Consider the following 57,671-nt stretch of genomic DNA (forward strand, 5'->3'; position numbering starts at 1 on the left):
GGTCTGTAAGCTAAAGAAGGAGTTATTCTAGCCTATAAACGGCTAAATACATCAAAGTAAAGAAGCAGAAAATAACTGCTCTTATTAGAGTTGCCCAAAAAGAACGTAAATTATAATTTAGAGTGGGAGCCTTGACAGTTTCGTTCATATCAGGAGGCTCACCAGACACCCCACAGGACGCGGAGTGTATTCAGCCTGCGACGTAATAACACCTATAAACATAAAGACCCCTTCAACATTGAAGGAGTCCTCTTAACTACCTATTTTTACTATAAGAATAACGTAATTCTCTAATCCCTTTCACCATCTTAATCAATGGCTTATACTCTTTCCCAATTAGCTCAACCTTCTCGACCATTAGCTCAATCACTAATAATAAAGTCAGTACAACTGCAATCGATACCCACATCGTCGTTTGTGAGAACACAACCGCCACAATCCCAAATAAAGCACTTATGCCATAAATGATCAACACGGTCTTTTTATGTCCATAGCCTAAACGCAACAAGCAATGATGCAAATGTGATTTATCAGGTGCTGCAATTGGTTGCTTATGAATGATGCGACGAATAATCGCAAAGATTGTATCAGAAATCGGTACACCTAGAATAATGATTGGAACGATGAATGAAATCACCGCCACATTCTTAAATCCAAGTAGAGATAGAACACCAATCATATATCCTAAGAATAGGGCTCCCGTGTCACCCATGAAAATCTTCGCTGGATGGAAATTATAGATCAGAAATCCGAGTGTACTACCTAATAAGATGAAACCCATGCTTACTACAAAGACGTTCCCCATAATGATCGCCATACCTGAAATGGTGATCAACGCAATAGAAGAAACCCCTGCTGCAAGTCCATCAAGTCCATCAATTAAATTAATTGCATTGGTAATCCCCACAATCCAAATGATTGTTAATGGTATCGTGAAATATCCAAATTCAATTTGTCCTCCGAATGGAAGGTTAATAAAATCGATATCAACGCCATTTAGAATAACAACCAAGGATGCGATCACTTGACCTACAAGCTTCCATCTTGCAGAGATTTCAAACATATCATCTAGAAATCCAGTGATGACAATAATGATACTTCCGAAAAGAATCGGATATTTATATGGACTTTCAGGCATTAAAATAATAAATCCAATGAGGTAGCTTATAAATATTGCTAAGCCTCCAAGACGAGGCATGACTTTTTGGTGTACCTTACGGCTATTCGGTTGATCTGTAGCTCCAATTTTTAGTGCCAGCTTTTTCACGAGCGGTGTTATGAGGATTGAAGCGATAAAACATATCAATAATGTTACATAAAGCATGTAAGAAATCCCCCTCAACCTTACTTTAACCAGTTTTATGTCGTTTTACTTCATATTTGGTTTATATTGTTCGATAATTATTGGTCATTTTAGTCTCAGTATTTCTTTTAGATGTCGGCCTAGTAATGACAATACTATATGTGATAATAACACAATCGGATGGTTTCATAAACAAGATTTTTTTGGCATCATTCCTAATAGACGTAAAACGATGGGTAAAAGTTTCATTTTTGGGTACAAGTCTTCCACTTTCCCAGATTATTATTTATTTTTGTCCATTTTATTACTTTTATGTGCTTTTCATGACTTGTTTTTGATTAATGATTTTCTCATAGGCTTTATACACACTGTCACTAAATTGCTGAAGCGAGAATTCAGCCGAGGCTTTTTCATAGAGATTGATTCCGATGAAAGGAAGTACTCCTTCACCTTTTAATGTGTAAGCCTCTTTCATCGCCTTCTCAAGTGCAATGGGATCCTTTTGAGGGATGACCCAGCCTAGCTTTGGTTCTGTGATTAAATCCTTCACACCACCCACATCAGTTGAAATAACTGGAACTTGTGCTCTAGCAGCCTCTAGAATGACAAGCGGAAAGCTTTCACTATGTGAGGTCAAAATCATTAAATCCGACATCGATAAATATCCATGAATATTTTCTTGATAGCCCGTAAAGGTGACATGCTCAGATATTTTCATCTTCTTTACAGATTGTTTAAGCTCATCTTCCATCGGTCCATCTCCAACCACAAGCAGATGGACATTTGGGATAGATTGTACAATATTTGTTATTGCGCGAAAGGCGATAAAATGACCTTTTACAGGATGAAGTCGGGCAATCATGATGATGACAAAGTCCTTTTTTGTTAGTCCTAGCTGTTCCCTCGTAATCGGAGCAAAGGCTGGTGTATCAAAGTTAATTCCATTATAAATAGTGGTAATAATTGATTGCTTTATCCCAAAATGCTGAAGCATTTCTTTAAATCGAGTTGAAATCGCAAAATAGTGGTCCATAGTTTTGATCGAAAATAAATGCAAACGAGTATAGATTTTTCCGATAAATCCATATCCTAAAAAATCATCGCGTGGGTCACTATGAATAGTTGTAATCCATTTACATTCACATTTAGCAAATTTTTTTAATAAAAATCCATATAAATTCGCACGTGCTCCATGTGTGTGAACAATATCGATTCCTTCGGCTTTAATAAATGCCGACAGCTTCTTAAGAATCGTTAAATGAAAACGTGATTCCTGCTCAAAGCAAATCACATTAATTCCTAACTGTTTCGCTTCATGGTACATAGGTCCTTGCTCGAACACACCTAGTACCATTTCATCTGTATTTAGCTCTTTTAACAAGGAAAGGATATGGAACATCCCTCCCCCGGTTTCATTACCTGCATTTAAATGAAGTACCTTCACTTGTGTTACCCCTTTTGCATTTTTTTCCTACCTTATTCCCTCATCCATGACGAGATTCATAGACCTGACTACTTGCTGCTACGTAAATTTCCTCAAATCTTTCTGCTGCTGCTTGATGTGAGTATTTATTTATCACCTTTTCTCTCGCCTTTGTAGCAAGAGTTTGTGCGAAGCTTGGCTCATCCAATAGTTGAATGACAGCTTCAGAAAGCTGCTGCACATTTCTTTCCTCGACCAACAGTCCATCTTCTTGATGTGAAAAAATCTCCTTCAGTCCACCTACTGCTCCAGCAACAACAGGTGAACCTGATCCCATTGCTTCAAGTGCTGAAATCGAGGTGGCTTCTTCCACTCCATGGGAATGAATACTTGGTACCAATACAACCGTTGCAATACTGTATAGCTGCTTCATTTTTTCATGAGGAACAGATCCTAGCATTTTCACTTGGTTGATAAGACCTAGTTCTTCCGTCTTTTGTTTAATTGTTTCCATTTGCTCACCCGTCCCTGCGTATACAAGCATTGTTTTCGGGTGCTTCTTTAAAATGTCTGGAAGGGCAAGGGTCGGATAGATGACCCCGTTTTTCTCCGTTAATCTTCTTGGCACAAATAACACATAAACGTCCTCTGGAATTTGAAATTCCTTTCTGATTGCCGCATGATCTCCTGCGTTAATTTCAAACGAAGAGACGTCAATAAAATTTTTAATCGTTATCGCTTCGACTCCTGCTTTTTCCATTACGTAGTCTTTGATTCTCTTATCAACCGTCACAACCTGTGCGGCTTTTTGATACGCGTTTTTTTCATATACTTGAATTCGCTCGTCCTCTTCGCTCCCCTTTTCAATTGCTCCACGACTAATCGCTTCAAATGAAAAATAACCATGAACAGTTGCAACAGTTGGAATCCCCGAATCAATCGAAGCAAGAGCGGCATAGACATCCTGTGAATTAATGACATCATAATGCTGCTTAAGATTTCTGATGTACATGCTAAGGAGTCTGCGTCGATTACTATCATTCATAACCTGGCCTCTGCCGCGCTTAAATTTATTGACGATAAATCCAGGTGCTTGAGCAAAGGATTTTCTGACGAGCGGATTCATATCGGTAAAGGAAAGCACGTCCACCTTATGCCCTCGTTCCTCTAATCCTCTTTTCAGTGTTGACATATGAGTTGACAAGCCTCCCTCATGGGGATACTCAAAAATAGTGGTTAACAAAATGTTCATTTTGGGTAACTCCTTTTTATGTATTTAATAAGGAAAAGTTGGTATAACCCTCTCTAAGCAGCATGAATACACGGAGACTCCCGCGGGATCAGTGACCAAAAGTGAGACCCCACAGGAGCTTTAGCGACGAGGAGGCTCACCGGGCACCCCGCAGGACGCGGAGTGTATTCATGCTGCGGGTATCAAGAGCACACTATTTCCTCAACACCATCTTCACGACAGACTCTACTTCTTTCACTCTCAAAACAAACGCACCGACTAAGAAAGTCACGAACGTAATGAAACTTACGACGATTACCTTCAGAATTGCTGATAAATGATCTACTCCACCGTGTACCCAGCAAACTAACATCAAAACCAACGCAAACAACAAAATTAACTTCCCAATATCCTTAAAAAAACTAATTAAAAACGATTGCTCTGGTTTTGTTTTTTTCCATAAATAAATCAACAAAAACACTGTTTGAATGACCATTGAAATACTTGAAGCAAGGGCAATTCCACCTGCTGATAACACCCGTGCTAAACTCAAACTCAGACCCACATTTATAGCCACTGTTATTAAACAGCTATACATCGCGACCTTCGTTGCCTTCAACGCGTAAAAACAATTCATTAAATAATCCCTTAAGGCAAAAAAGATCAGACCCACTGAATAAAAGAAAAATGTTTGTGTGGTCATCATTGTCGCTTCCTGATTAAAAGCCCCACGTTCAAACGCTAGTTCAATTAAGCTTTGTCCACATATCAGCATCACGACCAAAAACGGGACAGCTAAAAAGACAATCATGCGAATCCCTTTTGTCACAATCTCCAAAAATTCACCAAATCCTTTTAAAACAGCTTCAACAATCGAAGGATATAGCACTGTAATCAACGGGGTTAAAATAACACTTAACGGTAACCACATCAGTCTGCTACCATAATTGAGAGCAGATACACTACCCTCTTCTAACCCAGATGAAATCATTCGATCAACCACACCATTTAATTGAACTGCCAAGGCAGCAATGATAATCGGATAAAACATATAGATCGTTGACTTCACACGCTCACGCTCTTGCCAAAAGGAACGTTCGAAGCGAATAGCGTATTGTTTGAGTTGTGGATACTGAATCAAAAATTGACTCGCAGCCCCAATCAATACTCCAACAGAAAGCCCAATGACCCCATATGACTTTGCTAGAACGATTGTCGCGATAATAATGACAATATTATGTGCTGTTGCAGTGAATGCAGGTAGAACAAAGCGTTTATTTGCATTCAATACACCTGTTGCAATCGATGTCAGTGCCAAAAAGCATATGCTCGGGCTCATGATTTGAACGAGTAAAACAGTAAGCTTCCGCTGTTCCTCTGTAAAACCAGGTGCCACTAAATGAACTAATGGCTTTGCAAAAAAAATCGTAAGCACCGTAATCAGCAGTGCAATGATGAAAAAAAAGGTCCCTAGGATACTCATCAGTCGATCAGCTCCAGACTGACTTTTCTCCTTTTCCTCCACATACAATGGGATAATGCCCGCTTGTATCGCTGTACCGACTGCTGTAAACAAAATGGTCGGCACTAAATTGGCAACAAAGAACACATCTGCAAGTGTGGTTGTGCCGAAATAAGCTGCGATAATGGCTTCCCTGATAAAACCTAACAACTTTCCAACCGCTGAAATCACTGTCACAAGTCCTACAGCTTTCACAAAGGTTGGCAACCTCTTCAAATTCATATATGTACCTCAAGTCATTAATTGATTCAGAATCATCTCCATTTATTTATAAACCTCTATTAAACATTTTGAGTCTATTTAACAGAAAATATAACCATTCTTTACAATTCTTTAATGAAGCAACAAAAAGTCGAAGATAGAAATCAAAAGTTATAGGTATCGACAGCCATCCTTTCGGCTATAAATAGGGATGGATATTCCGTAGAAAGGTTCAGGATAAAATGACGCCAATAAAAAAAGCACTCAAACAAAAATCATTTGAATACCTCTTTCTTCTATATATATTGCTACAACCAATCATCGACATCATCACATCAGTATCCCTACTTGTCTTCGAACAATCCTTCACATTCGGGACAATGATTCGTTTTATTGTGATGATCATTGGCTTGGTTTATCTCTATGTCAATCGAAAACAGCTTAATAACCATGCCAAACTGATGTTTTATATGGTAGTACTTGGCCTATTTTTCATCTTATCTCTTCTGATGAACTGGAGTCTGAAATCTCCTTTTCAACTAGGTGCAGAGGTCACCTATATCATTAAGATTGTTTATTTTATCGTGATGTTTTTCACCTACTTTATGGTTATGAAAAAAATGAGCAGGATCGATATAAACTGGGCTAACACCATCCAAGCCTTTGTTTTCTATAGTATGACATTTCTAAGTTTTTCAATGGTGATTGCTGGTCTTACAGGGACTGCTTTTAATAGTTATCAATACTCAAAAATAGGACATAAAGGCTGGTTCTTTGCAGCAAACGAACTGGGAGCAATACTATCCATCGGTTTTCCTATCGTCCTATTGTATTGCATTCGCCATACAACCTCTCTGAAAAAATGGTATCTCTGGCTTTCGGCCATTGCGATGCTTTACTCATTGTTTGCATTAGGAACAAAGGTTGGATTTGGAGCAATTCTTCTTACACTCGTGATTAGTATCATCATGAGCATTTATCAATTTTTCAAAGATCGAAAAACAAAGCCAGCCTTTCATTATGTTGCCATCGTAATCCAAGTAGTGATGTTATTTGGAGCTCTTATCTATACTCCTTTTTCACCAATTATAAAAAACACCTCGATTCATATCGGTCTACTTGATGACCAAGAGAATCAAAAAAAGGGGGAAGCTGCCGAAAAGAATGAAGAGGTCGAAGAAGAAGATAATCAGAAAATGCAACAGCTAATGTTAAGTGGACGAGACTATTATTTATCAATCCAGAAGAAGTATTATCGAGACGCTCCTGTCATACAGAAGTTTTTCGGCATGGGCTATGCAGGGAATTATCAGGAAAAACCAAAATTAATTGAAATGGACCTACATGATCTTTTCTACTCACTTGGGATTTTTGGCTTTCTTCTTTATATCCTCCCTTTCGTTTATGTGCTCTTTCAGATTCTTAAGTGGCTCTTGCTTCATCTTAAAACTAACTTAAATCTGGAACATTCCTTAGTAGGTACTAGTCTGCTCCTCGGGTTGGGAATTGCAATCACCGCTGGACATGTCATTACAGCACCGGCAGTTAGTATTTACTTAGCGATTATGTTGGGATATTTGTTCATAAGCTTGCGTCCTGGGCAAGATGACGAATAGAAAGGAAGAATTTCATTGCGATTTCGAATTCATTCAATTGACTGGTTCATTGTCATCACGTTTATTTCATTATTAATAAAAGCCCTAGTTGTGAACCGAATCTTTACAACAGCCATTTCACAAGGGGCTTTCTTAAGCACAATCGGCATCTTATTTGCGTTCTTGTCATTCTCACTACTTTTCAAACAGCCGCTTAGAATCGCTTATTTAATAGCTGTAAATCTGGTCGTGTCCTTTGTTTTATTTTCAGACCTTGTTTATTTCAGATATTTCGGTAGTCCTATCACGATGTACCTGTTTCTACAAACTTCTAATTTGGAAGGACTTGGACCAAGTATTCTTTCATTAATTCAGGCAAGTGATATTCTCTTTTTTATTGATATTCCCGTGATTTTAGGCGCTTATTTATTTTTAAAATCAGAGCATCCATTGTTGGGTATTAAAAAAAGAGTCTATCTTTTCTCAAGCCTGCTCATTGTTGGTATATTATTAGTTAGCTTAAAACCCGTCAAAATTCACATGCTCGATCAAAGAGACCCCTTTAAAAAATTCACTCCACTCTCATATATGATTGATTGGGGGCCAATGGGTCACCACGTCTTTGATGCAGCTGACTTTGTGAGGGACAGTCGCACGATTAATCTGACTGCTGAAGAGGAAAAAATGATTAATGATTGGTTTGACACTAGACTTGGAGCATCTACCCTATCTCAAGACGAGTTATTTGGTGCTGGTAAAGGAAAGAATTTGATTGTCATTCAGGTGGAATCACTACAGAACTTTGTCATTAACCAACAGGTCGAGGGCAAGGAAATCACCCCTGTACTTAATTCGTTACTAGACAATAGTCTTTATTTCTCTAACTTTTATCCTCAAACGGCTGAAGGAAATAGTTCGGACGCAGAGCTTCTTGTGAACACTTCCCTCTATCCAGTTCGCGAGGGAAGCACATTTTTCCGTTATGGACATCATTCATATCCGAGTCTAGCGAAGCTCCTAGCTGAAGATGGCTATCAGTCAATTGCATTGCATGCAGATGATGGCAGCTTTTGGAACCGAGAGTTGACCTACCCGAACCTTGGTTTTGACACATTCTATGATATTGCAAGTTTTAAAAGAGATGACATGATTGGAATGGGCTTAAGTGACAAGTCCTTTTTCACACAATCGATTCCGTTTCTCAAGGAGCTTCCTGAACCTTTTTACTCGTTTTACGTCACCTTAACGAGCCATACACCCTATGAAATTCCTGATGCTGAAAATGGACTACAGTTATCAGAGGAGCTTGCAACCTCTCATCTAGGCAACTACTTTGAGTCTATTCATTACACTGACTCAGCCATCGGAGAATTTATCGACCAACTAAAGAAAGAACAACTTTTGGATGATACTATCATTGTCCTGTACGGGGACCATGACGGGCTCTTTTATCATCGTGACTTAGCTGAAATCGAAGACTACTATGATAAAAAAATTACCCAAGAAGAATGGATGAAGTCTTATACACAGGTGCCATTTATTATCTACCATCCTGAATTCGAAGGAAAAACTGTTACAACGATTGGTGGACAAATTGATGCCCTACCAACCATTGCACACATAATGGGAATCGAAACAGCTGCTTACGGCCGACAAGCCATGGGGCGCAACCTCTTAAAGGATTCACAAGGCTCTGCGATTCTAATGAAAGGTGATTATGGTGAAAAAACATATGTACACCCAAATGGAATCACATTTGGACTTGTTGAAGAACAGGAAAAAGCGCTAGAAGTATCCGAACTACTTATCCGAAGTAATTATTTTGTTAGGAAAAAATAAGGCTGTTTCCGTATAAATTGTTGCTTATAAAGCCGCAGCCTGAATACACTCCGTGTCCTGCGGGGTGTCTGGTGAGCCTCCTCGTCGCTGGCTCCTTCGGGGTCTCACTTTGGCCACGCATCCAACGGGAGTCTTGAGTGTATTCAGTCTGCTAGAAATCTCACTTATAAATCATCTATATCAAAAAACAAAATACTTTAAGAAAATAGTCAAAAATAACGACCACCCGTGATAACGGGTGGTTTTCTCTGCGGCTGAAAGCCTTTGTTACTGACCAGGCCCTAAAGGGCCACTGAAAGGTTCGCCAAGTGTACTACTGATACTGGCCAGACCTCAAAGGCCTTCTACTTACTTCCGTCTTTTCTTTTTCACCTCTTCACCTGTGAATGGATCAATATATTCCATCATGCTTAATTGTTCTGCGACTATATCATCTTGAATTTGATTACGGATATATTCTTCTATTACCTTTTTGTTTCTTCCTACTGTATCCACATAATATCCTGTGCACCAAAATTTACGGTTTCCATATCTGTATTTTAAATTCGCATGACGATCAAATATCATTAAACTACTCTTTCCTTTTAAATATCCTACAAATGCAGACACACTTATCTTAGGTGGAATACTTACTAGCATATGTACATGATCTTTACATGCTGTTGCTTCAATTATCTCAACACCTTTTCTGTCGCAAAGGGTGCGGAGTATCTCACCAATATCTTTTTTGATTCTCCCATAAATCGCTTGCCTTCTATACTTGGGTGCAAACACGATGTGATACTTACAATTCCATGTAGTGTGTGCTAAACTATTATTGTCTTTTGACATTAGGACTTCCTCCGTGCTGATATTTTGGTTGGCGAACCATAAAATATTTTAGCACCATGGGGAAGTTTTTTTAATACCACGCTGTAAGCTTTTTGGAACCCCAGGCCTAGCCTGGGGTTTTCTTTTCACAAATAAAAACAGGCACCCATTTTTTTACTGGTGCCTGTTTCTAATGTTCAAAACCTTCTCTGGGTCATCACTAAAAATTCCCTCCACTCCCAAATCCATAGCCCGCTTAATCTCATCAACCGTGTTCGCGGTAAACACATGTAATTGTAAGCCGACATCATGCACCTCTTGCACGATTTGATTTGTGACCAAATCATGATTCATTCCAATCGCAAATGCAAATGACTTCAGCTTATCGAGATCCTCTGTTGGAATCGAATTTTTCTTCCAATAAAGCATGACAAGTTTTATCTCTGGGTTAATCTGATGGATTTGTTCGAGACTTTTCATATGAAAGGACTGAATGATGAGGTTTTCCGCTTTAATGTTATTTCGCTTAATCACCTCTAATAGCTTTGTTTCCATATCCTTGTTTTTAGTTGGCTTCTTAACCTCAATATAGTACTTAGCCTTATTTCCGAAGCGCTTAAATACTTCATCAAGAGTAGGAATCGTCGTCCCTTTAAACTTCGGACTTAGCCAAGAGCCTGCGTCGAGCTTTTTCAGTTCACTCAACGTATAGCTGTTGACTTTCCCCTTCCCATTTGTAGTACGATCAACGGTTTCGTCATGAATCGTCACCAGTTCTCCGTCCTTTGTCAGCTGTAGATCAATTTCTAGATAATCAGCTCCGCTCTCGTAAGCCGCTACATAGGAAGGAATCGTATTCTCTGGATAATGTGCTGAGGCACCGCGGTGGGCAATGACTAATGGCATATCAGTATCCTCATTTGCGTGTACTGGAACGTGTATGAACAGTAGACATATCATAGATACAACTAACAATATTCTCAACAGAAATCCTCCTACAATCAGAATCAGTCTGTCACTTATTATCTACAAAGGGACGGTTCTCATGCTTCCTTTTCTGCGAAAAGAAGTGTGAGAACCATCCCTAATTAACTAATTGTGTAATCGTATCTTTATAACCTTCACCAAAAATTGTGGGAGCACGAGCATCCTTCTCCATCTTGAAGGCTGCTTCATCAGTCGGTAGAGCCATTCGATATTCAGCTTCTGCCAAATAAGTGGTGCACGCTTGACATTGCCTGCCCATACATCAAAGCTGCCGCCGACCCCCATGAAGATGCCTTTGTCGAACGAATCAATGTATCGATGGATCCATTCTTCTTGTCTTGGAAAACCCAAGCCAATAAATATTAAATCTGGCTGATGCATTCTTATTTCTTCTATTATATATTGTTCTTTTTCTTGATCAAAATAACCATGATGATAACCACAAATATGTATGTTTGATTGATATTTTGATTTAATTTTCTTGACCGCCTCTGGCATCACCTCTGGTGATGCACCAAGAAAATAGAGCTTGTATCCTTTAGTATTGGAAGCATCTAATAATTGTCCCATAAGATCGAAACCAGCTAAACGCTCGCTTAAAGGGTTATTTAGTATTTGTGATCCAATCACAATTCCGATTCCATCTGGAATAATATAATCTGCATCTTCTAATACTTCCTTGTAATTTCGATGTTCATTCGCATACATGACAATTTCAGGGTTTGCTGTCACAATGAACGTACGAGTATTTTGTTCAATACGATTACAAATCTCCATAGTTAATTCATTCATAGTCGAATTAACAAAAGCTAAGTCCATTATTTTTTTTGTTTCTAACACAGGAGTAACCACCTTTGCTTCTACATCCATCCAGTATCATTATTTACATGATTACTGAGATTCTAAACCATATTTAGACGTTCTATTTAACAGTACAGTTTCTTCGTTATCACTTTGTCCATATTCTGGGTTATTTAGTTTTCATTTTACAAATTCCGATATGTATTTGAAATTATAGATTGTTAGACTTATAATGATATAAGATTCACATTATAGAGAAGCAAAGCTACCCCATTTAATTTTACCATAACTGGGTAAATCTTCGACGATAACTATGTAAATATATTGTAATTATTATTTGAAATATAAAAAAGAATTCATTCAAAAAGGAGAGATTGCTCAAATGAAGAAAGTATTAACATACGGAACATTTGATTTACTACATTGGGGGCATATTAACTTACTAAAGCGTGCAAAAGATTTAGGTGATCACTTAACTGTGGCTATTTCAACGGATGAATTCAATGCAATTAAAAATAAAAAATCTTATCATAGCTTTGAAAATCGCAAATTAATCCTTGAATCCATACGTTATGTAGACGAAGTCATTCCTGAGGATAACTGGGATCAAAAAATAAGTGACGTTGTAGACAACAACATTGATATCTTTGTCATGGGAGACGACTGGAAGGGGAAATTTGATTTCCTTAAAGACTATTGTGAAGTTATTTATTTACCAAGAACTGTTGGGATTTCAACAACAAAAATTAAAGACGACCTACTTTCGGTGAAAAATGGTTAAAGAACTAATAATTGGACTTTACTTACTAATTTTTAAAGTATTGTTCAATTTTTTTAAATTGTTTCCCCTTCAAAACAAAGTCACTTTCGTCGTCTCGTTTGGTGAAAACAGTCTTGTGCTTTACGAAGAAATGAAAATGCAAGATTCGATTAATAAATTTGTTTTTCTTAAGAAAAGCTCTTGTAGCTATGATTTAAAAACATTAACAGACGCCAAGGTACTTGCCTTTGAAACAGCCAATCTATGGGATATGATTTGTTCAATCTACCAACTTGCAAGCTCAAAGTATATTATGATTGATAACTATTATGGATTCTTATCAGCTATCCACTTTAAAAAAGATGCACAATGTATTCAATTATGGCATGCAGCAGGCGCTCTTAAGAAATTTGGTCTTGAGGACCACTCAGTTAAGAATCGTTCTAAGAAAGCACAAAATCGATTTGTTAATGTCTATAAGAAATTTGATAAGGTTGTTGTTGGTTCTGAAGAGATGGCAAATATATTTATCAATTCATTTGGTTTACCTAGAACTTCGATTTTAAGAACAGGTATCCCGAGAACTGACATTTTCTTTGATTACGAGCTTCAACAAGAAATTAAGGAAATGCTGTACTCCGAAAACCCTAACCTTAAGAATAAAAAAGTGTTACTATACGCTCCTACTTATCGAGATCATGAATTAGACACATTCACATTACAGCTTGATCTTGAAAAGATGGAAAAGGAATTAGGGAACGATTTTGTAGTTCTAATCAAACTACACCCTGCAGTTAAAAATGCAGCAAAGCAATATGAAAAAGATTTCCCAAACTTTGTGTTTGATTACTCAGCTTATAAAAATATCAACCATTTGTTACTCATAACTGATATGCTAATTACAGATTATTCTTCTATTCCATATGAGTACAGTTTGTTAAATAAGCCAATGATATTCTTTACCTATGACATTGATACGTATAAAGAACAGCGTGGTCTACCTACTAACTATATGGCACAAATCCCTGGACCGGCTGTTTATACGACAATCGAGATCATTGAAAAAATTAAAGAAAATAGCTTTGATTTAAGCTTAGTTGAAAGCTTCTCAATGAGATGGAATCGTTATTCCACTGGAACTTCATCAAAAAACTTAATGAGCTTCTTGTTAAATGAAGAAGTTTCACCTAAACTAGAACAACAAAAGCAACAACAACAAGTCCTTTAGTGTTATAATCGTTGTTGTTGTACTTAGTTGTTCTTTTTTTAATTCAAAGGAAATAGGAGAAAAAAATATGAGCCTACTTTCTAAAGGAAAGAGTTTTTTGAAACAGATTGTTGTTTCTGTTTATCAACTCACCTTCCGGCTAGCTGGACTTCTTCCAGTAAAACGAAATATGATTATTTTTGAAAGCTTCTTAGGTAAACAATATAGTGATAATCCTAGAGCAATTTATGAATACTTAAAACAGAACCATCCTGAATACGAGTTATGTTGGAGTGTCGATAAAAGAAATAAGCAGCGATTTGATGACCATCAGATTAACTATGTTGAACGATTTACCATTAAGTGGTTGTTTAAATTAGCACGAGCAGAATTTTGGGTAAGTAATAGCAGACTTCCACTTTGGATTCCCAAACCAAAGCATACTACCTATATTCAGACATGGCACGGTACACCACTAAAAAAATTAGCATTAGATATGAAAGATGTCCATATGCATGGAACGGTAACAGATCAATACAAAAAAGAGTTTGTTCAGGAAGCAAGTAAATGGGACTATCTCATTTCACCCAATGCATATTCAACAGAGATTTTCAAAAGAGCCTTTCATTTCAAAGGGACGATCATTGAGTCAGGCTACCCTCGAAATGATTATTTAATTTCACATAATAATATAGAAACAATTAACACTATAAAAGAAGGTTGCAGTCTTCCACTTGATAAGAAAATCATTCTCTATGCACCGACTTGGCGTGATGATCAATTCTATGGCAGTGGAAAATACAAGTTTCAGTTACAATTGGACCTAAAGAAATTAAAAGAAGAGTTTGGGCAAGACTATGTTATAATATTACGAATGCATTACTTGGTCGCAGAAAACATAGATCTAGATGAATATAAAGGGTTTGCTCTTGATTATTCTCACTATGAAGATATTCGAGATCTCTATGTCATTTCAGACCTGCTCGTAACCGATTATTCATCGGTTTTCTTTGATTATGCAATCCTAAAAAGACCGATAATTTTCTTTACTTATGATATTGAAAGTTATAGAGATAAATTACGAGGATTTTACTTTGATTTTGAAAAGGAATCACCTGGTCCATTAGTAAGAACAACAAAAGAGCTTATTGATCAGATTCATTTAGCAGCGCAAATGAATCTGTATGAATCGAAAGACCTCGATTCTTTTTATCAAACATTTACGTCTTTGGAAGATGGTCAAGCCACAAAAAGAGTCGTTGAACAAGTTTTTGTAGAAAGGATTACCTCATGAAATCCCTGTTAATTATTTTTAAAGAACAAATAAATAGTATTTATTTAATACAGCGCCTAGCAGTATATGAAATGAAGAGTTCAAATAAAAACAACTACTTAGGTATCCTATGGGAAATCTTGAATCCAATGATTCAAATTCTGATATATTGGTTTGTCTTTGGCTCTGGAATTCGTGGAGGTAAAGCGGTTGGCGATATTCCCTTTTTCCAATGGATGCTTGCTGGAATTATCGTTTGGTTCTTTGTTAATCCCTCAATTCTCGAAGGATCAAAAGGAATCTATAAGAAATTAAAAATGATGTCAAAAATGAAGTTCCCAATGAGTGTGATTCCATCATATTTGGTCATCGCCAATTTCTATCATCACCTTATGTTGGTTACCATTATTATCATTTTGTTACAATTCATTGGTTTTCCAATCTCAATTTATATGATTCAATTACCGTATTTCATGTTAGCTACAGTTTCATTAATGATCTCAATCGTTTTAATCACATCTACACTTACGACTATTGTTCGTGACGTTCAAATGTTTATCCAGGCTGTGATGAGAATGTTATTATATCTAAGTCCTATTCTATGGATACCTGAAGTAACACCAGATTCTCCACAAATGACTGAATTGATTTTATTTATTATGAAGATTAACCCTTTGTTCTATATTGTTGAAGGCTACCGTTCTTCCTTACTAGGCACAGGCTGGTATATACTTGAACAGCCGTTATATACCCTATACTTTTGGTGTGTCATCCTATTTTTGTTCTGGATTGGCTCATATTTACACGTTAAATTCAGACGACATTTAATCGATTTCTTATAATTGGATGTGATAATCATGAAATCAGTCATTGTAAATAATGTGACGAAAAAATATAAGATGTATCAAAAAAATACAGATAAATTATTAGATATCTTTCTCCCTAAAAGCTATGGCGAGGATTTTTACGCTATTCAAAATGTCAGCTTCACTGCTGAAAAAGGTGATGTGATAGGTATCGTAGGTGTAAATGGTTCAGGGAAATCCACGCTATCTAACATTCTTGCTGGAATAGTCCCTCCTACCTCAGGAACCATTGAGACTATTGGAGAAACAGCAATTATTGCCGTGAATGCTGGATTAAACAAGGAGCTTACTGGACGAGAAAATATTGAATTGAAGTGTTTAATGCTTGGGTTCACGAAAAGTGAAATCAAAAAACTTGAACCAGAGATTATTGAATTTGCTGATATTGGAAAGTTCATTGATCAACCCGTCAAATCCTATTCAAGTGGAATGAAATCCCGACTTGGATTCGCAATTTCAATTACAGTAGACCCCGATATTCTCATTGTCGATGAGGCACTATCTGTGGGAGATAAAACATTCGTAGATAAATGTATTGATAAGATGAATGAATTTAAGAAGCAAGGTAAAACCATTTTCTTCATTAGTCATTCAGCTAGACAAGTAAAGCAATTTTGCCAAAAGGTCCTATGGCTTGAATACGGTGAAGTAAAAGATTACGGAACGGTTAAAGATGTACTACCAAAGTACGAACAATTCTTCAAAGACTACAAAGCAATGACCAAAAGTGAAAGAAATAAATATCGTAAAGAAGCAATGAAGAAGCAAGAAGGATATTTCATAAAGTAATAAAGACAAGAAATCACTTTCTACTAAGATGATTTCTTGTTTTTTTGAGTTTATAAAAGAATTATTATCTGAATTTTTTAAAAAATACAAGTTATATTATTTGTTTGATTTTATATATTAATAGTAAGACATGTATGAAAGTGATTCATTTTGATTAACCTTTTAAAGAAAAAACAAAATGGGGGCGTTACGATGCTTAGAGGTTTGTTCTCTTACTTTAAAAGTGATATAGATAATTCTGTTGAGGATGATTTCGATGATTATCATGAAATTGATGATGTAGATGAAGACCTTATGCAAGATATCGATGATCCATTCATACTTCGAAAACTGAAATAAACTACAAATACTAAAGGGCTGTCTCACATATCATGTGGACAGCCCTCTTTTTACTTACTTGCTTTTTTTATAACTTCATAAATTCTCTTACAGTTATTTGTATCGATGTTAGTAAAGATTAAATACTTCTTATCCTTTACCTCTTGCTTTTCTTGGAATCCGTTCGCAATATAACATTCGAGTGTTTCTAGAAGTTGTAGTTGTTCATGGACAATATCACCTAAAAATGTTTCTTCAACCGGCCTTAGAATTCCATTTTTAAAGAATGAATCTCTGTCAAAGTGATAAAAAATAACAGGTTTTGACATATACGTAAAGTCAAAGGATACGCTAGAATAATCGGTGATCATTAACGCATTATCCTTTAATAACGTCTGAACATTAACTTCCCCAAGCTCAACCACTCTAATTCTCTTAAGTTGCTTAAGTGCTTCAAAATTATCAATGAAGTGCTGCATTCGATAATGTGGATAAAAGTTTAGATACAAATCATGCTTATCAAGCATCTCGTGTAATTGCTCACTCATGAGTAAATCAACATACCGTTTAAAATAAACAGACGTTTCAAACTTCGTTTGGTCTGTTAACCATTCCCTCCAGGTCGGGATCAGCAATATCTCTCTCTTAGGACGATGTTCCTTTAACAAATAATCAAATCTAGATAATCCAACATCCTTCACTTCACTCGTGTTGTATCCAAATTTACGAACAACCATTTCCTTTTCTGCTTTTGAACTTACACAGAAAATATCAAAAGGATATTGATAATACTTCTTATGGTATTCCACATTTTTTCTACCTAATACACCATGTTGTAAGAAAATCTTAGTCGCTTTTCGATAAGATCTTAGTGTTGGCCCCTTAAATGGGATGAAATAATCAAGATCATGCGAGCCAATAAACGTACTAGCAAGTGACGTCATCTTCAAATGTTCAAAGGTCCCAAAATATAACACATTGCCTAATGACGATATATTTTTGACATCCCTTGATTCTGGATCAATTGCATAATAAATTGGTTTATCAGGAAAGTGTTCTCTACAGTATTTAAAGAAGTGATATCCTGTATCCTGAGCCGTATCTGGTCTTTCCCCAATAATCCAAATATCCTTGTTCCTTCTCTTAAACATATCGAAATAACGGCCAAAACGTAAATAATTCATCATTTCCTTAGAATAGGACATGGTTTCAAGCTTGATATTTCCCATCGGCGTTAATGTTAAGAAATGAAGGGTATAATGCTGCTCATCTTCACGAGGCTTTAAGACCCCCTTAGCCAAAGTATGGTCTTTGTAATATTTATATGATTGAAGGCCAAGCTTTCTTTCTCTTACGACCTTACCCATTTTTATTTGAATATAGAAATCTAAAATCTCTTTGTCATTACTTTTAATTAGACTAAGCTCTTGTAGCGGTATTTTCACATCATATCCCGCTAAATCATAGCGAAAGTGAGGATTAACGTGCTCGTTTGAAATCTGTTTATGAGGAAGAAGTGCTAGTTCTTTCCTAATTTCCTCACCTGTTTCTCTTGCTCTGATAATTAAATAACGCTCTAACGTGTCAGGCTCCGTAAGCTCAATTGTATCCAAATAAGCATAACCCGTTAAATGAAGCTCATGATTATTCATTTTGTATTGCTCTATATCTCTAACTAAAGTCAGTTCATTTAACGTCATTGATAAGTATTTATTTCTTGTTGAGTATAAATACATTTGATAAACATTGTCATCTGTTTCTATGTTGTATCTTGATTGATAAGCTAACTCCTTCGTTGCACCCTTTAATCGTATACGATGCAATTCTCCGTATATCTCCACTCCAACATATACATCCCAAAAAGTAGGCTCGAGTTCGAAATCTTGAATAAAGCTTAAATAATCAATCGAAAATTCAAAATTGATTCTATCATCAATATTCTTATCAGCTTCAAGGTTTACTTCGAATTTAGAAATGATTCCAGAGTTTCGCTCCCGAAAAATCATATAGGTTTTGCTGACCATCGGAAGAATTTCATGAAGTCCTGTCATTTTACCTTGTAAAGAGAATTCATGCTGATTTAATTGTGATTGCAAATCTTTTAATTTCACAAATGAGCTTTTAATTTCAATTGATAATGAGTGTTTCTTTGTTTTATATGGGATTACTTTATACGATTCTTTTTCACCAGGTAGAAAAATTGGGGTTACTCCCTCAATTGTAAACGTTTGTTCAAATTTAACCCGATAATTATGACCGCCTTCATTATTTCGTTCTGATAAATAAACATCCCATATTCCAGCTGTTAATTCTACCTTTTGTAAATCTAACTCTGAAAACCAGGTGTTCTCTCCACTCCAGCTGATCTGAAAAGAAAATTGGTTTTTTGACCTTCTATTTTTCACTAGTATACGTATATCGTTTTTAATGTTTTGTAAAAACTTCGTATCAGCCCATCCAGCAATTTTTAACTTATTTTGATCCTGCTGGATTTCGGTTACATAATTGGGGAGTTCAGTCGTGCTTATCATTTCATTTGCAGTAAATAGTTTAAGTCCTAAATTCCCAGCTACGGTGATATACGGACTAATAACTGTCTCATTATACCATCTGTATTTCAGCTTTAAATCTGGAGACTCATTCTTTCCTGCCTCATATGCTAGCCGACATTCATTACCTAAGCTTTGTACATTCGTTTTAATATAAAAAGCCCACTTTGTACCAGCATCCATATTATTAATTGTCGTTAATGGAATAAATGCTTGGATAGATCTATCCTGGGCATGATCATCCTGTTTTTGAACAATGACATCAAATGAATACTCTTCCAATGAATCATCACTATTTCTTATAATTAGCTGAAACTCATCCATCGGGATCGACTTAGAGAGCTTCTTAGGAACATCACATGCTATTTCAACTACCATGTGATGTTCTTCAAACATCACATCCTTAGCGGAAAAGCGTGTATTATATCGATCTTTTAAGAGGATATTATTTAACCTACGATAGATTTGTTTCAACTTCCTAACTATTTTCTTCATTAATGCCTTCATTGAACTTCCTCTTCCTCCATCCAAGGTGATACCAAATTGATTCGGATTGTTATAAAAAAATATGAATTTAAAGTAATACTAATATTAGCCTACACACTTAAATATTGCAATCATGTCGTGACTTATCTAGTGACATATAATCCAACTATTCCCAACACTGCAAAACTTCCGCGTTTTTCATTTTCTGCAATTTCCTAGAAAAAGTAAAATTATTTGTCGATTACCTCTTAACATTTTGTCTAATCTTAGCGATAATAGACTATGAGGCTATAATTCTATTGGAGGTGAAAAGCTTAGAATAAATAAGAGTTTTCTGATCTTATCGTATTACTGCTAATGATTTGATAGTTATTGTTATGATTTTTATGGGTTTATGACCTGCCTGGATGCCCATTTTAAATGGGGGAATACATGTTGAAAAAAATAAGAAAAATTAGTACCAGTTTGATGATTATTACACTCTTACTACAGTTTCTACCATCGATGACTGTATCAGCGGAAGAAAACACTACCTCAGATGTTGAGAATATCTCTTTCATTTTCACTGAAGAGAATGATGAAATGGTTGCACTCTATCTAACTGCTTCTGTAGAAAGTGACGTCCTAACAATGATTAAAAAGGATACAGAAGTCATCGTGTTAGAAGAAGGATCACCCTTTTCTTTCGTTTCATACATAAGCAGCGATATGGGAGAACCGCTCACTGGGTATGTAAAGAGTGAACATCTTGTATCTGCACAAGTTGTTGAAGACAATACTGACTCTCTCTTGGTTGAACCTTCAGAAACTGAATCCAAAGAAATTGAGAGTATTGCTAATACAAATGAAGAAAATGTCGTAACAGAACCAGAGCCTGTTGAGGATATCATTACTCCATCTAACGAAGATGAAAATGTTAATGTGACAGAAGCTTCGTCATTAACAGAATTAATAACAACCTCTGTAGAAATTGATAAGGCTCCGAAAACAACCAAGGCTAGCTCTAGTGTAGAATTACAAGGGATCGCACTTAAATCCCCTACAAATGTTTATGCTGACATGTCCACAAGTTCAAAGACTTTGAAAAGCTACGCTGCTGGAACGATTTTAAAATATAAGTCTCTCACAGATAATTGGTATGAAGCCACTGTCTACTTAAATAACAAACCGACAATTGGTTATATCCATCTTAATGACGTCGAGACTTTAGATAATGAATCAATATCGTTACAGGGAATAGGATTGAGAAATCCTACAAATGTATATGCACAGGCATCCACAGAATCAAACGTTTTAAAATCCTATGCACAAGGACATATTTTAAAATATAAAACCTATAACAATAATTATTATATAGCCACCGTATATTTAAATAACAAAGCAACCATTGGCTATATTCACAAAAATCATGTAGCAAATATCGAAGAAAATCAAAAAAATCTCCGAGGTATTGGGTTGAAAAATCCAACCAAGGTATATTCTAAAGCAGCTACAAATGCTTCCGTTCTAAAATCTTATGCGACAGGTTCGATTTTACAATATCGTACGCTAGCAGATGGATGGTATGAAGCTACCGTATATCTAAATGGAAAAGCGACAACTGGTTACATCAATGCTAGTGATGTCGAAAACGAATTTGATACGGTCACACCATATCGAGGAGTAGCACTCCTTTCGAAAACAAATGTCTATAAGAGTGCTTCAAAAAGCTCAGCCGCTTTAAAAGGCTATGATAAAGGTAGCATATTAATCTATCAATCTTTTACAAAAAATTGGTATAAAGCAACTGTTTATCTAAATGGAAAAGCGACAACTGGTTACATTAGCGCTGCTGATGTTCAAAATGCGGTGCAATCGCAAAAAAAAATACAGGGCTATGCAGCTAAGAGCCCTACTAACGTATATTCAAAAGCAACGACTTCTTCATCGGTTCTAGCATCCTATAACCTTGGTAGTTCCCTATCTTACAATACATTTGTAAACGGTTGGTATGAAATCTCAGTAACAATCAACGGGGCTAAAAAAACTGGATATATACAGCTAAATGATGTTAGTGAGACAAAACCGGTTGAACAAAGCTATTTGTACTTAGACTTAAGAAAGCCAGCAAATATCACTGCCAAAGATATTGAGCGATTCTTTGATAGCAGAAATCATTCTGATAGCCCATTAAGAAAACATGCTCAAAACTTTATCGATGCTCAAAACAAATATGGAGTTAATGCCTCATACCTAGTTGCTCATGCAATTTGGGAAACTGGCTGGAGTGGCTCAAACCTTAGAAATTATAAAAATAACCTTTATGGCTACGGTGCATATGATGTGTGTCCGTTCACATGTGGTTATTACTATCCAACAATAGACGATAGTATTAATTCAGTTGCCTATATGGTTAAGAATAATTATCTAACTCCAGGTGGCCCATTCTATGACACTGAATTTGGAGCAACATTGATCGGAATGAACAAAAAGTATGCTACAGACCAGAATTGGAAAAATGGTATTTCTAGTTTGATGCAAAGCATGAAGGCTTATGACCATAATTATTATTCAGGAAAAAATCCAGTTACTACAAATGGTTCAAATCCAGGAACATTTAGCCGTAATATTCCGGATGGAAAGCCTTATCCAACATCTGTTGTGATCGATTTCCCAGCTGGAATTACCGCGACACTAAATGTAAATGGTAATGTTCGCTATATCCCTTACATTAATCCAAGTTATTATGATTCTACGATTGTTGGAACAATTGCTAAGGGGCAAAAAATCACGATTCATGGCTATAATACAGATGTCAGAAATAATGGATCTAGATATTATGATGAGACCTATTATCGAATCACTTACAACGGACAGCCAGCATTTATTTACGGTGGCAATATCAATATTGATAACTTGCTACAAGTGACAAATGTTACGACAACATTAAACATCAGAAACCTTCCAAATGGAAATGAAGTGATTGGCTCCTTTAAAGCAGACAGCTTTATAAAAGCTGTCATAGCAAATGGAAAACCAGTCACAAAAGATGGATGGTATCAAGTGTTCCTACCTAACTCAAACAAAACTGGTTGGGTATCTGGTGACTATATTAAAGTGGTTGTTCGTTAATTTAAAACTATGAATCTATCTTCAAGAGGGGCTCTATGAGTCTCTCTTTTTATGGTTAAATGAGCCAGATCACAGTAAAAAGGGTAGCCATTTGGCTACCCTTTCCCAAGTTTTCTTACTCTAAGATTCCTTTAATTTTCGCATATACACTAGCATTGATTGCTAATTCTCCACCGAATACCTTCACTAGAGATGGATCAGCATTTACTAGGTAATTTTCACTAACTGGGCGTAGTGATTCTCCAACTAATAGAATTCCTGCATCCTGCTTCGCTGCTAGAGCTGCACCAGAAAGACCATCTTGGAAACGATCTGATGTTGCCACATACAACTTGTAAGTATCAGGTTTAGAGTACTTTAATACTTCAACGTTTGTATCAAACTTTGTTTGACCTGCAATACGTGTTACAGATGGTAAAGTTTTTGCAACCTTTTCAGGTACTACAAGTTCTCCACCAATTACTAAAGTTTCTTTAACTCCTAAATCCTTCAAACTTGTCTTAGTAGCAGAAGGAACTTCTTTAGTGTTCACAAGTAAGATTGGTAGACCATTCTTACCAGCATATGATGCAATTGAAAGAGCATCCTGGAACTTCTCACCACTAACGATAATTGCTTCTTCAGTTCCCTTAGGTGCAACTTCTTTCGCAATTAAAGCTGCTGTATCGTATTGGTTGTTACCAGCAATACGCTCTACCTTTACGCCAAGAGCTTTAATCGCCGTTTCTACTTCATCCTTAACCGCTAAGTGCCCACCTAAGATGATGACCTTTTTAGCGCCTAATCTTTCAATCTCAGCTTTTGTTACATTATCAAGTCTTTCACTACGAGTTAATAATAAAGGAGCATCATATTTCGTAGCAAGAGGTACACCGGCTAATGCATCCACAAACTTATCTCCACGAGCTAAAATCACAACGTCTGAAGATTCCCACCCTTCTGCACTAATGATTGCAGATGTTTTATATAGGTTATCCCCAGCAATACGTGATACTTGCTCATCCTTATCAGATGTTGCACGGTGAACAACGACTTCTTTCGTTGTTGTATTACCAGCTAAATCTACTAATTTTAATTCGAATGTGTTTTTCCCTGGATCTAAAGTCAGGTCTGTTTCTACCACTTTAGAGTACTTCTTCATTTGATCACTTGGTGCATTGTAGAATTCTTCACTGCCATCCACAAAGAAACGTAATTCATCAGCGTTATCTGCTAATGTTGCTTTTAGTTTCACTGATTTAGTAGAGTTTGTAACATAAGTCGGAACTTCTACATCTAGTGTTGGAAGTGTAGTATCTACTTGTACTAAACGGCTAATTGAAATTTCATTTCCTGCATCGTCCTTCGCTCCAACGAAGAATTCTTGATCTCCATCTTCAAATATAAGCTTAGTAGCGAATTCATAATAATTTTCTGCTTTATTGAAAGTGAAATCAACCTTTTTGCCATTAACTGTAATTTCAACAATCTTAGTGTCATCTGTTACAGTTCCTGATACAGCTACTTCACTTGTATTTGATACAGAGAACACATCTGGAGTTATGATGTTAATTACAGGATGAGTTTTATCATTATCACCATTCACAATTGCATTTACGTCATTGCCTGCATAGTCCACTGCAACAACTGTTACAATTGTTCCAGCTTCAGGTTGACTCTTTAACTTATATTCTTTTGTATTTCCTGCTAAAGGAGTTTCTAGAACTGTTTTTCCATTTACTAGAATATCGATATATGCGACACCTGATCCATCTTTATCAGATGCATTGATCTTCACAGTGTCTTTTGACAAGCTCGCCGTTAATTCTGGATCAACTGTATCAATAATCACAGGAACTTGTATCTTTTGCGCTTCTTTTCCAGGGTAGTCAATTGTAGATGCAAACTCATAGTAGTAAGTTCCATCAGCAACTAGCTTATTTTTCACTTTACCATCCCAGCTGTTAGCTGTATTGTACGTATACATCGGTCCACGAGCACCATCATAATAGTGTTTTCTCGTATTTTGATCTGATTTGATCGTACGTAATTTGTTCTTTTCTTCATCTAAAATGTTATATTGAACCTCTTTTGCATTTCGTAAAAATGATAAGACAGGGACGATTTCATCCTGCTGACCATCTCCATTTGGTGAGATGGCAATTAATGATTTACTATAACTTTCATTAATTGGATCATACCCTAAATAATATCCTTCACCATCAACAAATCCAGCTACTGCATAGAATGATTCTTCTCCGTCATAAATCATCTCATCAAGAACAGGAGCATCGTTCCAATCACCTTTGAATCCTACATAAGGAACAGTAAGAGTTGGGTTATTATCAGAAACATCTGTTAAAGTAACAAATCCTTCAACAAAATATCCATTTTCAAAGATTTCCTCTAGTGGTGCATTATAGAACCAATCAATTGCATTCTTTAAATCAATTGTTACCTTAATATCTTTACTAGAGTTTGCAGGAACAGTCACTTGTTTTGTGCTAAATGAAATTGGATATTCTCCAATCCATGGAGCATTATTAGATATTGTTCCATTCTTGTATACTCCTTGAGATTCAAGAGCATTGACACCATCATAAGCTAAATCTGTTTGTACATTTCCATCTACATTATAAGTTACTTGCTTATTAGATAGGTTTTTAACATTTAATGTAAACGTTGCTGTATCACCAGTAATCTCTTTAAGAGCTACTTTTGCTTCATTTGTACTCTTCTCAGTAACAACTGCAGGAGTACTTAATGCTGCATGTAATTGCATTAGACCTGCACCTTGACGACGAGGTGAATATGCATTGTCAATTCCATAATAGTCATTATATAGGCCTTTATCTACAACTGGTGCACTAGTATTCATTAGGATATTTTTAGCTAGATTGATACGTTCTTTACCTTCTAAATTTGTTTCCTCTTCAACACGTTGTAGAACGATAGCTGATCCACCAGAAACGTGTGGAGCTGCCATTGACGTACCACTCATTGAACCATATTTGTTGTCCTGCAATGTTGATAGAATATTTCCACCTGGTGCTGTGATTTCAGGCTTAAAGTCTAAGTTTGGAGTGACACCCCATGAAGTGAAATCAGACATTTGTCCAGCTAATGGATTGGCAGCAGTTGTCGTTTCACCATTAAAGGTAATTGATACAACTTGACCGTTATCTATTGCTGCTTTCAGAGCATCACCATCGGTCTTTAACATAAATAATTGTGGGATTTTAATAGCTTCTTCTGACACCATATTCACATAACCATCTGTGTTATTGTAAATAATCACACCAGCCGCACCTGCAGCCTGTGCATTTAATGCTTTTAAAGTGAAATCATATTGACCACGTTGAATTAACGCATATTTCCCTTTAAAGTCTTTACCAGCAAAATCCTCAGCTGTTCCACCTAAGCCTGCAGATAATACTTCAAATGTCTTTGAATCTACATCATTTGGATGTACACTGCTTGCAGACAAGAATGGAGCTAGTGCAATTTCGTTACCATCAAATGAATATGACATAGCATCTAAATCCATAAAGTTGTTCTCTAAAGATGCCACCTGTAATGAATCATAAGATAAGCCTGGTGAGCCAACTACTCCAATGTCTGGGTTTGATGAATATGGATTAGCATGTCCATTTCCAAAATGTGCAGAGTTACCAGCAGAAATGGACATAAATACGCCATTTTCTACTGCTCTAGCAATTGCTTGCTGTTCTGGATCTTCAGCATCAACAAATGATGCAGTTGAACCTAAACTCATGTTAAGAACATCCGCCCCTAAAATGATCGCATCATCAATTGCCTTAATATAAATATCTCCCCAAGTAGAAGCCATATTTGGATCGTTACCAAATACCTTTAATGCTAATAATTGTGCTTCAGGAGCAACTCCTTTAAGTCCACCCTTTTCTTCATCACCATTTGCCGCAACTGTCCCCGCTACATGCATTCCATGATGAGAAGCTTCAGGTCCTAAATCTAAAATTTCTTGGTTTTTATCCATATAGTTGTAACCATAAGGAACCTTGTACGTATGATACTTACCAGGTAGATTATATTCAGAAGTGAGTGAAGCTACTTCTTTTTCAGTAAGTTCACCTTTAGAATTATCAGATAGAATCATATCCTTATGTCTAGGATCAATTCCAGTATCAATGATACCGACAATCATTCCTTCACCATCATAGCCAAAATCAGTCCAAGCTTTTTGAGCTTCGACGAGTTCTTTACTATACTTCATATCTGGTTTATCAACAGGACGCTCGTACTCATTAACAACAGTAACATTAGCTACCCCTGTCAATTTTTTAATACCAGCTACCTTTCCGTATTCAACCACACCACTAAATCCGTTAAATGCCGTCGTGAAATTTTCTTTGAACTCCATTTTTAGAGACTCAGCAGAAATTTTATCTTTTACGGCTTTTTGAGATTTAAGAATGTCTGTCTGTAATTTGTCCTTTTCATTCTCAGAAAGCTTACTGTATTTCACACCTTTTTTTGTTGCATATGTAATTGCTGGATCTCCTTTAACCTCGACAATTACACGAACTTTATCGGCTGGTTTGTACTTTTCTTTTTCAACATCTAATTTTAATTGTTGACCTGCTTTTTGAATTGTCTGTTTCGTATTCTGAGTCTCATGAATTGGTTTAACCGCAGCAAGAGCTGTGTTCGAAAAGGCAAGTAAAAAGACTAAAATAAGTGCTAGACTTCTTTTCAAATTCAATTGAATACCCTCCTATAGATTTAGTGTAAATAAAAAATAACTCTCGGCATATTGTTCTAATGTCTCGTTTTCAACGAACAATCCCTTGAGTTTACCACTAGTTTTGCCACCTCTTTCCACTAATCTCATTTTTTACTATTTTAGTATAATCACAATATATTTAATAGTCAAACTATTTGAAAAGATTTATTTACATTTTTTTAGTATTTTCTTAACATTTCTTACTTTTACGACTTTTAATACGACATAGTAAACTATTATGGTAGATTTTCTGACATAATTATCAATATATGTAATTCTAGATATCTGACATGTTCTTTTACAATAAAAAAACAAGAAAGTACAAAGCACCTTCTTGTTTTACTATTTTTTTACTTAAACACTCTATTTACAACTTGTTCTGATGCCTTTCCGTTATCCCACGCACAGAACTTTTCATAGAATTGGCCATATTTCTCTTTATAATCTGCTTCAATTTGATTGATATGTTTGATTGAGGAAATCACTTCATCCGACGTCTTCAGTAGTGGTCCCGGAACTTCTTTTTCCACATCAATATAAAATCCTCTTAATGTATCACGGTACTTTTCCAAGTCATATGTGAAAAATAAAATAGGACGCTTTAGATTTGCATAATCGAAAAAGACAGAAGAGTAATCAGTGATTAAAATGTCAGAGATTAAATATAGCTCCGCAATATCATCATACTTAGATAAATTATAAACAAATCCGTCTAGACCTGTTGTTTCTATATGATCTGCTATAAAATAGTGCATTCTCAATAAAATTATATACTCGCTTCCAAGTTCTTCTCTCATCTTTTGGAGATCTAACTCTAATTTGAATTTATATTTACCAGGTTCATAAAATTCATCGTCTCTCCAAGTTGGAGCATAAAGCACAATCTTCTTGTCTTTTGGCAATTGTAGCTTCTGCTTAATGGACTGTGCAATTTCTTGTTTATTATCAGCATATAAAATATCATTTCTTGGATAACCAAACTCGAGCATTTCCTTGTCAAAAAGAAAGGCTCTTCTAAAAATATCTGATGAATATTGATTTGGCGAAATTAAATAATCCCATCTTCTAGACTGGTCATAGAAGTGTTTCTTGTAATTTGGATTAGCTGAATGAACATCATTCATATCAAATACGAGTTTTTTTAATGGCGTTCCATGCCAAGTCTGTAGGTAAATATTATCTTTTCGTTTATTTAAAGATCTAGGCAGCCTCGAGTTACTTACCCAATATTTAGACGTTGCTAGATAATAGTAGTAGGTTAAACTAAATCGCTTCACTTTTTTGGCTGGGCCCGGTATTTTTTTTGTTGGATCATTGAAAATCCAAACAAATGTATAATCTTTATTATGCTGGAGCATGTACTCATAAATATACTTAGGACTATCAGAATAATTCTTACCTAGGAAACTTTCAAATACAATTGTTTTTTCTTTAATTGGTAATCTCATAAAGAAAGATCGGTACAATTGAAGAAATAACTTTGTTCTCCCACCTAAGGCATATTTAATTTTTCTTAAAAAATGATGAAATTTAATTGTATTCGCAAATGTATTGATCTTCTCGTTCCTTAGAAGTGAAAGTTCTCTTTTAACAACTGGATTTAGATTATTAAACGCATTTTGACTAAGTTGTTTTGCTGTGTTTGACAGCTGTACTGCATATTCAGTTACCTTCTTTTCATCCTCAAGTAACATGATAATTTCACGTCGGAAGAAATTTAAGTATATGTAATCCAAATATGTTTGAACACATTCGCTTTCATACTGCTTATTTTTAACTGTTTGGAAAACTGTTAGAAATTCAATTACTTTTTCTTCACGTGATGCTTGATCCAACGAAGGATTAATTATTGGATCATTACGTCTTCTTTTAAAGTAGGTACGTGCTTTTAGCATTGAAATTCTTTCTAGTTTGTCAATGATAGAAACAATAAAAGACACATCAGTATAACAATTTGTATCTTCATTAAATCGAATGTAATTTGTCGTGATAAAATCTACTGATATTAGTTTATTTACAATTGACATGTCTTTAAATGTTTTTATTGAACCTCGTTCTTTTATAACTACATCCTCTTTTAATGGCAATGTTTTATTATCTATCGGTACAGAGAATTTCTTTGTTCTTCCTGCAATAATCGGGGCTTCTCCAATGCTGTTCACTAATAATTCAATTGCGTCTAGTGCTAAATAGTCATCACTGTCTAAGAATAACAGATAATCACCAGTTGCTTTTTTCATCCCATAATTCCTTGCAAATCCAACACCATTTTTACTATCTAAATGATAGCATTGTACTCGTTGATCCTTACTAGATAACTCCGTTAACTGCTGCTTCAAAGCTTCATTCGATCCATCATTGACAATAATGATTTCTAAATGACGATACGTTTGAAGGAAAACAGATTCTAGGCAATCATTTATAAATTCAGTTGTATTATAAACCGGAATAATAACTGATATTTTCTTCATACTTTTATACTCCTCAATATCTTAATTTAGGTAGTTTTTGTTGTTTGACTAAATAGTATTATTCCATTATTTATTTATGTTTGGAAGTCTTTCATAAAAATTTTATCTTAATTTGTAGAATTTATTACAATTAACTAACTAGAGTAAACGAGTTTGGTCTATTTTTCGTTTTAGAGAAATAATATAATATCGCTTCCACAATTCTTTCTGAGGCATTCCCATCTCCATAAGGATTTGAAGCCTTTGCCATTCGTTGATATTCATTATTATCAACAATTAATTGTTTTGCCAGTTGATAAATCGTCTCTTCTTGTGTCCCTGCTAATTTCAACGTCCCTGCCTCAATTCCTTCTGGCCTTTCTGTCGTATCTCTTAGCACTAGTACTGGGACTCCAAGAGATGGCGCCTCTTCCTGCACTCCACCTGAATCGGTTAAAATCATGTACGCTCGTGATGCAAAGTTATGAAAATCTAAGACGCCTAAAGGTTCAATTAAATGAATCCGACTGTCATTTCCGAGAATTTCATCGGCTACTTCTTTAACAGCTGGATTCAAATGAACTGGATAGACGACTTGAAGGTCTTCATGCTCTGTCACAAGGCGTTTGATTGCACGGAACATTTGTCTCATTGGTTCTCCTAGATTTTCGCGTCGGTGTGCGGTGACTAACATCATTCTGTCTTGCCCTATCTGATTTAGAAGCTCGTGTTTGTATGTAGGTGAAACCGTTGTTTTTAAAGCGTCAATGGCTGTATTCCCTGTGATAAAAATAGTTTCTTCGCGCTTATTTTCTTTAAGTAGATTCTCAGCTGATTTCTTCGTTGGAGAGAAATGAAGGTCTGCTATGACACCAGTAATTTGGCGATTCATTTCCTCTGGATATGGTGAATATTTATTCCAGGTTCTGAGTCCAGCCTCTACATGACCCACTGCTACTTGGTTATAGAGTGCGGCTAAGCTTGCGACAAAGGTTGTGGTTGTATCTCCATGTACTAATACAAGGTCCGGCTTTTCTTTTTTCATGACCTCATCTAATCCTTCAAGCGCCCTAACAGTGATATCTTTTAGTGTTTGTCGATCCTTCATCACATTTAAATCATAGTCTGGTGTAATATTAAAAATCTCTAATACTTGATCAAGCATTTGTCGATGCTGTGCTGTTACCGTTACAATCGACTCAATGTTATCAGAATGTTTTTTTAACTCTAAGACAAGTGGTGCCATTTTGATGGCTTCTGGCCTTGTCCCAAATACTGTCATTACTTTTATTTTTTTATCATTCATGTTATCACCCATTTCATTAATATTGGTCTACTCTATGATTGAAAGGGTTGCTTCGTCAGTGTAACCACTCTCACCTGTTAATTCAAATGTTTCTTTTATTAATCCTGTACCCTTTGCAAAATATCTTGTATAAATGGTATCTGCACCCTCGACTTCATCTGTTATCATTCGAAGGACATAGACATCTTGAAAACGACCTACTGGAACTGTGATTTCATCCTTTATATCAATTAACTGCCAATCTGCAGTGAACATTTCTAGATTAATGAGTGTTTCTAGATCACCCATTGGGGTGAATTGGTTAACTATGCTTTTTGAGGGATCAGCAGGTGATGAGTGTTCATAAACCAAGGTGATTTCAGTGTCAGTCCAGCGGTAAATTTGGGTCGTTGGTGCACCACTTAATAGAATCGTCAATTGAATATATTCTTCGTTCTCTGCCAACACTTTTTGCTGATAGATCTCATCTTCATTGTTTTTAAATACCCTTGTTGTTCCTACCTTTGGACGGTATTCAAGCAGGTTTCCTTCTATAATTGGTCGGTCTACCTGTTGAATCTGTGATTCTTCTTTTCCCTTTTTATCCTTTGGAAGGGTCTCTTCATTTGTACAAGCCAGCAGAACAATAAGTAAAATCATCGAACAAATCACTTTTTTCATCCCATTGTCTCCTATTTATTCTTAAACAAACGTTTGTTTAATTATTCTTAGTAAGGCTGTGTATAATGTTTAAGCTCTTTTTCCCTTTGGTCATAAATGACTTTTTGCTGATATTTATCAAAGACAATCACTGCCGATTTAGATTGGTTCGCATATGTTAGTGCGTCTTCTTCATTCAAAAACGTGGCAAGTTTATGATTCGTTGAGTTATAGACTTCGAAAACGTCAAAGTAAGTTTCAATTGCTTCGGCAATCGCAGCTGCTGCTCTTTCTTGGTACTCTGCTGTTTTAATTAGTTTCTCTTCATTCCGATTTATCATATATCCTAATTCCACTAATATCGAAGGCATTTGCGCATTTCGAATCACATAAAAGCTTTGGTCATTATGGACCTTTCTGTTAGGTAGCTTCAATTCATCAACCAAGTATTGCTGAACCGTTTCTGCCAAACGTTTATTTTCTTGTAGGTAGACTAATTGTAATGGGTCATGAGGATACGCTGATTTATAGTGATTTACCCCGTCGTAATAATAAGTTTCAATCCCTCGAATAAATGGATTGGTTGCACTAGCATTATGGTGAATGGAGATGAACACGGCTTGTTCATTGTTTTCCATAACAAACTCATTGGCTAATTTCATTCGATTGTGAAAATCTCCATCTTCATTCTTTCCTTCTTCATCCCTTAAAAACTCACCAAATTCTTTATCTGAATGACGTGTGAGTTTCACCTCAAAGCCATTTTCCATAAGAATGTTCTGAAGCTTAATGGCCACGTCTAGATTCGCATCCTTCTCACAATATCCTGTTTCTCTTCCTGAATATCCACAGGTTCCAGCAAATTTACCTCCATGACCTGGATCGATCACAACGATTTTATCTGCAAATCCTTTGACAGGCATAACAAATGTAGAGAAGATACATGATAAACATATAATTGCGATCAACTTTTTCAATGCCATTTCCCTCCTACCCTTTACAAAAATAGATTCCTTATACAAGGAATCTATTATAACCTAGACATTCAGTTTTATTCGTTTTCGTCTGTATTCGCAATAAAATAATCAATTAAATAGTCCGCCCATAATTGATGACCAGCTTCCGTTGGTTGACCAGAATTCTCTTCTCCAGACTGAATCACGTAATCATTCATTTCTTCTGAATTCAGATTTGGCCAAACCTCCCAATGATTTAAGTAGATCACATCATTTTCCACTGCATATTCCATAAGTTCTGTAACCTCTTTTGGATAATGAATGGCATTATATAAAGGATTTGCCGGCTGTAAAATAGTGACTATTTCAGGGTTTTCACTCTTAAATTCTCCAAGCATGAAACTCAAGTTTTCCAATCTCTTTTCAGTAGTTATTAATACCCCGTTATCATATAAGAAAAATGGCTCATATAAAAGTACATCTGGCTTCAACTCATTAATTTCCTTATATAACTCTTCATTCACTACTTCGGTACTTGTTTTCCCTGGAATCTCTTTAACTGTAACTTTAATGAGTTCTTTCCCATACTCTGCTTCTATTTGTTTTTTCAAGAGTGATGGCCATCCATTCGTCTCTGGTGTTGACGTAGATCCAACAATCACAAGTTGCAATTGCTTCTGTTTATCAATTGCTGATTCGATTTGATTGATAACAGCCTGATCTAAATTCTTTGTTAACTTCATTAGTTCTCTCTTTGTCTTTGGAGAGTTCTTTTCTTCTTTCAACGTTGGTTTATCTTTAACGATAGATTCACTTTCAACACTTGCTTTTGCCTCTATCTTTTGATCCCAGTGCATTTTCGATGCAATTATAGAAACAATTGATAGAACAACTACAACGACCACAGCTAATTTTTTCAAAACGGTACCTCCAATAATTCATAACTAATTACCCCAATTATACATCAATCGACCTCCTTTTTTTACACGAATTGCATAATTTATGTAAAATTTCCTCGGAAATTATCAAAAAACTGCCACCCATTTCCTTCACATCTTATATTTAGACAAGATGTGAAAGGAACGGAATGACAGTATTAGACATTACTCATTCATTTGTAGGAAATGCTGAAACACATTCTTTACTTTTGGTACGACATAGCCACTACCTGATTTGACATCTTCAATTAACATCGCAACTAAAAGATCAGGTTCCTCGGTATCAACAGCCACGAAGAAACCATTTTCCTTTGCGTCCTTATCCTCACTACTCGTTTTCAATTCAGCCGTTCCGGTTTTCCCTGCTAATGTAACGCCTTCGATTTTCGCTGCACGTCCTGACCCTTGTGGATCCTCAATGACTTCAACTAAATCCTTCAAGATAGTTTCTGCATGAGTAGCTGAGACAACTGATTCACGCCACACCTCTGGTTCGCTATTTTCAAGGGCGAACAGGCTTGGCTTAAGGAGATTCCCTTGATTTAGGAATGGTGTATAGCTCATCGCTAAATGAAGGATATTCATCTCAACCTCGCCTTGACCGTAGGCAGAGTCTGCAAGCAGTTGTTCATTCTTGATTCCATCATTTGAAATTTGTGAATCATAGAATGGATAGTCGAATGGGAATGTTTCATTAAAACCAAATTGCTTTAAGCCATTTTCAAATGGTTCAATGCCCATGTCGAGAGCAACTCTGGCAAAATAAATATTATCAGAATAGACAAGTGCTTTTCTTAAGTCGATTGGTCCCTTCACATTGTTAACCCTTTTAATCCTATAATTTCCCCATGAACTGTCCTTTTGCCATGTTTCTTCATTAATTTCATACGTATGTTCTGGAGTAATGGCTTGTTGCTCAAGAGCTATCGCAGCCGTAATTGGTTTCAAGGTTGAGCCTGGTGCATATGTGTATCCCACTCGATTGATTAAAGGTTGGTTCGGATTCTCAGATAGTTCCTTCCATTTCTCTGAAGAGATTCCTAATACAAAATCATTTGGATCAAAAGATGGACTCGTTGCTAAGGCAAGCGTTTCACCTGTTTTTGGATCAATGGCAGCAGATGCCCCCTTTTCTCCTTTAAGCTGTTCATATACTACTTGTTGAAGCTCGATATCGATAGCAAGCTTAAGATTCTCACCGTCTTTAGCTGGTTTTGAAACAAGAGTGAATTCCTCGCCATCTTCCTTAGCAATATAGATTTTAACACCTTTTTCACCTCTTAACCGTTCCTCAAACACCATTTCTAAGCCTTTCTTCCCGATGATGTCAGTGCTTGTATATCCCTGTCCCTCTAATTTTTCTAAATCTTCTTGCGTGATGGAAGTGACATAGCCAACAAGGTTAGCCGTTGCTTCCTTGTATGGATAGACTCTTGATGGTACTCGCTGTACCTTCACTTCTTCAAATTCTGTCGCCACCTCTGTGACAAATACATTCTCATCAAGTGATATTCTTTTTAATGGGACAAAATAATGTGGTTGAACCCAGGAAGCATTTAATTTTTGTTCGATGGATTCTCTTGTCAGTCCAATTTTTGATGCTAAATCATCAAGCTTTGATTCATCAACCTGTTCTGGGACCACACCGAGTTCATAGACTTCCCCGTTGATTGCTAAGCCACGTTCTAAACGATCAACTATCTCCCCACGGACTGGTGAGGTGAATGTTAGCTTTACTTCATCACCTTCATCCATGACTGAAAATATCATCGAAGGATTCCAATTGATCTTCCATTGTTTTTCTTCTTCAGTGACTTCTTGAACCACTGTTGCTTTGTGAGTATATTCAATAGGACCTGCGACAGTTTCCATTGATACTTTATACTCATAGGCGATTTCCCCATTTTCATCTGGAGCAAGTTCTTCTTCAGATGGTATATAATCAACAACAATATTTGCAGCCTCGATATCACCATAGATTTTCTGATATCGTTCGACAAATTCTTCTTTGGTTATTGATTCTTTGCTTGCTGTTGTTAGTTGTTCATACATGTCTTCATATTTCAGATTCTCCCACTTCTCCGTGTACTCTTCAAATGCAGCCTCTGGACTTGGTTCCTCTTCTTTACAGGCTGTTAGAATTGTGAGAAGTAAAAAACTAATAAATAACCCCTTAAACGACCGTTTCATTTTGACATCACTCCTATAAAACTCATTACTCTCATACTACCATACTTTTCCCAAATTTCTGTTAAAACTTGATTGGCAAATTGGGGACGGTTCTCACTTTTCTTTCTTAGGACGAAAATCTTTCGAAAATGACGAATTCTAGTAAAAGGAAGATATTTTCATTGTTTCATTGTGTAGAAACATATATAATTTTGTTAGAATTTGTAATCCGATGAAAGGAAGAGATTAAATTTGGCTAAATGGACGAAGAAGAGAAAGTGGCTTACTTTTACTTTAAGTGCGCTAGGTGTCATGTTCATTGGAATCGCAATCTATGCTTATTCAATATATAGTTCAGTCGAAAAAACATTAAATGTGATCCATGAACCTATTGAAAGAGTCGTTTCTGAGAAGCGTATAGAGGAAGTAAAGTTTGAGGAGCAGGACCCTATTTCAGTATTAATTCTAGGTGTTGATGAAAGAGCAAATGATCGTGGTCGATCAGATACAATTATTGTCATGACCATCAATCCCACTACAAAATCGATGCGCATGGTAAGCATTCCACGTGATACTCGTACGGAAATTATCGGACGTGGTTTTAATGATAAGATTAATCATGCCTATGCATTTGGTGGCGTTGAAATGGCTATGAATACAGTTGAGAACTTCCTAGATATTCCGATTGATTACTTTGTGAAAGTGAATATGGAAGGCTTCCAGGACATCGTTGATGCTGTTGGAGGAGTTACAGTAAATAGCACGTTTGCCTTTGATTACGAAGGCTATTCATTTGGTGAAGGTGAACTAACAATGGATGGAAAGATGGCACTTGCTTATTCTCGAATGAGATATGATGATCCTCGTGGAGATTTCGGACGCCAAGACCGTCAAAAGCAAATCATTCAAGGAGTGATTGATAAAGGTGCAACCATCTCTTCAATCACGAAAATTGATGATATACTAGGTGTCATTGGTTCAAATGTTAAAACCAACCTCACTTTAACTGAAATGGTTGATATTCAAAAAAATTATAAAGATGCCCGCCATAGCTTGGAAAAACTGACTCTTACTGGTAGCGGCACTAAAATCAATGGTATCTATTACTTACAAGTTTCAGAAGAAGATCGCTCAGCATTATCATTACAATTAAAAGAGCACCTTAATATGAACGAATCAACTGTATCGACAAATTAATTTAACTTAAAAAAGCTGCTTTACCTATGTATGATTGCATAAGTAAAGCAGCTTTTTATTATGTTATCTTGAATACACATAAGACTCCCATAGGATGGGGTAACCGTGTATTCAGACTACGACATTATAATTTATCCACCTACATAATATCTTTCTGAGAACCATCCTTCATCTCTTTACTTTTCCACTTCATAAAAGCCTCAACCACTACTGGGTCAAATTGCTTTCCTGACTCACTTTTGATTATTGTACTCGCCTGTTGCTCACTCATCCCTTTTCGATAAGGACGATCGGAGGTCATCGCATCAAATGTATCAGCAACACAGGTAATTCTCGCCAACAAATGAATCTCTTCACCAGAAATGCCGTCTGGGTATCCTCCTCCATCCCAGCGCTCATGATGTGAACGGACGATGGGACGAATATGATTCAAGCTTTTAATATTTGTGATAATCTCATCACCATACACAGGATGCTGCTTAATTTCATGAAATTCCTCTGGGGTAAGTCGGCCCGTTTTATGAAGTACCCGATCTGGGACTCCGATTTTCCCAATATCATGCAATGCAGCACCAAGCTGTAAGTCCCTTTTCTCCTTATCGGTTAATTGCAGCTCGTCTGCAATTGCAAGGGCATATTCAGTAACACGCTTGGAATGTCCCGCCGTATACGAATCTCTTTTTTCAAGCGTTATACTAATCGCTTCAATCGTTTGAATAAACAAGCGATATCTTTCATTTAATACACTCTGCAAAGCATCAATAATGGCCGATGTACCTTGATCGCGAGTAGTTGGGAGTGGCGCATCTAAATCCCCATTTGTAATTCTTTCAGCTTGCTCAATAAGGAGCGCAGTCGGTCTTGACAGCTTTCGATATATACTTACCCCAACAACGATAACAACGATTTCTAATAAAATAGAAATCATCAATAGCGTATTTCTAAGCTTCAATTTAGCTTCATAAATCATCGATTCATCATAAGAGATCCCAATTAACATTTGATTATAGAGAGGCATTAATGTAAAAACCTGATTTTCGCCATCTGAAACCTGTAACAGCCTGATATCTTGTGAATCAGTGTTCACCGAAATGACATTATTCTTAACCAGTTCACGGAGCTTTTCTTTCGTTTCAGCCGTAAAAGGTAAATGTTCTTCATCAGAAAATAGATTTCCTTCTCGATCAAATAGAAAAATCTTTCCTGTCTTTCCTAACTTTTCATTTATGACAGTCGGATTAAAGAAATGAGTACTGATTTTTAGTGTACCTTCTATATAACTGTATTTCCCAATTGCATTTTTGATTGGTGTATAAATCGATATGTAAGGCTCTTTACTATTCAAGCTATATTCGAAGGGTGAAAGAAATGTGCCATTATGGTAGGTTGTATCTTCTATTTGAATGAACGGCTTCTTTTCAGTAATCGTAAGCGGTCGATTGATAATAGAGCGTTTATGATTTAAATTATGATCGAGCATGCTAATTTGATCGAACATCTGATGGTCTTCAAATCCCTTTTTAATAAACGCGGATATCAACTCTGGGTTTGTCGTTACTGTATTAGGACGTTCAGCTAAATCAGTCAACTCTGAAATGGGCTTATTTAAATCCTCTAATGTATTTTGCTTTATTAATTCTAAATTGGTTTTCAGTGATGTATTTGCAGTTTCTTCAATCGAAGGAAAGATATATAAATATAACAAAAACCAAAATACGATAATGATTGAAGTCGTAGCAATAATAAGCACCGCACTATTTTTTAAAAAGGAAATGTTTCTTCGATAAAAATCGACCATATACGACAAACTCCTACAATTCATTTTACTTCATTATACATAATTTCATAGGGAGTAACTACTACTCATTTATTCTCTTTTTCACTAGGCATTTGCTGCAAAAATTGATGAATTAACTATTCCCACTATTGTTACGTTTTATTTGCTGTAAAACAAGATATTCGTGGTAAAATGTACCTATTATCAACTCGTAACAATTGGGTAATTTGGGGTGCTTTTCCGAAATTTAGCAAATTTTGTTGCAAATCAATATATTAATAGATATGATAACTACAGAAATAGATACACCGCAATTTCTTCAAAAATTACATCTTCTAAAAATAATTCTAGTAAAGTAAATAATCTAGTAGGTGACGTATTTTATGGTTTTCGATGGAATTATCTTATCATTTATAGTAGCGCTTTGTCGCAAAGGGAATTTGCAAGCCTTTTCTACACTCAGATTGAAGTGGGGATGGATCTTTCCTATTTTTTTACTCATTCAATTATCGGTCTACTTTCTACAAAACAGCATTGAACTGATTGGTCAAACTAGTAATTATATATATATGGCAATTTATATAGTAGGAATGGGATTTCTATACGTTAACCGAGCTCATCCTGGGTTTATGATTATTCTCATTGGAGTCTTTTTAAACTTTATTGTTATGTTCGTTAATGGTGGAAGAATGCCTGTTTCAGCAGAGGCAGCAGCTGTTCTAGATCCTATGTATCTAGATATCTTAAAAGATCAGCTTTATGCAAAGCACACATTGTTAACAGAATCGACTAAACTAGGTTTCTTGGGAGACATTATCCCTCTTTCATCACCTTATCCAAAAACGCAGGTGATTAGTATTGGAGATGTAGTGATGAATATCGGCGGCTTCAAATTCATTCAATATATAATGGTGCATAAAAAAGAAGCACAAGCAACAACATCAGTTTCGAAATTAAAGGAGGTGAATTAATCATGAAAAAATTTGCGGGGTCAAAATTATCACGTGTTCTATTTAACGCAATTATTTTCGGATCACTAATTCTTTCTTTCACATCAGGGTGGAAAGTTGGTTTGTAAGATGTATAATAAGGTGGGAGAAAAAGTTGATTATAACTTTCTCCCACCAATTTTTTTATATGTGAGTTGATTAATATGAAACTGCAAAATAACTCAGTTAAACTATATTTATTAATAACTTTTCTGATTGCTATCTCAACCTTAGGGTACTTTGTTATGTTCTCAGAGATCACAATTTCAGATTGGGTTATTATCTTTTCACTAATTGGCGCTATATCTTTACTAAACTATCATATTATATACATTCCACCTAAAGATAATATTATATCTATGGACTCAGCTATTTACTTAGCGAGTTTATATCTATATGGAATTGAATTGACTTTGTATGCTCTATTTATCATTAGCGTTATTTTTATAATCTACCAACGAAAACTTTCATGGTGGACTCATATTTTCAATTTTTCAATATACGCTATTATGATTTCTATCTCATATCTACTTTTTATAAGTTTTGGTGGGATAATTGGAACCATTAATACAGAAAATCTGCTACCTTATATAATCTCGTTAGCATCCTATTTTTCTGTAAATATGCTATTCGTCACATTATTCTTTAAGTTACATGACTCAAAGAGTTTTAATAGCGTTTTTAAAAGGATAAGTATAGACAAAACATTCCTTGCCAGTTACTTCACTACAATGCTTTTATCAATTATCCTAGGAATTCTTTTAAATAATGAAGGCTTTTTCGGTCTTTTCCTTTTCGTCTGTATTGCTATGCTCTTGTCCTTTGCATTTGATCAGCATTTTAAGCTGTATCAAAAGACATTGGAGAAGGCGAATAAGGATTATCTGACTGGACTGAATAATCACGGTTATTTCAAAGAATTATTAGAGAAGGAAATTCTAAATGCTCGCGAGAACCAAACGACAGTGAATGTAGCTCTCATCGATATTGATGATTTCAAGAAATATAATGATCTTTATGGACATATACAAGGTGATGCATTGCTAACCTTCTTTGGAAAAATCCTTGAGGAAGAAGCAAATGCACACAACTACACGGTTGCAAGGTATGGTGGAGAGGAATTTTCCGTTATTCTACCAAACACAACAAGCTTAGAAGCCTACCGTTGCATTAATAATTTAAGAAAGAAAGTGAACGATACCTATTTTGCTGGTGTGGAGGCCCTTCCTTATGGGTGCCTGTCCTTCTCAGCAGGAATCGTAGAATATTGTAACGGTGTATATGACTCTACTGAGCTATTAAAAAAAGCGGACCAAGCGATGTACTATTCAAAGGCACAAGGTAAAAACTTTGTTCATATTTTTAGTGAGGAAGTAGAGAATAATCACCAGGTGTTAACCGCGATGGATCATAATTTGGAGGAAGCCGAGCAACAGCTGAAAATCTTCCTTTCAAAGGACGTCTATACGTATCGTCATAGTAAGCGTGTGTTTCAATATGCGTTGGATTTCAGTAATCAGCTAGAGTTATCTGATTCTGAAAAGAAGAATTTAATTCTTGGTGCTTTAATTCATGATATCGGGAAGCTTGAGATCCCACGAGATATTCTGAATAAGAAGGGCAAGCTTGAACAGCATGAATGGGAAATGGTCAAAAAGCATGTGACGTTCGGAAAAGAAATCATTTCGACGAATAAGAAATTCGATTCACTGCTTCCCCTTGTTGAGCTTCATCATGAACGATATGATGGGAAAGGCTATCCACATGGACTAAAGGGCCACAATATTCCAAAGCTAGCTAGAATCCTTTGTATCATTGATTCATTTGATGCAATGACAACTGAACGACCATATCAGAAGACGAAATCATTTTGTGAGGCAATATCAGAATTACGTCGTTGTTCTGGTGAGCAATTTGATCCTGAATTTGTTGAACCCTTCATTCATATGATTGAAAATAACTATTCAGAGAAATTGAGTAAGAGTGAAGCTATCAATAGTTAAGACTATATTCATCATGTTTGTTGTTACAGACAGATTAAAAATTAACAATAATATTACAAGCATTCTGAATACACGTAGACTCCCGTGGGATGCGTGGACAAAGTGAGCCCCGACAGGACACGAAGTGTATTCAGGCTGCGATTTAAAAAAGGCGATTGTCTCGCCTTTTTTTTGTTTAAAGCCCTCCCCTACTGTCCACACTGTTAGTGGAGGTGAAAGAGAATGAAGAAGCTATTAGTTGGGATGATTCTAATTCAAGTGATAGTGTTTATTGCTCTTATTTTATACGATTCTAAGCCTACATCTGTTGCTAATTCTCCGTATCGAACGATTGATTATAGCATTCGAAAGGATAGCCCTAGTCAGGCTGTGATGAATCAATCAACGTTACTAGAATCAGGGATGGAGAATGCCACTACATTAGATGACCTGACAAAGATTAAGCAAAAGTACATGTCTCTTTTTGGAAAGCTAGAACAGACGACTTCAACAAAACTAACAAACTTAATGGTGAAGGCATTTGATGAGTATCAGGAACAAGGTACGAAAAGCCAATCATTACTTAGTATGAGCCGTTATTATCAGGAGTTTAAGGAAATGGAGCAAGAAGCTGATCAGGAATTTAAGCAGCTTTATGAGCAATTGCAGGCTGAATTAGTAGAGCATGATTACTCAGCAAATGAAGCTGATGAATTCAAAAAGATTTATGAACAGAAAAAGAAAGAACAATTAGCTGCATTCAAAGAACACTTGAAGCAGCAGGAATAAGGGGTGGCCTCGGGCTCACCCCTTTATTCATAAGTTGTAACCTGTAAAGCAAACTTTATTTATACTACCTTATTCAGCTTAAAATCAGCTACTAGCTCACCGATTTTTTCTCCCCTTGCATTTTTAAGTGGTGGCTTCCGGTAGTCACTTAGGGCTTGTAGTTGTTCCGCACTGAGTAAGCCTAATTCACGTAAAACATGGATAGTCGCTGGATAAACTGCACGTTCGTTTCCATCCTTTATTTTCACCGCAATTCCTAATCCTGTTTCTTTGTCACCTAGACAGTACACACCTTCAGCCCCTACTTTTCCAAAGAATCTTCCATTTCCTATTCGCATAAAGTCCGTGCAGAATCTGTTTGTTCCTGCAACCATTTCAGGTGCATTCATCATTGCATTCGTTATTCGGGTAACCATCTTCGCCCTTTTCTCTGAAAGTTTCGTTGTATCGGCCATTTTCGCATAACCAAATGCTATATTCTTCAATGGAAGACCATGAACTGGAACCCCACACCCATCTATTCCTATTTCGATTTGTTCCTTTAGATAGTCACACATCTCACTAACAGTCTCTAGTATTCGTTGCTGAAGTGGGTGGGTAAGTAAATAATAGGAAGCTAAGTCCTCATTCATATGCTTTGCGGTTGCTAGCATACCCGTGTGTTTTCCAGAACAATTATTATAAAGTGGAGTTAGCTCTTCTCCTGCTACTATTAATTTCTGATATGTCTCCTGAGAACGTGGGATATGAGTGCCGCATTGTAGTGCTTCTTTTTCGATTCCCATTCGCTTTAGGATATCTAGCACTCTATCAGTATGAATGCTTTCACTACTATGGGAGGCACAGCATAACGCTAAATCATGATCAGAAAACTGATAGTGATCGGCCGCCCCAGTTTCTACTACTGGAATAGCTTGAATTGGTTTCATTGAAGAGCGTGCAAATACCACCGCATCAGGATCACCCAGTGCATATAAGAGCTTTCCATTTGCATCAACAACCGCAATATGTCCTTGATGTGCACTTTCAACAATATTGCCACGGTGAACATTTACTAGATTCATCGCTTTCATCTCCTATGTTTTTAGTTGATTCTTATAAAAAAAGATGGTACTAGGACCACCTTTAGTTATGTTCATTGCTTTTTAATCGTGGAAGAGTAATCGTGATTTCAGTACCATCATGCTCAACACTGTTAATTTCCATCAATCCCTTATGATTCTCAATGATACTAAAGCATGTTGCCAGACCGAGCCCAGTCCCCTTTTCCTTGGTTGTAAAAAACGGTTGACCAAGATTTGGGATGTTTTTTTTGGGGATGCCTTCCCCATTATCTTTGATTGATAGAATCAGTGAATGCTTTTTCTCGGTTAATCGAACCTCAACTATTCCACCACCCGGCATGGCTTCTAAAGCATTTTTAAATAAATTTATAAATACTTGCTTCAACTGACCTTCATGCCCAATGATATCCGTTTCAGCAGCGTCTATGTATTGGATAAGTTCAATATCATGTAAGATAGCTTGGGCAGAGTATAGCTTCAACATATCAGTAACAATCGACTCAAGAGCTAGCTTCTTAAATTCTGTTTTCTTAGGCTTAGCTAAAAGTAAGAGCTCACTAATAATTGAATTAATACGGTCGATTTCCGTTAATATGATTGGATAGTATCTTTCTTGATTGCTGCCTGATTGGTGGGCAAGCTGAATAAAACCTTTAATGCTCGTTAATGGATTGCGTATTTCATGAGCAATGCCTGCAGCAAGCTCACCGGCTGCTGATAGCTTCTCAGCATGTATAAGTAATTCCTTACTTCTTTTCAATTCTGTGATATCACGAAGTATGATTTGTGCGGCTTTTTCACCTTCGAATGTTGTTGGTACGACATTAATTTGGACATCAATCGTCTCACCTGAAAACGTTAATAATCGCACTTCCATGTTTTCTACAAGATAATGATTATAAATCGTGCTTCGAATCGCTTCATATACATAATGATATTCTGGATCAATCCTATCAAAGATAGATTGATGATAGAGGTCTTCTTTTGTTTCAGCACCAAATAGTTGGACAACCCGTTTATTCACATAGAGCAATCGTTCTTCATTAAAAATCAGGACAGCTTCTGGTAGATTTTCAATTAAATTACGATACTTTTCTTCACTTTTTTGAAGTGCCAGCTCCACCCGTTTTCGATTACTAATATCACGAGCAATCGCACTAATATATATTTCATCCTCTGTCTGCCAATAATTGAAAGACACCTCAAGAGGAATTTCTTCCCCATTCTTATTTACTCCTGTTATTTCAATCGGCTTCCCTATAAATGCTTCATATTGATTTCCGATGAAATCTTTCAATAAGCCTTGATGCTTATTCAAGAAATCCTTCGAGACTGTAATCTCGATTCCTTGCCCAATCGCTTCTTCTTGACTATAGCCAAAAATGGCTTCTGCTCGTTTGTTCCATGACACAATCTTCGTTTGATGATCAGTAATGATAATCGCTTCAGAGGCAGATTCAACAACTGAGCGGAACTTCATTTCAGAATTTTCGAGCTCCTTAAGTGCATGTTGTTGTTCCGTAATATCTTTTGCGATGCCATATACACCAACAATCTCACCGTCAATTTTGATCGGCATTTTTTTTACATTTAAATAAACCCTTTGCCCATTCTTATGAACGATGGTTACTTCAAAATTTTGCGCGTCTCCATTTGCCGCATGATGAAAATGATTGTATACCCGCTTTTGATCCTCTGGTTTAATAAAGATGGGCGCGACCATTTGTTGAAGCTCCTTTCGTGTATATCCCGTCAGCTCAATCAATTGATCATTCACCTTCACAAATCTCCCATTTAAATCTAACGAATATACACCATCAGGATTGTGCATAAAGAGTGATTTATAGCGTTGTTCACTTTGCTTTAACAGTCTTTCTGAACGCTTCCGCTCGGAAATATCCCTTGATACAACTAACACTTGATCTACTTCTCCATCCGCTTTTATTAATGGAGTTAAAGCCGCCTCAAACCAAATCCATTCTCCCTTCACATTCTTTGTACGATACTCAATATTTTGATTAGTCTTCGTTTCGACCGCTAGATTGAATACATGAATGGCATTTGGCAGGTCTTCTGGATAGATGATCTTCATTGATTGTGATCCTTCTAAATCCTCTACCCTTAATCCTAAAACTGATTTGATCGAGGGAGAACAATATTGAATGATATAGTTTCGATCAATGATTTTGATTAAGTCTGTCATGTTTTCAGAAATAAGGTTAAATTTCGTTTCGGTTTCAATCAGTTTTTGTTGCTGGATTCGATCCTTTTCAATCGCAATACTACACAAATAGCTTGATAGTTCGATCAATTGATTATCAAGCTCATTCGGAGTTCTTTTATCATGATAGTAAAAGGCAAAAGTACCAAGTACGGTTCCATTCGAGTCAATAACTGGTGTAGCTAAGGCCGATTGAAAACCTTGCTTTCTTAAGGTTGCTTGAACCGTTGCAGATAATGAAGCTGTTTCAAAATCATCAATAAATACGTTCCTATTCAAGTAGGCAGCTTTGCCACACCCTTCTGCATATGGACCAATTTGTATATTGTTGATTTGTTGGGTAAATTCCTCAGGCAATGATGGTGCGGCCTTCACCTGTAGATATTCACCTGTTTGATCCAATAATAAAACCGAACAGTATCCATTCCTTGAGTGTTCTTCAATAAATTCCGCGATCTTATGTAATACATCATGCAAAGGCTTTCCTTTTGCGATCATCTCAAGAATGATCCGCTGACAGGCTAAGACCTTGTTCTTCATGATTTCGTTTGTCACATCTACCAGATAGATAGGAGAATCCCCTATTCCTGGATAGACCCTGAATTCAAACCACCTATTGAGCTGAGGAATATACTCTTGGAAGTGGAGCAATTTGTGCTCGTCAATGGTTTTTTTTAGCATGGTTAAATGAGGAGAAAACTGTAATTCTGGAATTAGTTCAATTATGTTTCTACCAATCAACTTTTCCATTGGTTGCCCAATGAGCTTCTCTGTTTCCGCATTGCAATAAATGAGCTCCAGTTCTGCATTTAACGCAAGAAAAGATGCATTTAAACCCTCAATACGTTGAGTCGTATTCATCAAGATCCCCTCACCTATTACGATACATTTTTCTACAAATTTCTTCTCTATAGTTGTAGTATAACGAAATATATTAAATTTTTCGACCATTTATTTTCCAACATTTTTCATATTGCAATAATAGGATGAGTTTCTTATGAGCTGCTTTTGAAAATGAGGTGACGTTGATAGGAGAGTTTGCAAATTAATAGTCGCAGCCTAAATACACTTCGCGTCCGGCGGGGCCAACGCATCCCGCAGGAGTCTACGTGTATTCAGACTGCTAGAATGTTATTTCTTATTACAGATTGAACAACAAAAATATAAAAGGTAATGCATCCACTCTTTTATTCATAAAAAAGGAGTTAAGTAGTTTAATATATTTGGTAAATGGCAAGAAAATGAATAGAGAACAAAGACTTAGCAAATGTAATTTAAACAAAAATGGTGTTGCTTCGATTAGGCTTAAGCTTGGATTCAAGGTAACCAAATTGAAAAGCCATTCAAATGCATGTAGTTGAGTTTGTAGAACGAATGAAGAATATACACCCGTTCCAAGCGCAACAATCACGAGCAGAGAAACACAAGCATTTTTCCAACAAACAACTTGTTTGTTATCACCATAGTTCTCTTGACTCTCATATTGCCAGATCAACCCCATCACTAATATTGCAATTGAAGAATAAGGTAATGCTATCCATAGTAAACCTTGTAACATATCCATCTTGCCACCTCCAGGCATATAAACACCATTTCATTTTTTGACCAATGAGACTGACTCCTGGCCCATTAACACATTGAATATAATTTCTCCGGTCTGATGATGACGATTTGTTTGCTGATGATATCAATGATCCCTTCTTTTCTCCATGTATTTAGGAGGCGATTGACGCTTTCTCTTGTTGAGCCAATAAAATCAGCAATTTCTTTATTTGTTAGTTCGATGTTCAGAAGAATGCCGTCACTGCATTTCACTCCGTAGCTTTGACTCATTCGAAGCAATGTAGAAGCTAATGTGCCTGATTTATCATAGAAAAGTACATCATGTAGCTTCATTTGTGTTACTTGGTTCATCCAGCCTAAATAACTCATAAATTCAACGGCAAAGCTGCCAAATTGATAGAGAAGCTTTTTTAAATCGGTCAGATGAACTGCACTTACTTCCCCATCGACTGTTACTTCTGCACGATAACGATAGTAAGCTTGATCTTCAAATCCACCAAATTCGCCTAGTAGACAGCCAGCTTCCTTAATCCCTAAGAGAAATTCCTTCCCTGCTTCAGTAGAAGTGCGGAGCTTAATTTGCCCTGAATTAATGAAATATAATTTATCAGTTGCTTCCCCCTCCCAGAATAAATGGGAGCCTGCTTTCACTGCCTTTGGACGCATGATTTCTTTTAATTTATTTAAATTATCATTAGACAAGAATGCACTAATATCTCCATTGAATGTATCTACAAGACTTTGTTTCTCATATTGATTTTGAATAGCCATTGCCATTTCTCTTCATCCCCTCATGTGAAACGTTTGTACCCTAATCATATCGTTTGTGTCTAAATTGTGTAATCGGGATAATTACTGAACTTTACCTATCCATTTCCCTGAGTTTTCAATGCTCAATTTACTTAGAGCTGTTCATAAAAAAGCCACACAATCCCTTTTATCAGCGCTTTTTCTTCAAATGATGAGATAACTTTAGGGGAATTCCCCGACTTACTTTTTACATTAAAAAGATTAAAATGAGTGTAGTAAGCTAACCCTTAGGGCGAGAATGGTTCTAGCCGAGGAGAGAAGAACATGGAAAAATTAAATGTTGATATACTTGAACAATTAAATGAGATTCGATTGAAGACATCTAGTGATTTTTCCGCGGTGGCTTATCTCTATAAAGAATCACTCATGATTCACTGGGCATTTGCATCAGGAAATCTTAATGAACGTTATAAAAGCATGCAATCAAGACCTGGCAAAGGTGTTGCAGGCTTAGTGATTCGTGCAGACCGAGCAATGATCTTAGATGACTCAGTGCCAAATCTTCATGTCAAACGATTAGAAGACCCGATGATGTGTGCCGAAAATCTTCTTGCTGCCGTTGGGGTACCAGTGAAGACTTTAGGACGTACGAATGGAGTTCTGTTTGTAGGTTCAAGAGAACAAAAAACGTACACAGAGCAGGATATAGAAATGATGAATGAGTTAGCTAAAAACATGGGAGGATCAGCCGAACAGCTGAAGGTGAACTGATTCCCACTCTTCCTATGATGAATAAAGGCGATTTAGTGAATCCATATTGATAGGATTCTTTTTTTTTACTATGATAGTAGTAGTAATGACGAATATCACACCCAGGTGGGATGCCGTCTTGAGGGAGTGAAATCATGATAAAGCTTATCGTTGTCGATGATCACGTTGTTGTACGATCTGGGCTAATGATGCTATTAAATGGAAAGAACGAGATGGAAGTCATCGGTGAAGCAGCGGACGGAGATGAAGCGATTCAAAAAGCGGCCGAACTTAAGCCAGATGTAATCTTAATGGACTTAAGTATGCCTCATGGCAAGGACGGATTAACTGCAACAAAAGAGTTAAAAGAGCTTATGCCAGATATCGCGATCTTAATTTTAACGATGCATGATGATGAAGAGTATTTATTCCGTGCCATTCATGCTGGTGCTTCTGGCTATATTTTAAAAAGTGCTCCACACGAAGAACTCATCTCAGCGATTACCTCGGTTGCAACTGGCAATGCGTATTTAAATCCAAATGCGACAAGGAAATTAATGAGTGAATACATCGATCGAATGAAAAATGGAGAATCCTCCAGTACGTTTGATTTATTATCTGACCGTGAAAAAGAAATCCTTGAATGGATTGCAAAAGGCTATTCGAACAAGGAAATCGCTCAAAATTTAATTATCAGTGTAAAAACGGTGGAATCACATAAAAGTAATTTAATGGAGAAACTAGGAATCAAGTCTCGACCAGAGTTAGTGAAATATGCAATGAAGAAAGGATTGCTTCACTTTGAATAAACTTGAAAGATTAAAGCAGCTAACTAATAATGTCGGACCGAATGTGATTGAGCTTCTTTCTACTCTTGATCACCAAATCGAGGATTCTGAATTTCGAACTGAATTAAAGCATTCGCTTGAGCATCTAACAGACCTAAAGTTTGCCTTAGATGAATCCTCAATTGTCGCTGTGACGGATAAAAAAGGGAAGATCCAGTATGTGAACCACAAGTTTTGTGAAATCTCAAAGTATAGCTATGATGAATTAATTGGACAAGATCATCGAATTATTAATTCTGGTCATCACTCCAAAGAGTTCATGAGGGATTTGTGGACAACGATTAAAAAAGGTGAGGTCTGGCGTGGTGAGATTAAAAACCGTGCAAAGGACGGCACGTTTTATTGGGTGAATACAACGATTGTTCCCTTCTTAGATGAACAAGGACAGCCTTATCAATATTTAGCTGTTCGTAGTGAGGTCACGAAGCTGAAGCAGGTCGAAGAAGAATTAAAGCAGATGATGAATAAGGTTATGGTCATTCAAGAAGAGGAACGAAAACGATTTTCTCGTGAGCTCCATGATGGAATTGGTCAAAGTCTCTTCTCATTGCTGATTCAAATGGATCGCCGCATGAATGAAGCTGAAGGTGATACCTCAGACCTAGAGCAGCTTCGCCAAGAAGTAGTCTATGTGATTGAAGAGGTTCGTGGACTTGCTTGGGAAATGCGTCCTTCTGTTCTTGATGATCTCGGAGTTGTTCCTGCGATTCGAAAATATATTGATAACTATGCCCAGCATTATGGCATCCGTGTTCAATTTGAGACAAATCTCCGGAAGCGCTTGGATGTTCATAAGGAAACAGTGATTTATCGCGTGATCCAAGAAGCACTCACGAATATTGGGAAATATGCTGATGTATCTGAAGCTACAGTGAACCTGATTGAACAGGACAATCAGATTGAAATCATGATCCATGATCAAGGAAAAGGATTTACTCGTGACAGAAGTAGTAAAGGCGTAGGATTATTTAGCATCGAAGAACGTGCTCGCGGTGTTCAGGGTGATGCTTACATCGAATCTGAACCTGGAAAAGGGACAACGATTACCGTCACTCTTCCTATTTAATACAGGTGCCAGGCACCGCAAGTGGGAATAGTTTTGTCCCGCCGCGATGCCTCCCGCACCCTCAGTGGGACGTTTTTTGTCCCATTTTTTTATTAATAAGGTAAGAAGGCTGCCCCGATGACTCCAGCTTTTGTGCCTAAATTGGCAGGCACAATTTCAATCGTTTGCTGCAGCTCTGGATATAAGTATTCCTTTACTTTTAATCGTAATGGGTTCAAGAGCTGCTGTTCCGATTTCAGCACTCCCCCACCAAGAATGAAGATGGCTGGATTGATCGCATGAGCAAGATTCGCAATCCCAATGGAAAGTGCGGTGATTGCTTCATCAATGATCTTTGTGGCTTCATCATTTCCCTTAAGTGCTGCGTGGAACACTTCCTCCGTACCGCCCATTAGCCCTAATCGTTGCTCCCCTGCTCTTGCAATCGCAGTCCCACTGGCAATTCCTTCAAGTGCTCCACGATTGAGAGATGAATGCTTTTCCCCATTTGGATTGATTACCATATTACCAATCTCACCCGCGTATCCTTGCGCACCTTGAAACACTTTTCCATTAAACACAAAAGCCCCTCCAACACCTGTTGAAACGGTGATGTAATAGCTGCTCTCATACCCCTGTCCTGCACCAAACAGTGACTCAGCTAAAGCTGCTGCATTTGCATCATTATCAAGGATGACCTTTAAGCCCGTTTCCTGTTCTAGGGTATGAACAAAGGGAATGCCATACCATCCAGGTAAATATGGTGGATCGAGGATGACTCCCTTCTTTGTATCAAGTGGACCAGGTGCACCTACACCAACTGCAAAGACTGATTTTTCCCCTTTTACTTCTTTAATTAGTTCAATCATATTTTTTATCACATAATCTGGCCCTTTGTGAGCCTCAGTTCCTATGTTTAATTCATTATGTATATTCCCCATGTGATCGACAAGCCCGACCCTTAAATTCGTGCCCCCTAAATCAACGCCAATTGTAAAACGCTCCACAACTTATCCCCTCTCAAATCCATACCTATATTTAAACATAGAAAATCGACTTTTTGCTAATAATAATTTTAGATATAACCAACTTAAAAACTGCTGCTTATTTGCATCATTTTATTAATCACACAGGAGGAACCATATGAACACTCGATTTGTCCTCATTTGTTTTCTCATCTTATTTATTCCCATTTTATCAGCTTGTACTATCACTGGTGAGAATGTCTTGGTTTATATTGATCAAACCGATAAAAATGAAATTATTAAGGTAAATGCAATCACTAAATATGATGAGAAAACAAAATCACTGATCGTGAAAGCCATTATGGATGTGTATGATGAGAAGAATCAATACTTACGAACAACCCTATTTCATATGGATGGGTCGGTTGAAAATACGGTGACCTATCGGCATGAGGAAGGAGCCATGACGCTTCTTACTGACGACATTTTTAAGCCAAAAACAATCAACTTAAATACCAGCAACCAGGAAAAGGTGAAGGAACATATTTTAAAAGGGATTTCGATGTTACACAAAGAAAAAGACAAAAAATGACCTCTGTCCTATAATACATAGAATACTCTATCCAAAGCCTTATACTTATTCGAAAAAATTTGAATGTAAAATAGATTCAAAGAATGATATATTTTAATCAAGGAACATTCTAGAACGGAGGACTGTATGAAGCGAAAAACAAAAAAAAGATTGAGGACTTTCTTAGTTGTTTGTTTAATCATCATTCTAGGCATAATTGCTTATGGCTATCTTCAATATCAGGACGGCCTAAACTCTTCGATGAATCATACTCAGACGAATGAATCCAGTAAAAACGAGTTAAATGAATTTAATGGGGCAGAAATTGAAAATAATCTTGGAAAAGTGAATGTTTTACTACTTGGCATTGATGCTCGTGGTGAAGAACAATCTCGTACGGATACGATCATGATCGCCCAATATGATCCAAAAGAAGAAACAGCAAAACTAATCTCAATAATGCGTGATATTTATGTAGATATTCCCGATCACCGAAGCTATAAAATCAATACCGCCTACTTCCTTGGTGGTGCCGAATTACTAAGACAAACTCTTAAGCTAAATTTTGATATTGATCTCCATTACTACGCCATCATTGATTTCACCGGTTTTGAAAAAGCAGTTGATGCGCTTGCACCAAATGGAATTGAAATTGATGTTGAAAAGGCCATGTCAAAGCAAATTGGTGTTTCTTTACAGCCTGGACTTCAGCATTTAAATGGTAAGGAGTTATTAGGCTACGCAAGATTCAGACAGGATGCAGAAGGCGATTTTGGACGAGTTAGACGCCAACAGGAAGTCATCAATGCCTTAAAGGATGAGGTCATCAGCCTCAATGGAGTAACAAAGCTGCCGCGACTCGTTGGAACTGTCCAGCCATATGTCGAAACAAATCTTGAAACGATGGAAATAATGGGTCTTCTTAAGGACTTTATTCTTCATCCACCGAATACGATTGAATCACTTCGCATCCCTGTTGATGGATCATTTATTGATGCCTCCTATCCACATGCCGGGGCTGTTCTTGAAATTGATAAAGAAATGAACCAACGTGAAATCGACTTATTTTTAAATGGACCTTCTGCTATTGGGATTGATACGGAAGGTTAATAAGGAGGAAAATAAGTGAGAAATGTAATTGTCACTGAATACCAGCCGCAGTGGATTGATATGTTTGAAACAGAGGCACGACATCTTCGTCGTGTCTTTAATGATGAACTTCTTGACATTCATCATTTCGGAAGCACTTCTGTTCCAGGTCTAAAGGCCAAACCAATCATCGATATTCTCCCTGTCGTGAAGGACATACAGTTGGTCGATCAATTTAATGATGAAATGATTACATTAGGCTATGAACCAATGGGCGAATACGGGATACATCGAAGACGTTATTTCCGAAAAGGAAAGGACAACAGAACCCATCATATTCATGTCTTTGACCAAACAAGTCAGGATGACATTGTCCGCCATTTAGCGGTTCGAGATTATTTACGAACTCATCCTCTAAAAGCAAAAGAATACGGCGACTTGAAACAACAACTTGCCCATTTACACCCAACAAATATGGAAGCTTACATCAATGGAAAAGATCAGTTCGTAAAAGACCTTGAGCAAAAAGCAGTAATCTGGTACAAAACAAAGAAATGATTTCCCCTCATGTTCACAACATTGTAACAATTTACAATAATTTAACATAGCTATTGAAATCGTTTTCATTTATACTTAAAACATAGGAAAAAAGCCAGTTCTACAGCATTTATCTAGTACTGGTCCTCTTTTTCTTCTTAATTGACAAAATATTTTTAACTTTATATACTATGCAAGGAAGTATAATTATGAGTCTCCTAAAGGGGAGTAGCTTTTACAGCAAAGTCGTCATCACGGGGTACATTGCCCTCGGCTTTGTTGGCAACATATCTGTTGTTAGCAAGACCTTTACCCTCACTTGAGTAAAAGGTTTTGTTGTCAATTACATGGCCTTTTTCCAATGAGGAGAAAAGCCATTTTTCGGGAACATTTCAATTATCTAAACTTTCCGAAAATAAACAATTCAATACTAGGATTCTTGTAATCACAAGTTCTTGGGACACAGCAAGAATGGAGATTCTCTACGACCTTAGTTATATAGTCACCGTGTTTATACAACTTTTTTTGCTACACCGATTGAATGCTCAATCAATCTTAAATCTGAAATGAAAGTAGGAAACCAATATGTTAAAAAGAATGCAAACAAAGAAATCATTAAAAACCCTTATCCTTGAGAATAAAGAAAGCTTGCTAAAAGACAAAGCTGAAATCGATCGTATTGAAAAGCGTCTCGAAGATAAACATATGCATCAGAAATAACATGCAAAAGAATGGATCTACTTCACTTGATAAGTAGATTCTTTTTTTACCCTTTTGTCATGGAACACCCGTGGTGTCAGAACAGTTTCATTTGCAAGAATATTTGCCGAATAGTAGACATTATTATATAATTAAACATCAAGGTAGATTTATTTAAGTGTAGCCTCGGAGTCATTCCTTATTTTCTCCTCTGTATATCTAAGTTTTATTTCAATAAACCTATTATTCTATAAGTGATTGTAAGAAAATCTACCAAAAGAAAAGTTAGAAATTTTAAAAAATACTAAATATAGTTACTCTTATTCCAATAAAAGAAGGTGATCATCATTATGACAGCTGAAATCAAAGCAAATGTAACAAACTCTCCACTTCGCCGTGATGTGAAGATGCTAGGAAATATTCTTGGTGAGGTCCTAGAATATCATGGTGGGGTTGAATTAGTGGACATTGTGGAACGAATTCGTAAGATGACAAAGGATTTGAGAACAGAATTTAATTCTAACACCTATAATGAGCTAAAATCAGAAATCCGAGGTCTTAAGCCTCCTCTCCGTCAACATGTGATTCGTGCGTTCTCAGTGTATTTCCATTTAGTAAATATCGCTGAACAAAACCATCGAATTCGCAGAAGAAGAGAATATCAGATTCAATCTGAAAGCGGTTATCAACCCCTTTCGCTAGAAGGTGCAGTCATTTCGTTAAAAGAACACCAAGTGTCAGAGAAATCGATCAAAGAGGTGCTTGATTCACTGTCATTAGAATTGATCATTACTGCTCATCCTACTGAATCAACGAAACGCACAGTACTTGAAATTCAGAAACGAATTGCCTTAATCCTTCAACAATTCGATAACCAAATGCTCACGAAAAAGGAGCGTTTAACGTTAGAGGAGCAGTTAGTGCACGAAGTCACCGTTTTATGGCAAACTGACGAGTTGCGATATCGAAAGCCAACAGTCATGGATGAAGTTATGAATGGACTTTATTATTTTGATGAGACGTTATTTGATGTTCTACCAGACATCCATCAGGAATTAGAGGATTCTCTAAAAGAAAAATTCTCTGATCACACATGGGACGTTCCGAATTTCCTTCGTTTCGGTTCATGGATTGGTGGAGACCGAGATGGGAATCCAAATGTCACGCCTGAGGTGACTTGGCAGACGTTAAATGCTCAACGAAAATTAGTATTAACGAAATATGAGCAATCGCTCATTTCAATGATGAAGAAATTCAGCTACTCCACCACTCGAGTAGAAGTTACTAATGAGCTTGTGGAATCTGTCTTAGAGGGCGAAGCTACCCTTCCCGCTGATAAAATTTGGAGTGTTGATAACGAAATCTATCGACGTAAGTTTGCAATAATCATTAATCGATTACAACAAATCGGTCAAAGTGAACACGGCTATTCAACATCAGACGAACTACTTAATGATTTAGTCCTTATCAAACAAAGCGTGAAAAAGCATCAGCCTTCAAAACGTGAGTTAAAGGAATTAAACAAACTCATTCGCCAAGTACAGCTATTTGGCTTCCATTTAGCAACACTAGATATAAGAAATCATAGTGGTGAGCATGAAGCTGCAGTGGCTGAGATTTTCAAAAAGGTTAATTTCGTCGATAACTACTCACAATTATCAGAGTCAGAGAAATTAGCTTTACTTGAGAAATCATTAAAGGACCCAAGACCATTTCTACTGACTGATGAGGACTATACAAAGGAAACACAAGAAACCCTTAAGGTCTTCAAAATGATCAAGGAAGCACATAAGGAATTTGGCAAGCGTTCGATCGAAGTCTACTTAATCAGTATGACGCAATCTGCAAGTGATTTACTTGAAGTGCTAGTGTTAGCCAAAGAGTTTGGCATCTATCGCTTACATGCAGATGGTCGAGTTGAAAGTCATTTAAATATCGCTCCCCTACTTGAAACGGTAGATGATTTAGTTGCTGGACCGAAGATCATGGAAACTCTGTTCCAAATGGATTTCTATCGTCGTCATATTGAAATCCTAGGTGATCAACAAGAAATCATGCTCGGCTACTCTGACGGAAGTAAGGATGGCGGAACATTAACTGCGAACTGGAAGCTGTTCATGGCCCAAAAGGAAATTCATGATATGGCTCGGAAATACAACATTCGTCTGAAATTCTTCCATGGACGTGGTGGTTCTCTCGGTCGTGGCGGCGGTCCATTAAATCGCAGCATCCTATCTCAACCAAGAGAAACACTGGGAGATGGCGTGAAGATTACAGAGCAAGGTGAAGTACTTTCTTCACGATACTTAGTGACCGAAATTGCTCATCGAAGCTTAGAGCAAGCAGCAGCTACCTTACTTAAAGCAGCAGCTCATATTTCAGATGATGCAGATTCCATTTATGCTCGTGAAGAAGCATGGGAGAAAGCAATGGATGAAATATCTGATGCGGCTCTTGTGAAATATCAGTCATTGGTATTCAATGATCCTGACTTCTTAACCTATTTCAATCAAGCGACTCCACTATTAGAGCTTGGAGCGTTAAATATTGGTTCAAGACCGA

At 36.6% G+C, this 57,671-nt stretch carries 40 protein-coding genes and 2 pseudogenes (1 of these 42 running past the window's edge); 21 read left to right on the forward strand and 21 right to left on the reverse strand.

Going from position 1 to position 57,671, the window contains the following annotated elements; genetic code table 11:
* Window positions 1-256 precede the first annotated feature (256 nt).
* From F7888_RS16570 to murJ, 4 genes are all read right to left on the reverse strand, one after another.
* A complete protein-coding gene (locus tag F7888_RS16570) occupies window positions 257-1,324 on the reverse strand; it encodes a glycosyltransferase family 4 protein (protein WP_191781355.1) in 1,068 nt (355 codons plus the stop codon).
* Window positions 1,325-1,613: 289 nt separating this feature from the next.
* Window positions 1,614-2,747 (reverse strand): glycosyltransferase, encoded by a 1,134-nt coding sequence (locus tag F7888_RS16575; RefSeq protein ID WP_191781357.1) that lies wholly within the window; start codon window positions 2,745-2,747, stop codon window positions 1,614-1,616.
* 40 nt (window positions 2,748-2,787) lie between these two features.
* Entirely contained in the window at window positions 2,788-3,978 is a 1,191-nt protein-coding gene (locus F7888_RS16580; protein WP_191781358.1) for a glycosyltransferase family 4 protein, read from the reverse strand.
* A gap of 193 nt (window positions 3,979-4,171) precedes the next feature.
* A complete protein-coding gene (murJ, locus tag F7888_RS16585) occupies window positions 4,172-5,701 on the reverse strand; it encodes a murein biosynthesis integral membrane protein MurJ (RefSeq protein ID WP_191781360.1) in 1,530 nt (509 codons plus the stop codon).
* Window positions 5,702-5,922: 221 nt separating this feature from the next.
* Here murJ and F7888_RS16590 point away from each other — a divergent pair, with 221 nt between their 5' ends.
* Both F7888_RS16590 and F7888_RS16595 read left to right on the forward strand, forming a co-directional pair.
* Window positions 5,923-7,296 (forward strand): O-antigen ligase family protein, encoded by a 1,374-nt coding sequence (locus F7888_RS16590; protein WP_191781362.1) that lies wholly within the window; start codon window positions 5,923-5,925, stop codon window positions 7,294-7,296.
* A gap of 15 nt (window positions 7,297-7,311) precedes the next feature.
* The gene (locus tag F7888_RS16595) at window positions 7,312-9,114 is read left to right on the forward strand and encodes an LTA synthase family protein (RefSeq protein WP_191781364.1); all 1,803 of its coding nucleotides are present in this window, start codon (window positions 7,312-7,314) and stop codon (window positions 9,112-9,114) included.
* Window positions 9,115-9,462: 348 nt separating this feature from the next.
* Here the strand turns inward: F7888_RS16595 and tnpA are convergent, their stop codons facing one another.
* From tnpA to F7888_RS16610, 3 genes are all read right to left on the reverse strand, one after another.
* Window positions 9,463-9,945, reverse strand: coding sequence for an IS200/IS605 family transposase (tnpA, locus tag F7888_RS16600; protein WP_191781366.1), 483 nt, complete (start codon window positions 9,943-9,945; stop codon window positions 9,463-9,465).
* 153 nt (window positions 9,946-10,098) lie between these two features.
* On the reverse strand, window positions 10,099-10,908 hold the full coding sequence (locus F7888_RS16605) for a glycerophosphodiester phosphodiesterase (protein WP_191781367.1): 810 nt from the start codon (window positions 10,906-10,908) through the stop codon (window positions 10,099-10,101).
* Window positions 10,909-11,016: 108 nt separating this feature from the next.
* Window positions 11,017-11,751, reverse strand: coding sequence for a WecB/TagA/CpsF family glycosyltransferase (locus F7888_RS16610; RefSeq protein ID WP_318246313.1), 735 nt, complete (start codon window positions 11,749-11,751; stop codon window positions 11,017-11,019).
* A 343-nt stretch (window positions 11,752-12,094) separates the two neighbouring features.
* On the opposite strand from F7888_RS16610, the gene tagD reads away from it, so the two are divergent.
* The 6 genes and pseudogenes from tagD (at window position 12,095) to F7888_RS16640 (ending at window position 16,946) form a co-directional block, all read left to right on the forward strand.
* Entirely contained in the window at window positions 12,095-12,493 is a 399-nt protein-coding gene (gene tagD / locus F7888_RS16615) for a glycerol-3-phosphate cytidylyltransferase (RefSeq protein ID WP_191781371.1), read from the forward strand.
* Complete coding sequence (locus tag F7888_RS16620) at window positions 12,486-13,700, forward strand: CDP-glycerol glycerophosphotransferase family protein (protein WP_191781373.1); 1,215 nt, start codon at window positions 12,486-12,488, stop codon at window positions 13,698-13,700. Before tagD ends, F7888_RS16620 begins: the two co-directional genes overlap by 8 nt.
* A gap of 52 nt (window positions 13,701-13,752) precedes the next feature.
* Window positions 13,753-14,973, forward strand: a pseudogene (locus tag F7888_RS16625) (CDP-glycerol glycerophosphotransferase family protein); the annotation flags it as partial.
* Window positions 14,970-15,794: an ABC transporter permease gene (locus F7888_RS16630; protein ID WP_191781377.1), complete on the forward strand. Its 825-nt coding sequence runs from the start codon at window positions 14,970-14,972 to the stop codon at window positions 15,792-15,794. The pseudogene F7888_RS16625 and the gene F7888_RS16630, both read left to right, overlap by 4 nt.
* A 12-nt stretch (window positions 15,795-15,806) precedes the next feature.
* Window positions 15,807-16,592 (forward strand): annotated as a pseudogene (tagH, locus tag F7888_RS16635) (teichoic acids export ABC transporter ATP-binding subunit TagH); the annotation flags it as partial.
* Between the two features lie 207 nt (window positions 16,593-16,799).
* Window positions 16,800-16,946, forward strand: coding sequence for a hypothetical protein (locus F7888_RS16640; protein ID WP_191781379.1), 147 nt, complete (start codon window positions 16,800-16,802; stop codon window positions 16,944-16,946).
* A 50-nt stretch (window positions 16,947-16,996) separates the two neighbouring features.
* Here the strand turns inward: F7888_RS16640 and F7888_RS16645 are convergent, their stop codons facing one another.
* Window positions 16,997-19,981 (reverse strand): CDP-glycerol glycerophosphotransferase family protein, encoded by a 2,985-nt coding sequence (locus F7888_RS16645; RefSeq protein ID WP_191781381.1) that lies wholly within the window; start codon window positions 19,979-19,981, stop codon window positions 16,997-16,999.
* A 411-nt stretch (window positions 19,982-20,392) separates the two neighbouring features.
* Between F7888_RS16645 and F7888_RS16650 the strand changes: the two genes are divergently transcribed.
* Window positions 20,393-23,071, forward strand: a complete 2,679-nt coding sequence (locus tag F7888_RS16650) for a glucosaminidase domain-containing protein (RefSeq protein WP_191781383.1) — start codon at window positions 20,393-20,395, stop codon at window positions 23,069-23,071.
* A 115-nt stretch (window positions 23,072-23,186) separates the two neighbouring features.
* Here F7888_RS16650 and F7888_RS22995 read toward each other — a convergent pair whose 3' ends face one another.
* The 7 genes from F7888_RS22995 to F7888_RS16685 form a co-directional block, all read right to left on the reverse strand.
* Entirely contained in the window at window positions 23,187-27,794 is a 4,608-nt protein-coding gene (locus F7888_RS22995; protein WP_191781385.1) for a cell wall-binding repeat-containing protein, read from the reverse strand.
* A 371-nt stretch (window positions 27,795-28,165) separates the two neighbouring features.
* Entirely contained in the window at window positions 28,166-30,286 is a 2,121-nt protein-coding gene (locus F7888_RS16660; RefSeq protein WP_191781386.1) for a bifunctional glycosyltransferase/CDP-glycerol:glycerophosphate glycerophosphotransferase, read from the reverse strand.
* 130 nt (window positions 30,287-30,416) lie between these two features.
* Window positions 30,417-31,571: a non-hydrolyzing UDP-N-acetylglucosamine 2-epimerase gene (gene wecB, locus F7888_RS16665; protein ID WP_191781388.1), complete on the reverse strand. Its 1,155-nt coding sequence runs from the start codon at window positions 31,569-31,571 to the stop codon at window positions 30,417-30,419.
* A 27-nt stretch (window positions 31,572-31,598) separates the two neighbouring features.
* On the reverse strand, window positions 31,599-32,231 hold the full coding sequence (locus F7888_RS16670) for a hypothetical protein (RefSeq protein WP_191781391.1): 633 nt from the start codon (window positions 32,229-32,231) through the stop codon (window positions 31,599-31,601).
* Between the two features lie 47 nt (window positions 32,232-32,278).
* Entirely contained in the window at window positions 32,279-33,187 is a 909-nt protein-coding gene (locus tag F7888_RS16675) for an N-acetylmuramoyl-L-alanine amidase family protein (RefSeq protein ID WP_191781393.1), read from the reverse strand.
* Between the two features lie 74 nt (window positions 33,188-33,261).
* A complete protein-coding gene (locus tag F7888_RS16680; RefSeq protein WP_191781394.1) occupies window positions 33,262-34,086 on the reverse strand; it encodes an SGNH/GDSL hydrolase family protein in 825 nt (274 codons plus the stop codon).
* Between the two features lie 183 nt (window positions 34,087-34,269).
* A complete protein-coding gene (locus tag F7888_RS16685) occupies window positions 34,270-36,294 on the reverse strand; it encodes a penicillin-binding transpeptidase domain-containing protein (protein WP_191781396.1) in 2,025 nt (674 codons plus the stop codon).
* A gap of 231 nt (window positions 36,295-36,525) precedes the next feature.
* On the opposite strand from F7888_RS16685, the gene tagU reads away from it, so the two are divergent.
* Window positions 36,526-37,470, forward strand: a complete 945-nt coding sequence (tagU, locus tag F7888_RS16690; protein ID WP_191781398.1) for a polyisoprenyl-teichoic acid--peptidoglycan teichoic acid transferase TagU — start codon at window positions 36,526-36,528, stop codon at window positions 37,468-37,470.
* 139 nt (window positions 37,471-37,609) lie between these two features.
* Here tagU and F7888_RS16695 read toward each other — a convergent pair whose 3' ends face one another.
* A complete protein-coding gene (locus F7888_RS16695) occupies window positions 37,610-39,268 on the reverse strand; it encodes an HD domain-containing phosphohydrolase (protein ID WP_191781400.1) in 1,659 nt (552 codons plus the stop codon).
* A 362-nt stretch (window positions 39,269-39,630) separates the two neighbouring features.
* Here F7888_RS16695 and F7888_RS16700 point away from each other — a divergent pair, with 362 nt between their 5' ends.
* The 3 genes from F7888_RS16700 to F7888_RS16710 all read left to right on the forward strand — a co-directional run bounded on the left by F7888_RS16700 (window position 39,631) and on the right by F7888_RS16710 (window position 43,007).
* Window positions 39,631-40,218: a DUF5317 domain-containing protein gene (locus tag F7888_RS16700; RefSeq protein WP_191781402.1), complete on the forward strand. Its 588-nt coding sequence runs from the start codon at window positions 39,631-39,633 to the stop codon at window positions 40,216-40,218.
* A 182-nt stretch (window positions 40,219-40,400) separates the two neighbouring features.
* Window positions 40,401-42,239, forward strand: coding sequence for a diguanylate cyclase (locus F7888_RS16705; protein WP_191781404.1), 1,839 nt, complete (start codon window positions 40,401-40,403; stop codon window positions 42,237-42,239).
* Window positions 42,240-42,461: 222 nt separating this feature from the next.
* A complete protein-coding gene (locus tag F7888_RS16710) occupies window positions 42,462-43,007 on the forward strand; it encodes a hypothetical protein (protein ID WP_191781406.1) in 546 nt (181 codons plus the stop codon).
* Between the two features lie 59 nt (window positions 43,008-43,066).
* Here F7888_RS16710 and F7888_RS16715 read toward each other — a convergent pair whose 3' ends face one another.
* The 4 genes from F7888_RS16715 to F7888_RS16730 form a co-directional block, all read right to left on the reverse strand.
* Window positions 43,067-44,071: an asparaginase gene (locus tag F7888_RS16715; protein WP_191781408.1), complete on the reverse strand. Its 1,005-nt coding sequence runs from the start codon at window positions 44,069-44,071 to the stop codon at window positions 43,067-43,069.
* A 61-nt stretch (window positions 44,072-44,132) separates the two neighbouring features.
* Complete coding sequence (locus F7888_RS16720) at window positions 44,133-47,153, reverse strand: PAS domain S-box protein (RefSeq protein ID WP_191781410.1); 3,021 nt, start codon at window positions 47,151-47,153, stop codon at window positions 44,133-44,135.
* A gap of 280 nt (window positions 47,154-47,433) precedes the next feature.
* Window positions 47,434-47,856 (reverse strand): respiratory nitrate reductase subunit gamma, encoded by a 423-nt coding sequence (locus F7888_RS16725; protein ID WP_191781411.1) that lies wholly within the window; start codon window positions 47,854-47,856, stop codon window positions 47,434-47,436.
* Window positions 47,857-47,921: 65 nt separating this feature from the next.
* Window positions 47,922-48,632, reverse strand: a complete 711-nt coding sequence (locus tag F7888_RS16730; RefSeq protein WP_191781412.1) for a Crp/Fnr family transcriptional regulator — start codon at window positions 48,630-48,632, stop codon at window positions 47,922-47,924.
* A 297-nt stretch (window positions 48,633-48,929) separates the two neighbouring features.
* On the opposite strand from F7888_RS16730, the gene F7888_RS16735 reads away from it, so the two are divergent.
* The 3 genes from F7888_RS16735 (at window position 48,930) to F7888_RS16745 (ending at window position 51,269) form a co-directional block, all read left to right on the forward strand.
* Window positions 48,930-49,376, forward strand: coding sequence for a GAF domain-containing protein (locus tag F7888_RS16735; protein ID WP_191781413.1), 447 nt, complete (start codon window positions 48,930-48,932; stop codon window positions 49,374-49,376).
* Between the two features lie 134 nt (window positions 49,377-49,510).
* Window positions 49,511-50,164 (forward strand): response regulator transcription factor, encoded by a 654-nt coding sequence (locus tag F7888_RS16740; RefSeq protein ID WP_191781414.1) that lies wholly within the window; start codon window positions 49,511-49,513, stop codon window positions 50,162-50,164.
* On the forward strand, window positions 50,157-51,269 hold the full coding sequence (locus F7888_RS16745) for a PAS domain-containing sensor histidine kinase (RefSeq protein WP_191781415.1): 1,113 nt from the start codon (window positions 50,157-50,159) through the stop codon (window positions 51,267-51,269). Before F7888_RS16740 ends, F7888_RS16745 begins: the two co-directional genes overlap by 8 nt.
* A gap of 92 nt (window positions 51,270-51,361) precedes the next feature.
* Here F7888_RS16745 and F7888_RS16750 read toward each other — a convergent pair whose 3' ends face one another.
* On the reverse strand, window positions 51,362-52,255 hold the full coding sequence (locus tag F7888_RS16750) for an ROK family protein (RefSeq protein WP_318246315.1): 894 nt from the start codon (window positions 52,253-52,255) through the stop codon (window positions 51,362-51,364).
* Between the two features lie 136 nt (window positions 52,256-52,391).
* On the opposite strand from F7888_RS16750, the gene F7888_RS16755 reads away from it, so the two are divergent.
* The 5 genes from F7888_RS16755 to ppc all read left to right on the forward strand — a co-directional run.
* The gene (locus tag F7888_RS16755; protein ID WP_191781417.1) at window positions 52,392-52,805 is read left to right on the forward strand and encodes a hypothetical protein; all 414 of its coding nucleotides are present in this window, start codon (window positions 52,392-52,394) and stop codon (window positions 52,803-52,805) included.
* 126 nt (window positions 52,806-52,931) lie between these two features.
* Entirely contained in the window at window positions 52,932-53,894 is a 963-nt protein-coding gene (locus F7888_RS16760; RefSeq protein WP_191781419.1) for an LCP family protein, read from the forward strand.
* Window positions 53,895-53,909: 15 nt separating this feature from the next.
* The gene (locus F7888_RS16765; RefSeq protein ID WP_191781421.1) at window positions 53,910-54,431 is read left to right on the forward strand and encodes a GrpB family protein; all 522 of its coding nucleotides are present in this window, start codon (window positions 53,910-53,912) and stop codon (window positions 54,429-54,431) included.
* 564 nt (window positions 54,432-54,995) lie between these two features.
* Window positions 54,996-55,130, forward strand: coding sequence for an FbpB family small basic protein (locus F7888_RS16770; RefSeq protein ID WP_191781423.1), 135 nt, complete (start codon window positions 54,996-54,998; stop codon window positions 55,128-55,130).
* A gap of 329 nt (window positions 55,131-55,459) precedes the next feature.
* Window positions 55,460-57,671 carry the 5' portion of a phosphoenolpyruvate carboxylase gene (gene ppc / locus F7888_RS16775; protein ID WP_191781425.1) on the forward strand. The gene runs 548 nt beyond the window's last position, so the window shows 2,212 of its 2,760 coding nt (coding positions 1-2,212); it begins with the start codon at window positions 55,460-55,462; its stop codon lies off the right edge, out of view.

Origin of the sequence: Litchfieldia stipae, assembly GCF_014837155.1 — a bacterium.
Taxonomy (GTDB): Bacteria; Bacillota; Bacilli; order Bacillales; family Bacillaceae_L; genus Litchfieldia.

Bases quoted from the DNA above. Each gene is read 5' to 3' on its own strand.
- F7888_RS16570 (WP_191781355.1), bottom strand. From the start codon at position 1,324: ATGCTTTATGTAACATTATTGATATGTTTTATCGCTTCAATCCTCATA.
- F7888_RS16580 (WP_191781358.1), bottom strand. From the start codon at position 3,978: ATGAACATTTTGTTAACCACTATTTTTGAGTATCCCCATGAGGGAGGC.
- murJ (WP_191781360.1), bottom strand. From the start codon at position 5,701: ATGAATTTGAAGAGGTTGCCAACCTTTGTGAAAGCTGTAGGACTTGTG.
- F7888_RS16590 (WP_191781362.1), top strand. From the start codon at position 5,923: ATGACGCCAATAAAAAAAGCACTCAAACAAAAATCATTTGAATACCTC.
- tnpA (WP_191781366.1), bottom strand. From the start codon at position 9,945: ATGTCAAAAGACAATAATAGTTTAGCACACACTACATGGAATTGTAAG.
- tagD (WP_191781371.1), top strand. From the start codon at position 12,095: ATGAAGAAAGTATTAACATACGGAACATTTGATTTACTACATTGGGGG.
- F7888_RS16620 (WP_191781373.1), top strand. From the start codon at position 12,486: ATGGTTAAAGAACTAATAATTGGACTTTACTTACTAATTTTTAAAGTA.
- F7888_RS16630 (WP_191781377.1), top strand. From the start codon at position 14,970: ATGAAATCCCTGTTAATTATTTTTAAAGAACAAATAAATAGTATTTAT.
- F7888_RS16640 (WP_191781379.1), top strand. From the start codon at position 16,800: ATGCTTAGAGGTTTGTTCTCTTACTTTAAAAGTGATATAGATAATTCT.
- F7888_RS16645 (WP_191781381.1), bottom strand. From the start codon at position 19,981: ATGAAGGCATTAATGAAGAAAATAGTTAGGAAGTTGAAACAAATCTAT.
- F7888_RS16650 (WP_191781383.1), top strand. From the start codon at position 20,393: ATGTTGAAAAAAATAAGAAAAATTAGTACCAGTTTGATGATTATTACA.
- F7888_RS16660 (WP_191781386.1), bottom strand. From the start codon at position 30,286: ATGAAGAAAATATCAGTTATTATTCCGGTTTATAATACAACTGAATTT.
- wecB (WP_191781388.1), bottom strand. From the start codon at position 31,571: ATGAATGATAAAAAAATAAAAGTAATGACAGTATTTGGGACAAGGCCA.
- F7888_RS16670 (WP_191781391.1), bottom strand. From the start codon at position 32,231: ATGAAAAAAGTGATTTGTTCGATGATTTTACTTATTGTTCTGCTGGCT.
- F7888_RS16685 (WP_191781396.1), bottom strand. From the start codon at position 36,294: ATGAAACGGTCGTTTAAGGGGTTATTTATTAGTTTTTTACTTCTCACA.
- F7888_RS16695 (WP_191781400.1), bottom strand. From the start codon at position 39,268: ATGGTCGATTTTTATCGAAGAAACATTTCCTTTTTAAAAAATAGTGCG.
- F7888_RS16700 (WP_191781402.1), top strand. From the start codon at position 39,631: ATGGTTTTCGATGGAATTATCTTATCATTTATAGTAGCGCTTTGTCGC.
- F7888_RS16705 (WP_191781404.1), top strand. From the start codon at position 40,401: ATGAAACTGCAAAATAACTCAGTTAAACTATATTTATTAATAACTTTT.
- F7888_RS16710 (WP_191781406.1), top strand. From the start codon at position 42,462: ATGAAGAAGCTATTAGTTGGGATGATTCTAATTCAAGTGATAGTGTTT.
- F7888_RS16715 (WP_191781408.1), bottom strand. From the start codon at position 44,071: ATGAATCTAGTAAATGTTCACCGTGGCAATATTGTTGAAAGTGCACAT.
- F7888_RS16720 (WP_191781410.1), bottom strand. From the start codon at position 47,153: ATGAATACGACTCAACGTATTGAGGGTTTAAATGCATCTTTTCTTGCG.
- F7888_RS16725 (WP_191781411.1), bottom strand. From the start codon at position 47,856: ATGGATATGTTACAAGGTTTACTATGGATAGCATTACCTTATTCTTCA.
- F7888_RS16730 (WP_191781412.1), bottom strand. From the start codon at position 48,632: ATGGCAATGGCTATTCAAAATCAATATGAGAAACAAAGTCTTGTAGAT.
- F7888_RS16735 (WP_191781413.1), top strand. From the start codon at position 48,930: ATGGAAAAATTAAATGTTGATATACTTGAACAATTAAATGAGATTCGA.
- F7888_RS16740 (WP_191781414.1), top strand. From the start codon at position 49,511: ATGATAAAGCTTATCGTTGTCGATGATCACGTTGTTGTACGATCTGGG.
- F7888_RS16755 (WP_191781417.1), top strand. From the start codon at position 52,392: ATGAACACTCGATTTGTCCTCATTTGTTTTCTCATCTTATTTATTCCC.
- F7888_RS16760 (WP_191781419.1), top strand. From the start codon at position 52,932: ATGAAGCGAAAAACAAAAAAAAGATTGAGGACTTTCTTAGTTGTTTGT.
- F7888_RS16770 (WP_191781423.1), top strand. From the start codon at position 54,996: ATGTTAAAAAGAATGCAAACAAAGAAATCATTAAAAACCCTTATCCTT.